We start from the raw sequence: 56,320 nt of genomic DNA, 5'->3' as shown, positions 1-56,320 counted from the left end.
AATGTTCAAATAATAGCCGGCCAATGAGCCTACAACAAGAGCCGAGCCGGATAAAAGTCCCCAGAAGCCAGCCATTATCCATTTTTCCATATATCCTGAATTACAAAGTGAATATTTAATGTATAAAGTATTTTTTTTAAGCTCATCAAAGTTTTATTTCCTGAATATACCCGAACCGTTTTTACCAAGTTTTCAGCTTCCTTTACTGCTTGGGTTGATTCTTCTTTTGTACAATCCATTCTTTTGTTCGGCAGCGTACTTTTTTGATTTTCGTGAACACGGATCTTGTTTCCGTCTTCCGCAGAACCCATTCAATAACCCGTCGTTGTTGTAAACAGGAATGTTCCATCCTCCTATCAAAAACTATACCTTCATTTCAAATGCCCGCTGCGCAGGTTGCGCTATGCTTTGCTGCTGAACAAACTCCTGATCAATCATGGATGGCCGGGCAGGTAAGTTAAGGTAACCGAATGTGTTAACCCGGGCTGTGGATGCCATTTTGTGCTATCTATTTACCGGGTTATCTGGCGAGAGTAAGGAAATAATATTTAATTTGCGTATATACTTCCAACTTCAGATAATTCCTTTATGATTCCGGCTGAGCACCAAAAATTCGTCGATTCACTGGCTGAAATACTTGTTAATGATCCTCAATACATCGGACTGGCAGCAGGCGGCTCCTGGATTGACGGCCAAATGGATCATTTCTCGGATGTGGATCTGGTTATCGTTCACAAAGCCGATTTTCTTTCTCTTTCGAAACGCAAGTCGCTGGCCGGATCGGCGGGCAATTTGCTGGCCGGTTTTACAGGTGAACATGTCGGTGAGCCAAGATTACTGATTTGCCTGTACGATGATCCGCTTCTTCATGTTGATCTAAAATTTGTTTCCTTGTCTGACCTGCATACCCGAGTGGAGGATCCGGTGATCATCTGGGAACGAGACATGGCGCTTACGGCTATCTTACAAAACTCCAAAGCAGCATTTCCATATCCTGACTATCAGTGGATTGAAGATCGATTTTGGGTCTGGATCCATTATGCCGCTTCCAAGATCGGCCGAGGTGAACTCTTTGAAACGTTGACTTTTATTTCCTTTATGCAACAAAATGTGCTGGGCCCATTGGCATTGATAAAAAACGGGCACTTGCCCAAAGGTGTACGCAAGCTGGAAATGCACTTGCCCGAAGCAGATTTCCTTGCCATAAAATCAACTTTGGCGGATTATGACCGGCAATCCTGCCTGACTGCAATACACCAGATCGTTGCCTGTTACAAAATGTTGCGCGAAGCCGTTATGCCCGATTCCGTTGAGCGTAATCTGCCGGCAGAAAGACGTGTTATGCTTTATCTGAAAGAAATAGAATAAGTTATAGAAGGCTTTAATCATCATCAATTTCACACAGAAAAGCGCCGTTTTCCAACATTCCTTTTCTTCGCAAATGACGGGCTGTTTGCGACAGTTTGCATTTACAATAGTTACTTGTTCAAGATTTCAATTTGCATTGTCAGCTTGCAGGAGTGTTGGTATTAAATCAAATATCAAACAATCCATGATTTAAATCTTAATGCGCTCCGGCTGTAATACTTATCATCCAGTTTACTCCAAACTGATCCGTAAGCATTCCGAAGAAATCACCCCAAAATTGTTTAACAAGCGGAGCATTTACCCGCCCGTTTACGGATAACTTTTCAAAATAACCTGTTAATACAGACACATTCGTGCCTTCAATTGATAAACTGAACTGATTCGTACCCGGGTTTGATTCAATGTATGGACTGTCGCTCGCCAGTATCACCAAGTCGCCATTCAGTTTTGAGTACATGATTTTGTCCTTCATCTCGTCACTATTGGCTTTCGGATCCTGATGAGCATCAGCAGGGCCTTCACCATAGGTAGAGAAAGTCAATTCACCACCAAACACATTCTGGTAAAATTCCATTGCTTCCCGGCAATTTCCTCCGAAGAAAAGATAGGGATTGAGTTTTGTAGGTTCGTACGACATAGTTAATGAATAATAGCGTATTTAAGCAAATATATCGTGTACAATTCAAATTGTTATAAAAAACGTATATTCATTTTAATGATCAGTTCCGGGTCGAATTTAGCGGGGCATTGCATCCTGACAAATATTCAGTTGGCCCCTCCGGGGCCTGAAAATTATCCTGAAAATCCTGCATTGCTACAAACAGGAAGCCGCTCCGCGGCAATGATATTTCCCTATAACTGCGATATACATTTTAATAAAACAATTTATATAATGGATCCTCTTTCGAGAATAGACATGAACTCGTCTTCACTTAAATCGTAAAATGATTCATAAACCTGCCCGACTGCATAAAAATCTTTTGGCTGGACCATTACCTCAAACCCGTCCGCCTCGTTTAAGTGTTTATCATAATTCGGACCGCATACCGGAACTGCAACAACTATTTTCAAAGCGCCTTTATTTTTACAAAGCCTTAAGGCCGGCACAAGCGTTACACCGGTTGCAATTCCGTCATCTACAAGAATTACAGTTCTGCCTGTTACATCAGGAAATGATCCCCCCTTCCGGTATGCTTTTATTCTCCTGTTAATTTCATCAGTCTGCTCATCAATGACCTGCCCGATTATTTCGCGATCAGGTGTCTTGCGCAAATTGGCAGCTATATAAACCGACAGGTCTTCTGCAATGGCTCCGAAACCTACTTCTTTGTTGTTTGGATATGGCAATTTCTTGGAAATGAGCATGGACAAAGGGGCTTTCATGTGTTTGGCAACGTAATACGCTACTTCCATACCGCCTCTTGGAATCCCTAAAACAAGCGGATCAAAACGCTTGTATTCTGCTTCCAGATACATGCCCAGCTTTTCTCCGGCATCTTTTCTGTCCCGGAATACTATCCCGGTCTTTGTCCTTTTCATGATTTTAAACATTAATAATTTAGATATGTAAATGTCAACTGATGAAGCCGGGCGACCTCTAAGAACTGCGCTGCGTTGGTTAATGATCCGTTTTTCGTTAAAAAAGATTTACCTGCGACTTGCGGCATTTAATTTAAATTGTAGTTTTGCATCACAAATCACGGCCAGGTGGTGGAATTGGTAGACACGCTACTTTGAGGGGGTAGTGCCCGTTCGGGTATAGGAGTTCGACTCTCCTTCTGGTCACAAACCGCGTCGGGAATTTCCCCTGCGCGGTTTTTTTATGTTGCATTCTGCTCCATTATCGGCAACCACCAGTTTCAAATTACTGATGTTGATGTATTCAGGAAGTGAATTGGCTTTTGTAAAGGTTGTGTCAAAATAGAAAACAATCCAAATCCTGATTCATCAATTCAACTAAATACATTGAAGTTTGACCATGTATTTCTATTTTGCAGAAATAATTTTATAATTTGTATCCACCCTTTTAACAATCAAAAGCCAGAAGGAACATTTCTCCATGAAAATACTTCATTTATCCGGCTTCCTGCTGCTGTTTGCGTTCCATACTGCCCATGCACAATGTCAGGAAAAAATTAGCAGAGCGACCAAACAAAAGATTTATTTTCAGGATGTTATCCTTTCAGGTACGCATGAATTTGTGACGCTTTCCAAAACCGGAGAAGAAAAAATATTTACCTATAATAATAAACTGATCGAGCTTATCTTTCATGTTCAGACGTTTACTGAAATAAAATTTACCTCCACGAAAGGCAATTTTACGCTGTTTACCACGGCGTCAAACCGGAATTTCTGGAATAGTTCCTTTACACTTTCTTCACCGGTAACGCCTGAGGAAATGGAAAAAATGAAAGGAACTGTCAAGATCGAAATCATACTTCCGGAAGAAACCAAAATCTACTCCATCAGCAGCCAGAAAAACAAGCTGCTTAATAAAGCTTTACAGTGCATTATTTAATTGACCGACGATGTATTTGACTCAGATATAAAAAAGTTCTTTATTGAGTTTAGATACGATAAATTGAAAATCATCCGGATTGGAAGCAAAATCCATCCGGTTTACGTCTATTTCAATGATCTTTCCGTGATCGTAATTTTTTGCAAAATCTTCGTAATAATTGTTCAGGTTCTGCAGGTAATCAACTGAAATATCCGACTCGAATTCTCTTCCTCTTTTCTTGATCTGCGCGACCAGCTTGGGAATATCTGCTTTAAGGTAAATCAGAAGATCCGGCTGTGAAACTGTTTTGATAATGGTTTCAAAAAGCAACAAATAAGTCTGATAATCACGCTCTGTCAGAACGCCGGAATCATGCAGGTTTCTCGCAAATATATAAGCATCTTCATAAATGGTCCGGTCCTGAATAATGGTCGAGTAAGTTGCAGAACGAATTTTCTGAACTTGCGCAAACCTGCTGTTCAGAAAATAAATCTGCAGATTAAAAGCCCAGCGCTCCATATCCTGGTAAAAATCGGCCAGATAAGGATTGCCTTCCACTGCTTCGTACATGACTTCCCACTTGAAATACTCTCCGAGCATCTGGGTCAAAGTCGTTTTTCCCGCACCGATGTTGCCAATGATCGCTATGTGCATACTGTTTGAAAAAGTTAATGAAATTTCGGAACGGATGATTGCAAAAGTATGGATTTCACAACAGATTTTCCCTTGACGCAGCCTGTTTTTTGATTTCCTATAAAGCGCAGCAATTTATATATTTGCGGTTCATTCCGGAATGGGAATTTCGTTAAACGAAGCTCTTTTTCTTTGTTCAATATATCAGGATTAAACTAATGAAGCCTTTCAGGGTTATACTATATTATTACTATGCACCCATCGCGGATACTGAAACTTACCGCGACGAGCATCATTTATTTTGTGTGGAGCATAATCTGCTGGGAAGGATTATCATTGCTCCCGAAGGACTTAACGGTACTGTTTCCGGAACACCGGAAGACTGCGAAGCGTACATGAATTACATCCGTTCCGATGAGCGGTTCAGGAATGTGCAGTTCAAGGTGGAAGAGCATGATAAAATTGCTTTCCAGAAACTGCATGTCCGTGTAAAAGATGAAATTGTCAATTCCGATCTGAATGTAAACCCGCTCGTGCGTACGGGAAAACATCTGGAACCTTCTGAATTCAAACAGATAATAAATGATCCGGATGTGGTGCTGGTGGATATGCGTTCGGATTATGAACATGAGGTCGGGAAATTCAAAGGCGCTGTTACTTTCAACATGCATAACCTGCGCGAACTTCCGGATCATGTCCATGAAATCGAGCATCTTAAAGATAAAAAGATAGTTACTTACTGCACGGGCGGTATCAAATGCGAGAAAGCAAGCGCTTATCTGCTGGAACAGGGGTTTAAAGACGTTTACCAGCTGCATGGCGGCATCATCCGCTACGGACTGGAAGAAGGTGGTGAGAATTTTGACGGAAAATGCTATGTGTTTGACAACAGGATTACAGTTGACGTAAACAGCGTTAATCCGACCATCATTTCAAAATGCTATATCTGCGGCGAGCCTTGTGATCGGATGATCAATTGCTCCAATGCGGAATGCAACACGCACGTGCCGGTTTGCCATAGCTGCGCGGAGCAGATGGAAGGTGCATGCTCGCCTGAATGCAAGGCACATCCCGGCAAGCGCGCCTACGACGGAACAGGATATTATGTAAGCAACAGCAATCATTATCACCCATTGCAGGGATTGAAAAGTCAGAAGAAAAACTTGAAAAAAATGAAACTGGCTACCAAAACCGGAGCGTAGCAATCAGCGCAGGTCTTTTTCCAGAATGTAATCATTCATCCAGTACGGGCCGAAAGGAATGTCCTTTTCTTCCGTTACGTAAAAACCCATTTTCTCGTAAAAAGCTCGGGCTTTGTTAAACCTATTTACGTTAAGTATCAGCTTGTTTCCTCCTTCTGACCGGATGTAATTTTCAATTTCGTTCAGCATATATTTTCCGGCCCCGGAACCTTGCAGTGACGGAAGTACATAGATTTTATGTAATTTGAAAGTTTCGGGGCTTTCTTTGGAAACAGATGCAAAACCTTCGGGATTTCCGTTATTTTCAAGCATCAGAAACTGGTGCTTGTCGTTGAGCATCTGATGGTTCAGCGAATCATGCGAATATATTTTTTCAAACATATAATCAATCTGCTCTTTGCTGAGAATATCCTTGTAAGTAGTTTCCCAGGTCTTTTCCTGTATTCTAATAATGTCAGGAATATCATCAACGGATGCATGCTTTATTGCGAATGAAGGCATATTGCTTAATTTTGGCGTACAAGGAATGCAAATAAATAGTTTTCACTCTTAAAAACCACACGGCTTTTCAGCAAATCGGAACTTAGCTGTTACGAGCCTGCAAGCTGACAAGTAGAAATATATGAAACCCCTTATTTTAGTTACAAATGACGATGGAATAACATCCAAAGGAATTCGGACACTGGTAGAAACCATGCAGACAATCGGTGAAGTCATTGTTGTTGCCCCGAACAGTCCGCAATCCGGCATGGGCCACGCCATTACAATCGGTGAACCGCTACGGCTTTATTCCACGCACATTTTTGAAGGCGTTACCGAATATGAATGCTCCGGAACACCGGCTGATTGTGTCAAACTTGCAAAAAATTACGTTCTTCAGGACAGAAAACCCGACCTTGTCGTAAGCGGCATCAATCACGGAAGCAACAGTTCCATCAGCGTGCTTTATTCGGGTACGATGTCGGCAGCCATAGAAGCAGCCATTGAAGGCATTCCGGCAATCGGATTTTCTTTATGCGATTTCCGCGAAGATGCTGATTTCAGTCATGCAATACCTTACATTAAATCCATAACGGAATCGGCGCTGAAAAACGGGATTCCGAACGGCATCGCACTGAATGTAAATATTCCGGAGAAAACCAGCCTGCCGCTGAAAGGCGTTAAAGTTTGTCGTCAGGCACACGCAAAATGGCAGGAAAAATTTGATTACAGAGTAGACCCGAACGGAAGAGGATACCTCTGGATGGCCGGGAATTTTGTCAATTTTGACACTGAAAAGGAAGATACCGACGTATGGGCTTTGGACAACAACTATATTTCGGTAGTTCCGTGTCAGTATGACCTCACCGAGTACAAGGCACTGGAACAGCTCTCGACGTGGGATTTATAATTAAATAATCAGCTATGGCATTAGTAGGCAGTTTATTAAAAAGAGGAATCCATTTCAGCAATATTGTTGCCAACCGCAGAAAGGCGGGACTTCATCAGCAGCAGAAAAAAACGCTTGCCAAGCTTCTTGCCAAGGCGAGATACACGGAATTCGGAGAAAAGTATAATTTTGACGAATTGCTTTCATCCATTTTGTTCGGTGAAAAGGGCGCGTTTTATGAACTTTATAAAAAGTCAGTACCTGTTTACGATTACAACAAGATATTCAATGAATGGTGGCATAAGTCGCTTGAAGGGCAAAAAGACATTTGCTGGCCCGGTCAGATCAAGTATTATGCGCTGAGTTCCGGAACGTCCGAAGCCTCTACCAAACATATTCCGGTAACAAAGGCCATGTCGAGGGCCATTCAGAAAACAAGCATCCGCCAGATTCTTTCGCTTGGCCATTATAAAAACCTTCCGGACAATCTGTATGAAAAAGGATTTCTGATGCTGAGCGGAAGCACGAACCTGAACAATCAGGACAAGCATTTTGAAGGCGATCTCAGCGGTATTCAGGCCAAACAGATTCCCTACTGGTTCCGGCCTTATTACAAACCCGGTGAAAAAATAGCCGCCCAGAAAGACTGGGGCCTGAAACTGGAAGAAATTACGAAACAGGCACATGAATGGGATATCGGCTTTATCGTAGGCGTCCCGGCGTGGATCCAGCTGCTGATGGAAAAGATCATTGCACATTACAATGTAAAAACGATCCACGACATCTGGCCTAATCTTCAGGTTTTTGCGCATGGCGGTGTTTCTTTCGAGCCGTACCGCAAAGGTTTTGAAAAACTGCTTGCACGACCGCTGATTTACATCAATACGTACCTTGCCTCGGAAGGTTTTATCGCGTATCAGACACGTCCGGGTGCGACGGGAATGGAGCTTGTTTGCGACAACGGCCTGTTTTTCGAGTTTATTCCTTTTAATGAAAAAAACTTCGATTCGGAAGGAACGCTTCAGGCCGATCCCGAAACGCTGATGGTGGATCAGGTGGAAGAAGGCAAGGAATATGCACTGCTGCTGTCAACCTGTGCAGGAGCATGGCGGTATCTGATCGGCGATACGGTCAAATTTGTGGATAAAGCCAAAGGTGAAATCGTCATTACCGGAAGAACCAAACATTATTTAAGTCTTTGCGGCGAGCACCTTTCTGTTGACAATATGAACAAAGCTGTTGACCTTGTTGCGGATGAAATGGGCGTTACTGTCAAGGAGTTCACGGTTTGCGGCGTAGAGTACGAAAGTCTGTTCGCACATCACTGGTATATCGGCGTGGAAGAAAATGATGTGGACGCCGAAGTTCTAAAATCAAGGCTGGATGCAAGACTGGCGGAACTGAACGATGATTATGCCGTAGAGCGCAGGCATGCGCTGAAAGAAATTTTCGTTACTGTACTTCCGAATAAAGCATTTTACGACTGGATGAAAGCAAAGGGAAAAATGGGCGGACAGCACAAGTTTCCAAGGGTTTTCAAAAACTTCCTGATCAATGACTGGAAAGGCTTTCTGAAGAGCAACGGTTATACAACTTAGTTGATAATACCTATTTTATAAAATTCGCATAGGCAATCTGGCAGGCAATCAGGATAAATATGATGCCTGTCACTTTGTTGAAAATCGTGACGACTCTGGGTGTAAAAATACGCTTAAGGCGGTGCGCAAATACTGCAATGGCGCATTCGACCAGAAAAACGGCAATCACGCTCGCACCGAAAAAAAGCAGAACCTGATTGTAATTGTAATGCAGATTGGTGCGGATATAGGATGCAATCGTAACCCAGCTGATAAAATTGACCGGATTGAGGCCGTTCAACAAAAAACCGGTTGTAAAATAATAAAGCAGATTTCCAAGGCTGGTCTTTGGGTAAGCAATCTTCGGCTGGCCCTTGATTAAATTACTTAATCCCAGAATCAGCAGAAAAACGATGCCGGCACCGGCCATCCATTTTTTAAAATCCGGAATGTCGGGAAGCAGCGAGGTTCCGAAAATCGCAAAAAACACAAAGATCAGATCGCATACAAATACACCGGCTGCAATTTTGATCCCTGTTTTGTAGCCATTGTCAACGCTGTTCTGGACCAGCGAAAAAAACACGGTTCCAAACGTCAGACACAAGGCAATTCCTGTGAGCGTACCGTAAAACAAAGATTCCAGCATATCAGATTCCCCTCAGCCTTGCTGTCATTAAGATGGCACAAACGGAAAGCGAATCAGTTATTTCAGAGCGCATGACCATTTCCACGGCTTCTTTCAGCGGTACTTTCCGGATCTGAAGGTCTTCCGTGTCTTCCGGCTCGGCTTCTTTTTGAGTCAGTTCTTCGGCAATGTACAGGAACCCTTCTTCGTTGGTTGCGGAATTGGAAGTATGAATCCGTGCAAGCTTGGTCCATTTGTTTGCAAAAAGCCCTGTTTCTTCCTTCAGTTCCCGCCTGGCAGCTTCCAGCGGATCGGTGCCCAGCAAACCGCCGCCTTCAGGAATTTCCCAGGAATACTCGTCAATGGCATAACGAAACTGTCCGACCAGATAAATATTCCCTTCTTCATCCATCGGAATAACACCGATTGCCTGATTTTTGAACTTTACAAGCCCGTAAATACCTTTATTTCCAGACGGGTTAATGACATCACGGTGACTGAGTTCCAGCCACGCATTTTCATATACAGTTTCGGAAGAAAGCGTCTTCCAATTATTTTCTGTGGACATAACCCGTATTTTCTTAGTATTTTTAACGCCTGAATAACAAATCCCAAATGCAAATAAACCAAAATAAGCTTAAACAACGTCTCATTCTGCTGTCTTTTATAGCCAGTATTCTGCTGACGGGTTTGAAGTTTTTTGCGTATTACCTTACTTCTTCCAATGCCATTCTGAGCGATGCGCTGGAATCCATTATCAATGTGATTGCAAGTGGTTTTGCCTTTTACAGCATTTACCTTTCTTCACAGCCGAAAGACAGAAATCATCCGTACGGACATGGAAAAATAGAATTTTTTTCAGCAGGCTTTGAAGGAGCGTTGATCATGATTGCCTCGCTGTTCATTATTCTTGAAGCGGTAAAAAGATTGATGGACCCCGCTCCTATCCAGAATCTTGCGCAGGGTTCGGGCTTCATCCTTTTTACGATTCTGGTCAATACGGCCATCGGCTACAAACTTTTGACCGAAGGGAAAAAAGCAAATTCGCTTGCGCTTGTTGCAGACGGAAGACATCTGATGACCGACAGCATCAGCAGTCTTGTGCTGATCGTCAGCGTCGGGCTAATCTTGCTAACCGGATTTGTCTGGATCGACAGCGTTGCTTCACTGCTTTTTGGCATGTTTCTGGCTTACAACGGGTTCAAGCTCGTCAGCAAATCGGTAGCCGGTCTGATGGACGCCAGTGACGAGCATTTGCTGGAAAAAGTTGTCAATACACTCCGCAGCCACAAGAATCCGGCATGGATCGACGTTCATAATCTTCGCGTACAGCAATACGGCTCCGACCTGCATATTGATTGTCATCTTACTTTGCCGTATTATTGGGAACTGCAGAAAGTGCATGAAACGATTCATGACCTGGAAAATATTTTAAAAAACAGCCATAACGGCGAAACGGAGGTCTTTGTTCATGCCGATCCGTGTCTGTACCAGTGCTGTTACTTCTGCCGCATTGAGAATTGTCCCGTACGGCAGCACAATTTCATTCAGGATATTGAATGGGATGCAGCCAATCTGGTCAAAAATGAAAAATTATATACCGAAGCAAGCATTCATATTCAGGAATAATAATCAATCTAAATTCTAACCAAAATGTACTTTTCGCGACGCGATTTTCTGAAAAAAGCAGGCGTTACCGCACTTGCCGCTACGACAATGACCGATTTGCTGGCAGAATCTGCAGCAAAAAAAATGTGGTTTGATATTTCTCTGGCCGAATGGTCGCTGCACAAAGCACTCTTTGCAAAAAAACTGACGAACCTTGACTTCCCCGAACTGGCCAGAAAAGAGTTCGGAATCTCAATCGTGGAATATGTAAACCAGTTTTTCAAGGACAAAGCGGAGGATAAAACATATCTTAATGACTTGCTGAAAAGATCAAAAGATAATGGCGTAACCAATAACCTGATCATGATCGACGGTGAAGGCGGACTCGGTGAGCTGGATGCTGCTGTTAGAAACAAAGCCGTTGAAAACCATTACAAATGGGTGGAAGCTGCAAAATTCCTGGGCTGCAAAACCATTCGTGTGAATGCATTCGGAAAAGGTTCGGATGAAGAAATTGCCAAAGCTGCCGTGGACGGTTTGAGCAAGCTCGGAGAATTTGCCGCCAAAACGGGCATCAATGTAATCGTGGAAAATCACGGCGGTTCTTCGTCCAACGGACAATGGCTTTCAGGCGTAATGAAGCAGGTAAATCTGAAAAATGTGGGTACGCTTCCGGATTTCGGCAACTTCTGTATTGTGAGAAAAGAAGGCGGCTGCGCAGAATCTTACGACCGTTATCAGGGCACAAAGGAACTGATGCCGTTTGCAAAAGGTGTCAGTGCGAAAACGTATGATTTTGACGAAAAAGGAAACTGCATTGAAACGGATTATACCAAAATCCTGAAAATTGTGAAAGACAGCGGCTTCAAGGGAATTGCCGGAATTGAATACGAAGGAAGCAAACTTTCCGAATACGACGGCATCAAAGCTACCAAAGCATTGCTTGAAAGAATAGCGCCGACCGTCTAGTAAAATACGGACTCTGTTATAAAAATGTCAGCTCAGGAGTGGAATATGTTCCTGAGCTGACATTTTTTTACCTGCCAAGATAACTCAGAAACTCTTTCCGGGTCATTTCGTCCTGAAATTTTCCGCCATAAAAGGCTGTAACCGTTGAACTTCCCGAATCACGGATTCCGCGGGACTGGACGCACATATGCTGCGCATCAATTACAACGGCAACATCTTCCGTTTTGAGTGCGCGCTTCAGTTCATCGGCAATCTGGACAGTAAGCCTTTCCTGCACCTGCGGGCGTTTGGAAAAATATTCCACGATCCGGTTCAGCTTGGACAAACCGATCACTTTTCCGCTGGAAATATACGCGATGTGCGCTTTTCCGTAAATGGGAACAAAATGGTGCTCGCAATTGGAAAAAACGGTAATATCTTTTTCAACAAGCATCTGATCATACTTGTATTTATTATCAAACAACGTGACAGAAGGCTTGTTTTTGGGATCAAGTCCACTGAAAACTTCTTTGATATACATTTTGGCAACCCGTTTCGGCGTGCCTTTGAGGCTGTCGTCGTTCAGGTCGAGGCCCATAATTTCCATAATGTGCCGGAAATGCTTTTCAATCAGCTCCATTTTTACCTCATCTTCCATTGCAAATGCGTCTTTCCGCATTGGCGTGTCTGTAGAAGACTGTACATGATCGTCGCCGATTTCTTCTGTTTCGACCATATCATTCAACTGGATATTCGACAAAGTTCCGTTCGGTTTCATATAATCTAATTTTCAGAGCAAGCCCCGGATCAATTTTATTTCTCAAAATAGTATAAATGACAATGGCGATATTTTCCGCTGTCGGGTTCAGTTCACGAAATTCCTCCACATCCAGATTCAGGTTTTTATGATCCAGCCTGTCCAGAACCAGTTCCTTGATATACGCACTCAGCAGTTTCATATCCATCACAAAACCCGTTTCCGGATCAACTTCCCCGGTCACCTGCACAATCAGTTCATAGTTATGACCATGAAAATTGGGATTATTGCATTTGCCAAAAACAGCATCGTTCTTTTCTTCCGACCATTGCGGATGATGCAGACGATGAGCCGCATTAAAATGTTCTTTGCGGAACACCGCCACTTTATGTGCCATATTTCAAACCACTTATGTATAATGCTGCCTTAAATGTCGTAACAAAGTATGTGTTCAACACACTTAAAGCCATTGAGCGCAAAAGAAATGCCCATGGAAGTCACTTGCTTTCCTGTAACGCCATACGATTTCAATTTGTTCACTGTACCGCGAATTCATTCCATCATCCGGCGGCAGCCAATCTGTTTTAATAAATTAAAAAAATTTAAAAATCTCGTTATTGAGTGTAAATTGCAAAGCTGGAAAGATTTTGTCCACGGCTTTTCCGTATTCCTATTTCAAACTTTTTATGGATAGACGCAATTTTATTCAAAAAGCTACTCTGGCAGGATCCGCCGCAGGAATCTTTCCATCGTTTATATACAAGGAAAACAAACCGCTTGACAAAGTCCGCATGGGCTTTATCGGCGTGGGGCTCCGGGGGCGCAGTCACGTTCAGCAGGCATTATACCGTCCGGATATTGAAATCAATGCCATTTGCGATATTGACGCTTCCGCTGTTGATATTACGCTGAACCTGATCAAAAAAGCCGGTAAAAAAGCGCCTGCGGTATATTCGAAGGGCGATGAAGATTTCCTGAACCTTGTCAAACGCGACGATCTGGACGGCATTCTCATCGCGACGCCGTGGCACTGGCACGTACCCATGGCGCTGGCCGTTATGAACGCCGGCAAATACGCCGCTGTGGAAGTTTCCGCAACGGTGACGCTGCAGGAATCTTGGGACCTGGTTAATACATTTGAAAAAACCGGTTCTCATTGCATGATCCTGGAAAATGTATGTTACCGCCGGGATGTCATGGCCGTCCTGAAAATGGTGCGTGAAGGAATGTTCGGTGAAATGACTTACGCGCATTGCGGTTATCAGCATGACTTGCGGAGCGTCAAGTTCAATAACGGAAAAAGTGACGGTGGCGTAGGCGCGGAATTTGGTGAAAAGGGATTTTCGGAAGCAAAATGGCGTACACAGCATTCCGTGGACCGCAACGGTGACATTTACCCGACACACGGACTCGGACCCGTTGCGCACTGGCTGGATATCAATCGCGGCAACTATTTTACTTCCCTTACTTCCACAGCTACAAAATCGCGCGGCTTGCATAAATACGTTGTGGACCATGGCGGAAAAGATCATCCGAATGCCAAAGTCAATTTCAAACTTGGCGATATTGTTACAACGGTTATCCAGTGCCATAACGGTGAAAATATCGTACTGATCCACGATACGAACTCGCCGCGCCCCTACTCGCTGGGCTTCCGTGCGCAGGGAACGAAAGGAATCTGGATGAACGACGGCAATAGCATTTATCTGGAAGGCGTTTCGCCGGAAGAACATACTGCCGAACCGGACAAGAAATATCTTGAAAAAAATGATCATCCGCTCTGGAAAAAGCATGCCCGGGAAGCTGAAAATGCCGGACATGGCGGAATAGACTATTTTGTTTTGCGCGGCTTTGTGGAGGCCATCAAAAACAAGACAGCCCCGCCGATCGATGTGTACGATGCGGCGGTATGGAGCGCCATAAGCCCGCTTTCCGAAATGTCTATTGCACGCGGTAACGCGCCGGTTGAAATCCCGGATTTCACACGTGGAAAATGGAAAACCAATCCGCGTATTTTCGGACTGAATGATGCCTTTTAAGTAGTAAAATCATAAAATATTCTTCATACTTTTTAACCCTGACCAATTCAATTTATCAAATTAAATGAACAACAAGAACAACAACTACCTTGGCCCTCTTCTAATCATCGGACTTTTATTTTTTGTTATGGGTTTTATTACCTGGGTAAACGGTACGCTCATAACATTCTTTAAAAAAGCATTTTCACTGGACAATACGAGTTCTTACCTCGTCACCTTTGCCTTTTTCATTTCCTATACGGTCATGGCAATTCCGTGTTCCATGGTTGTAAAAAAGACAGGTTTTAAAAACGGCATGTCGCTGGCGCTGCTGGTAATGGCTGCCGGAACGCTGATTTTTATTCCTGCCGCGGAAATGGCTTCTTACCCGCTTTTCCTCGTCGGGCTTTTCACGATCGGAATCGGACTTACCGTTCTGCAGACGGCCTCCAACCCGTATGCAACGATTCTCGGACCGCGTGAAAGTGCCGCGCAGCGGATCAGTATCATGGGGATTGCCAACAAAGGAGCCGGAATCATCAGTCAGATTGTCATCGGAAAACTGCTGCTGGCCGGCGCCACTTCCGGAGATCCGAAAGAGCAGCTGGATAAAGTAGTCGTTCCATATCTGATCCTAACGGCAGTTCTTGTCGGTTTTGCGCTTCTGATCTGGTTTACAAAAGGGCTTGTGGAAGTGAGCGAAGAAGAGGACGAGCCTTCGGCAACGCAACAAACCGCGGTTCAGAAAACAAGTGTATTTCAATATCCAAACCTTGTCCTGGGTGTTCTTGCATTGTTTTGCTATGTTGGCGTGGAAGTAGTTGCGGCGGATACCATTATCAATTACGGCGTTTCGCTCGGCATTCCGGAAGATGAAGCCAGGATATTCGGAGCTTATACGCTGGGCGGAATGATGTTCGGCTATGTACTGGGCATTGTGCTTATTCCAAAATTTGTTTCCCAGCAGGCATACATGATCTTCTCCGCATTTCTGGGCGTAGCAGTTACTCTTATTGCCATTTTTACAAGCGGTTTTACTTCGGTTATGTGCATTGCCGTTCTGGGTTTTGCCAATGCGGTAATCTGGCCGGCTTTGTGGCCGCTTGCGCTGAGCGGATTGGGCAAATTTACCAAAATCGCTTCCGCACTGCTTGTAATGGGTATTTCCGGCGGTGCCGTTGTTCCGCTCATTTACGGCGGTATTGCCGACTCCATTGGCAGCACGCAGAAAGCATACTGGATTCTGGTTCCGCTTTATTTATTTATACTTTATTTCGGTCTTGTCGGCCATAAAAAGAAAAGCTGGTAATTCATGAGGATTTCGACTCCGGGCCGTATTTGTTTGTTTGGCGAGCATCAGGATTATCTTGGATTGCCCGTCATAGCGGCTGCAATTTCGCGCCGAATTGGTATTGACGGTGCATACCGCCATGATGAAAATATTATTCTGCATTTGCCTGATCTGGGCCTTAAGGTTCAGTTTTCATTAAAAGAAACTTTCCCGTATGTAATCCAGCGTGATTATTTCCGCAGCACCATCAATGTACTGAAACGGAAAGGGCTTACTTTTTCAAAAGGGTTTGAATGCGTGATCCGCGGAAATATTCCGATCAACTCCGGCACTTCGAGTTCGTCTGCGCTGATTGTTTCATGGGCTCATTTTCTGGATAAAATGAGCGATAATCCGTTCAATTTTTCCCAAAAGGAACTGGGTGAAATCGCGAATGCGGCGGAAGTGCTGGAATTTGGCGAGCCCGGCGGAATGATGGATCATTATTCTACGGCCATCGGAAACGTGATTTATCTGGAATCCACACCGGAAATCAAGGTCGAAGCACTGACGCCCAAACTGGGAACGTTCGTGCTCGGCGATTCACTCGAACCTAAAGACACGCTTGGAATCCTGGCCAGATGCCGCTACGGAATGGAAGATGTGATCCGGAAAGTAAAAGCATACGATCCGGAATTTTCCATTTTCACCACACCGCTTGAAAAAACGGCAGACTATTTACACGAGCTCTCGGAAGACGAAATGAGCCTTTTAAGAGCCAATGTAGAAGACCGCGATATTCTGATTGAAGGGAAAGCTTTGTTAACGAAAAGCAGCTATTCCTCAGTTAATGAAGAGTTTGATGATCAGTTCGGAAACCTGCTTTATGCACATTACAAAAACCTGCGCGACCATAAAAGGACTTCAACCCCGAAAATTGAACGCATGATGAACGCCGCGCTGAATGCCGGTGCGCTGGGCGGAAAAATCAACGGTTCCGGCGGTGGCGGCTGCATGTTTGCCTATGCGCCGTCGAAAGCAGAGGAAGTGGCGGAAGCGATTGAAAAGGAAGGCGGAAAAAGCTACATTATCACCGTGGATTCAGGTACAAGAATTGAATTTTGAAGCATTAAAATGCACGAATGTAATTCCGATTGTGTTTTACTTTTATGACATTTGCATACATTACGTTTGACCATCAATAAACATATTTTGATGCCGGACGTAAACCATTTATGACAATTCCATGAAAGTGAACACAGCTCCTGAACAAAAGTCAAATCTGTACTGCCCATCTCTGACAGCTTATCAAAGACGTGAAACAATCACAATAAACATCGGTGATATTCCGATGGGTTCTGCCTATCCGATCCGGGTGCAGTCCATGACAACCGTGGATACCATGGATACGCAGGGTTCTATTGATGAAGTGATCAGAATGGTCGATTCGGGATGTGAATACGTGCGGATTACAGCGCCCAGCGTTAAAGAGGCACAAAATCTGGAAAACATTCGGAACGGATTGCGCAGATCGGGCATTCAGGTTCCGCTGATTGCGGATATTCATTTTACGCCCAATGCGGCTGAACTGGCTGCCCGCATCGTGGAAAAAGTAAGGATCAATCCCGGAAATTATGCGGACCGCAAACGGTTTGAGATCATCGATTATACGGATGCATCCTACGCCGCCGAATTGGAAAGGATCCGGGAAAAATTTATTCCGCTTGTCAAAATCTGCAAGGAATACGGCACGGCCATGCGCATCGGTACCAATCACGGTTCTCTTTCCGACCGGATTCTGAGCCGCTACGGAGATACGCCGCTCGGCATGGTGGAATCGGCACTGGAGTTTCTGCGGATTTGTGAAGAGTTCAATTACTTCAACATTGCCTTGTCCATGAAATCCAGCAATACACAGGTGATGGTGGAAGCTTACCGCCTGCTTGTCCAAAGGCTGGACGAAGAAGGACTGAAACCCTATCCGCTGCATCTGGGCGTTACAGAGGCAGGCGAAGCTGAAGACGGTCGGATCAAATCGGCGGTCGGCATCGGAACTTTGCTCGAAGACGGACTTGGCGATACGGTGCGGGTTTCACTGACCGAAGCACCGGAGAAAGAAGCACCTGTAGCACGCGCATTAATAGAAAGATATACGGTACGCACGCCGCACGATTTCATAGAACCTGTTGAACATATACCGATCAACCCGTTTCAGTATGCCCGCCGTGATACGGATGAAGTGTACAATCTCGGCCATATGAATGTGCCACGGGTTGTTGCAGATTATTCTGGTATTCCGGTTCAGGAATTAAGCGATCTGAAAAGCATCGGCCATTTTTTTCTGCCGGTTCCCGATAAATGGGCCATGAACGATCAGGGTGCGGATTTTATTTATACAGGAAAAAACCCGGTTCCTTTTATGCTGCCAAACGGCCTGAAGGAAATTCTGGATCAGGATCAATGGCTTGTTCATCCGGAACGCAGCAACAAATTCCCGTTGTTTTCTGTCAAGGAGTGGATTGAAGCTGATCCGGATCAAGTTTCGGAATCACTCAATTTCATCAGAGGAAACATCCATACCTTTCAATCTGAATTTCTGGAAAGTGTCCGCTCCGCAGATCATGTCGTTTTGATCGCGTTTACGGACAACGAACATGCCATGCCCGAACTGCGGCGTTTTTTTTACAAACTGGCTGAAAGGAAAATCAGGGTTCCGGTTATCATTCAGAGAAAATACCCGGTTTCCATGCCTGATAAGCTGACGCTGTATGCTGCAACGGATATTGGCGGATTACTTGTGGACGGCTTTGGCGACGGCACACTTTTAATGCCACAGTTCGATGGCTTTGAGGATCATGCAGAAAAGCTGGGCTATGCTGCCGGTTTCAACAGCATTGCATTCGGAATTTTGCAGGCCGCCAGAACCCGGATGTCCAAAACCGAATACATCTCCTGTCCTTCATGCGGCAGAACATTGTTTGATTTACAGGAAACAACAGCCATGATCCGCAAGCATACCGAGCATCTGAAAGGTGTGAAAATCGGCATCATGGGCTGTATCGTGAACGGTCCCGGTGAAATGGCTGACGCAGATTACGGATATGTGGGTATGGGCAAGGATAAAATTGCCTTGTACCGCGGTCAGGAAGTGATTAAAAGATCGGTTACGGCAGCAAAAGCAGTAGAAGAACTGATTGAGCTGATCCGGGAAGACGGAAGATGGATTGAACCGGAAGAACGCGAAATTCTGGTTTAGCGTTGTTTGTTCACAGTTAACTTTACAATTTGATCTTATGAAAAAATACTTTCAGCTAGGTGCAGTATTTTACTATTTCATACGGGTGTTTAAAAAAAGAGACCCCAATGCACCGAATTCATTTAACCTGCGCATGATGCATGGTATCAACCGGATCTCCATCATTATGTTCCTGATTTGCGTTATTGTAATGATCGTAAGAGCATTCATGCGATGAATCTGGAATCACTGCGCGATTATGCACTTGCTTTGCCGGGCGTAACAGAAGAGCTTCCGTTCGGCCCGGATACCCTGGTGTTTAAAGTAATGGGCAAAGTTTTTCTGCTCGCTCCGCTGGATTCAGCAGAATTGCAGTTTAATGCCAAATGCCATCCTGAAAAAGCAGATGAACTGAGATCCCGCTATCCGGATGTAAAACCGGGCTATCATATGAACAAAAAGCATTGGAATACCATCTTCGTAAACGGAAGTATTCCCGGTGACTTACTGTTCAGCTGGGTAAAAGATTCTTATGATCTTGTGGTAAGTAACCTGCCGAAAAAGCAGAGAGAAGAACTGGCAGCTGGTGGCTAGCTATGAGCGGTTGGCGATTAGCAACTGGATTTATATAAGCTGTTCGTTACGAGTGTTTCGCTTTTAGCTTTTAACTATAGAATTTCAATCTTAATTCAAAGCTAAAAGCTAAAAGCTAACCGCTCACTACTTTGCAGCTTTCATTTCCTCGTCCAGACGTTTGCTAAGCGTTTCACAAACTCCTTCTATGGCTTCTGCCATGGCGTTGTCATTGGTTGCTGTCAGTAAAGTATCTGCTATGCCGCTCATCAATTCAATGTAAAAACGCTTCATATCGAACACTTCCATATCTTTTGTCCAGAGATCTATTTTCAGCGTACCTCTGTGATAATGATCCCAGACGGCAATGGCAATGGCTCTGGTGTCATTTATTCCTTCGTTCGGATTGTCTGTTGCATCCCAGAAAATTTTATCGGGTATATTCTGTTCGTCCAGCTCAACTGTAAAATGTATCTCTGACTTTTTCATAAAGTGTTTTATTTTCCACAAAAGTAACCAAATGAGCGATAAATAGCTGCTGCAAGTTACTTTCCTGCCTGACTGAAAACTTTTTTAAGCAAAGCGCTTACCCTTGCACCGGGATCTTCGCGTATCTTTTTTTCCTCCTGTGCAATCAGCGTGTACAAACCGTCAATGGTTTTTTGAGTTGCATATTCTTTCAGGTTCGGATTTACCTTTTTGACAAACGGCAGTTTGTTGTAGGTATTTACAATATCCGTGTAATACTCCGTCGTTTTGTTCAGGTTCAGCGTACTATCCACAACCGGGAAAAATGTTTTGAACAATTCATCATTCGTTGATTTTTTCAGATACTGCGTGGCTGCATCGTCAGAGCCTTTCAGAATACCCAGTGCATCCGGAACCGTCATGGAAGTGATGGATTTGACAAAAATCGGTCTGGATTTTTTGGCAGCATCTTCAGCCGCCCGATTGAGTGACAAGGTAAACTTATCCACCTGCTCGCCCAGGCCCATTTTACGCAATGTTTCTGCCACTTTCTGCGCCTCAGGCGGAACTGCAATTTTAATCAGTTCATTTTTAAAAAAACCGTCCACTTTCGAAGCTTCTGCCGAACCGTTGGTTATGCCTACATTCAATGCTTCTTTCAAGCCGTTCACAATTTCATTTTCACTGAGTTTTCCGGATTTCTTTCCAAAGGACTCCATTACTCTTCCCAAATTGAACTGGGCATGCGCCAGCGTGCTGCAAAAGAGCCAAAACAAGGTAACAGATATGATTTTTTGTTTCATTACGATTCAGTTTGTTAATGCTGCAGTACGGTTTAAACGTACTCAATAACGATTAATTTTACTTATTTTTGAGAAAATAACGGTCTCATTCAATCAACGTTGCACTATGGTTTCCACAATCCGGGCAGAAATATTAACGATCGGGGACGAAATTCTTTTCGGGCAAATTACAGATACCAACACGCAATGGATTGGTGCTCAGTTAACTGATATCGGCATCCGTCCGGTCAGAAAAACATCCGTCGGCGATAAAAGACAGGATATCCTGGATGCATTTAAAGAAGCAAGCCAAAGAGTCGATGTAATCATTGTTACAGGCGGCCTCGGCCCTACCCGGGACGATATTACCAAACATACATTTTGTGAATATTTCGGTACAGAACTGCAGATTAATGAAGATGCACTGAAATTGATAACAGAATTCTTTAACAAACGAGGCAGAGCCATGACCGAGCTGAATATTCAGCAGGCTGCACTTCCGCAGAATTGCACTTACATTCCAAACCTGTGGGGAACTGCGCCCGGCATGTGGTTTGAAAAAGATAATGTAATTTACGTTTCGCTTCCGGGGGTTCCGTATGAGATGAAAAACCTGATGGAATTTGAAATCCTGCCCAGGCTGAAATCTCGATTTGTTACGAATATCATCCAGCATAAATCGGTTCGTACCATCGGAATCGGTGAATCTTTTCTGGCAGAAACCATAGCATCCTGGGAAGATGCACTACCGGAGCATATAAAGCTCGCCTATTTGCCGCATTTTGGTCAGGTAAAACTCCGCCTGACAGCAACCGGAACGGATCAGCAGCTTATTGATGCGCAACTTCAGCAACAAGTGGATTTGCTGATGCCGCTCATTGAAGAATACGTTTTCGGATTTGATAAAGATGAACTGGAAACCGTTATCGGATCGTTACTGATGAACAGCAACGCCACGCTGGCCACTTCGGAAAGCTGTACAGGCGGATATGTAGCCAGTCAGATCACGAGTGTGCCGGGTTCCTCGCGCTATTTTGAAGGATCGGTTGTGAGTTACAGCAATGCAATCAAAATAAACGTATTGGGCGTTTCAGCAGAAACGCTTGAACGCTACGGCGCAGTAAGCGAGCAGACTGCACGTGAAATGGCGGAAGGTGCAAGAAAGGTTTTAAATACAACTTTTGCAATTTCGACAACCGGCATTGCCGGCCCGGACGGCGGCACTGCTGAAAAGCCGGTAGGAACCGTATGGATTGCATGTGCAACGCCGGATGAAACATTCACACAGCTGCTGACTTTAAGAAATGACAGAAAAATCAATATGGAGCTTACAAATTCATACGCGTTGAATTTGCTCAGAAAAACCATTTTAAGATATAATCCGGCTGTCAAAAGCTGATCGAAAGTTACAAATACAGGCAGCTTGCCCACCGTATGGTTGCCTGCGAAAATATGCAAGTATGAAAATAGTTGAAATGGTAATGCCTCCGATGGGAGAAAGTATAATGGAATGCACCGTGCTCAACCTGCTTAAGAAAGCAGGCGAAACCGTGTCAGCAGACGATTCCGTACTGGAGGTTGCAACGGATAAAGTGGATACGGAAGTGCCGTGCCCTTTTAACGGCAAACTGACGGAATGGCTTGTCAGGGAAAATGATGTGGTGGCGATTGGCAGCGTTGTGGCACACTTTGAAGTAGAAGACGATGTGCCGGCATCCGGCAAGCAACCGGCAGCTCCTGAAATGCAGGAAGAAATCCCGGATGCGGAAACCATGGCTGCCATGCTGGAAAATGACTTCCTGAAAGCCGTTGACAAAAATCCCGAACCGGTTTCCGGACTTGCAAAAAACGATCTGCAGGGAAATACTTTTTACTCACCGCTGGTTTTGAGCATTGCACGTGAAGAAAATATCACTGCCAGCGAACTTGCCGGCATTCCGGGCACCGGCGCTGAAAACCGCGTTACCAAAAATGATATCATCACATATATCAGTAATCGTAAAAGCATACCTGTAAAGCCGGCTCCGGCTGCTGTTTCATTAAATGGAAGCAGTGAAATCATTGAAATGGACCGCATGCGCAAAATGATTTCCCAGCGCATGATCGAGTCAAAAAGGATTTCGGCGCATGTTACTTCTTTTATCGAAACGGATATGACGCCCATCGTTAACTGGCGGGAACAGGTGAAGTCGGAATTCAGGAAAAAAACGGGTGACAGCATTACTTTCACGCCGATTCTGATTGAGGCTGTTGCGAAAGCAATCAGGGATTATCCGATGATCAACATTTCAGTAGATGGTGAAAAGATCATTCGTAAAAAGGATATCAACATCGGAATGGCCGTTGCCCTGCCGGACGGAAACCTGATCGTTCCGGTAATTCACCATGCCGACCAGTACGATCTGCCGGGCCTCGCACGCAAGGTCAATGAGCTCGCCAGAAGAGCAAGGGAAAACAAGCTGAAAGCGGATGACCTTGCCGGTGGCACTTATTCGGTTTCCAATATCGGTGCTTTTTCCAATCTGATGGGAACGCCGGTGATTGTTCAGCCGCAGGTTGCAATCATGGCATTCGGCGCCATCAAAAAGAAACCGGCTGTTCTCGAAACCCCGCAGGGTGACCTGATCGGGATCCGGAGCATGATGTTCATTTCACATTCCTATGATCACCGTGTTGTGGACGGTTCCCTTGGCGGCATGTTTCTGAAAAGAGTCAATGATTATCTGGAAAATTTTGACATTCACAGATCTTTAATCTGATGCTGAGACTTACTCTGGATATGGATGACGTGCTGGCAGACACCCACGAAAAGCTTGTGGAGATCATTCTCAATGACTTCGCAACAATCCGTACCGAAAAAGAGTTAAAATCCAAGCCGTTACGCGAGCTGCTGCATCCCAAGCAGCTTGCCAAACTGCACAAGATCATGGATACAGCGGGCTTTTTTGCAGATATCAAAGTGAAGGAAGGCGCAGTGGAAACGGTCGCACAGCTTTCGAAATTTTACGAGATATTCATCGCAACCGCATGCATGGAATTCCCGACCTCTTTCCATGATAAATTCACATGGCTGCACCGGCATTTTCCGTTTGTTCCATGGACAAATATTGTTTTCTGCGGCTACAAAAGCATTATCCAGTCCGATTACCTGATTGATGACCATGTACGGAACCTGACTGCATTCAAAGGCAAAGGTATTCTGTTTACAGCACCGCATAACCTCAAGGAAACATCTTTCCAACGCGTTTCCAGCTGGAACGACGTTTCTGAACTTTTTCTCCCGATTTCATGAAATTACTGCTGATCGAAGACGAGCCCAAAACATTACAGTCTGTCAAACAGGGACTTGAAGAAAATGGATACGAAGTAGACATTGCATATGACGGGCTGATCGGCAGGCAACTGGCCAAAAATAACACGTATCAGCTCATCATCAGCGATATTATCATTCCCGGCATTAACGGCATCGAGCTTTGCAGGGAAATTCGCAGCTGGGGCGATGAAACGCCAATTCTCATGCTTACCGCGCTGGGAACGACAGACGACAAGGTGACAGGACTGGATGCCGGAGCAGACGATTACCTTGTAAAACCATTTGAATTCAAGGAACTTCTGGCCCGCGTGCGCGCCCTAACCAAACGCGGAACAACTGTTTCACATACGGCACAAGTTCTGCGTTTTGCCGATCTGGAAGTTTCGCTGGATGCCAAGACGGTTCACAGATCCGGAAACAAAATCAATCTGACAGCAAGGGAATTCAATCTTTTGGTTTATCTCATCAGAAATCAGGGACGTGTCATTTCCAAAGTCGAGATTGCGGAGCAGGTCTGGGATATCGGTTTTGATACAGGCACCAATGTGATCGAAGTCTATGTAAATTATCTTCGTAAGAAAATCGATAAAGATTATCCTGTCAAACTGATCCATACACAGTTTGGAATGGGCTATGTGCTTAAAATAGAGTAGTATGCAGATCCGCACCCGACTTACGGTCCAGTTTTCCCTGTTGGTGAGCGGGATTCTGCTGATTACATTTCTGGCCATTTACTTTTTCTCCTATTACAACGTTACCGAAGATTTCTACGACCGCTTGCGTTCCAAGGCGAAGTCACAGGCCGAGCTGCTGCTGAAAGTCCCGCAGGTCAATACCGAAGTACTCAAAGCACTGGATGAAACGAACCGCGATCTGATCTACGATGAAAACACATTCATATTTGACGAAAAAAACCGCCTGATTTACAGCAATCTGACCAACGCGGACAAAAAATCCATTCATGTCTCCAATTACTGGCTGGACGAAATCAGGAAATCCGGACAGATCCGCTATAAAGACGGCGATTACAAAGTTGTAGGGCTTTATTATAAATATCCTTTCAACAGGGCGGTCGTTATGCTCGGCGCCAAGGACTTGTACGGCCAGGCAAACCTTTCCAACCTGAGTACGCTGCTGACGGTTCTGTATTTCATTGTCACCATTATCGTAGCCATTGTTGGCTGGATTTTTTCCAAACGTGCATTAAGGCCCATTTCAAAAGTGATGAATGCCGTGGAAGGAATTCTGCCTCAGAAACTGGATACAAGGCTGGAAGTTCCGAACCAGAAAGACGAAATCGGTCGTCTGACAACTACTTTCAACAAGCTGCTCGACCGGATTGAAACGGCTTTTCAGATGCAGAAAATTTTTGTTGCCAATGTTTCGCATGAACTCAAGAACCCTTTAACAAAAATCAGGTCGCAGCTGGAAGTAAGTATGCTGAAAGAGCGTAATACAGCGGATTATCAACTGACGATCCGGTCGGTACTGGAAGATATTCAGGAACTTGCGCAATTGTCAAATACTTTGCTCGAACTTGCCAAAGTCAGCGAAGACCAGCGTGATCTGCTGACGGAAACCGTACGCGTTGATGACCTTATTCTGGATTGCCGGCAAAATCTGGCGGAGGCCAACCCGAATTACAACATCCTGCTGAACTTTGACGAACTGCCCGAAGACGATACATGGCTGGAAATAACCGGAAACTCCACTCTGCTGAAAACGGCATTTATCAATCTGATGGACAATGCGTGTAAATTTTCGGATAACAATACGGTAAATGTCGGTCTGCAGTCGTTGGGAAACTCTTTAAAACTCCGTTTTTCTGACAACGGCAAAGGCATTCCGAGTGAAGACCAGAACCTTGTTTTTCAGCCCTTTTACAGAAGCGATAACACGGCCAACATCAAAGGTTACGGAATCGGGCTTTCATTGGTGGAGCGGATCGTCAAACTGCATAACGGAACCGTAACGATTAACAGCAATCAGCCGAAAGGCACTACATTTCTGGTTACTTTTTCCCGTCTCTAAGTAAATTCTAACCTTGTATTAACTCCATTTTAAGTATTGCAAAGTTAATTTGTATTGTAAGCAGCGCTAGCGTTGCAAAAGGCTTTAAGAGATTTCATTTTTTGTGGTGTTAATAAGCAAACTTGGCAGGTGTTTCTCACATCTGCCAAAGTTTTATACAGGGTATATCCATTTGTACTGAACAGCCGGTCTGGATTAAAATCTTTTTGCAGCAAAAGCCTTTTTTAACATCGGAACAAAAATTTGATCATAAAAAAACCCTTCGATTAGCGGATGATCAAAGGGTTTTTCGTACGAAGTTATGTATTAATGCTTCTTTCGAATTTCAATAATTTTAAGCTTGTTCAGCAGCTTGATAACCGGATAAGTCGGGTCCACTTCAAACCATTTCGCACCAAAATTGATGGAGTTAGGCTTTTTATGATGATTATTCTGGAAAAGCTCGCCCATCATCAGAAAATCAAAAATGAGTGAATTCTTCGATTTGTCGTCATTATCAAAATTCTGATAACCGTATTTATGGCCACTCCAGTTTACAATAGCACCATGAATCGGGCCCATCAGGAAATGGATCGGCAGCAGGAAGAAAAATGCCCAGTGCATATCCAGATAAATATACGCAAGCACGTAAAATGCAAGATAAAGCAAAGCCCATCCGGCTCTTGAAAACCATGAATCGCCCAGTTTCTCAATAAACCTCCATTCCGGATAATTTCTTTCGAACTGCGATTCAATCGCTCTTTTCCGGTTCAGAACGGCATTATAAATATTCTTGGTTTCCCACATCATTGTAAAAACGTTTTTTGTATGATGCGGTGAATGCGGATCACGTTCGGTGTCGCTGAAAGCATGGTGCATGCGGTGCAAAATCGCGTACGCTCTCGGGCTCAGATAGGAAGAACCTTGTGAAAGATAAGTAAGAAGGTAAAAAAACCGCTCCCACGGCTTGCTCATTATGAACATTTTATGCGCGGAATAACGATGCAGGAAAAAGGTTTGACAGAATAGGGATAAATACCAGTGTAAAAAAAATACAGCAAGAACTATATACATATGCGGATGAAATTTTAGGATATTAAACTTTGTACAAAAGTAAGCGTATGCAGTCAGAAAAACGAAATAAGGAAAGCCAAATTTGTAATATATTTATAACCTGACTGAATTCTTTCTTGCATTTAAAACACTGAACCGCAACCGGATTACAATATCATAAACGCATAGCTCAAAAGATTAGCGCCCATCTGCAATGCTTTTCTGCGCATCTCCTCCGGATCGCCATAAACGCTCTGATCTTCCCAGCCGTTTCCAAGATCGGTTTCGTAGCTGTAATAGCATACCAGCCTGCCCTGCCAGATCAGTCCGAAGCCCTGCGGCTGCTTGCCGTCATGCTCATGTACTTTCGGAAGCCCTTCCTGAAAATTGTACTTGATATGATAAACCTGATGATCGTACGGCAGCTCCACAAACGACAATTCCGGAAACACTTTTTTCATTTCCCGGCGAATGAACTGATCCAGACCGTAGTTGTCATCAATATGCAGAAAACCGCCGGACAACAGATAATTACGCAGGTTCTGGGCCTCCGCATCGGTGAAAACCACATTGCCGTGCCCCGTCATGTGAACGAACGGGTACGTGAAAATATCCGGGCTTCCGACTTCCACGACATCTTCAACCGGATTGATGTTCATTTTCAGTTCCGAATTGCAAAAACGGATCAGATTGGGAAGTGAAGTTTTATTGGCATACCAGTCACCGCCGCCGCCGTATTTCAGCTTGGCAATTTTAAGGGAAGACTGCGCATTCGCATGTTTTAAAAAACCGGTAATAATGACTATTAATATAAATGTTATAGCAGAAAATGATCGGAGCATAAAAATTCAGGTTTAAATTAAAATCTGCGCCAGATTGATGGCATGGCAGCCGGCAATGGCAGCAGTTTCTGTCCGTAATTTTGTCGGCCCGAGTGAAACGGTCGAAAAGCCGTTTTCCGTGGCGAGGGCAATTTCCTTTTCGCTGAAATCACCTTCGGGGCCAATGAACAAAGACGTGCTGCTGTCCTTTCTAACCTTGCTAAAAACGTGTTCCACCGTATTCTGATCCGGAACATAGGCAATCAGTTTCACATCTTCCTGCCTGCTTCTGATAAACGAATCATATTTGTTATTTACTGTAATCTCGGGAAGATAAAATTGCTGTGACTGTTTCATGGCAGCCGCCGCAATACGGTTCAGTCTGCTCAGGTTCACAACGCGGTTCAGCGTTTCCGGATTGGTATGTTCCGTAATCAGAAAATCAATGCGCTCCACGCCTATTTCCGTCATTTTTTCTATCATCCATTCATTGCGTTCCGCTTTTCGCGTCGGAGCAATCGCGATGTGAACCGAAAAGCTTCTTTTCGGGATCATTTCCGATCCGATCACTTCATAACCTGCTTTATTCTTGTGCATATTCAGAACACATTTCTGGAGCAGTCCTTTTCCGTCCGTGACATGAATGATATCACCGGAATTAAGCCTCAGAACTTTTGAACTGTGCCTTGTTTCCTCTTCATCTAATTCATAAAGATTTTTATTTGGCTGATAGAATAAATGCATAGAAAAGTAGTAATAATTTACTGCAACTAAGAACAATCTTTAATCAAAAATAGGGAATAATAAAACAGTTAATTATACCGCAATGCCAGAATTACTTAAATTTCAAAAATGCATGCTTTCAAGCACATTCCTGTGACTTATTTCAACAAAAAAGCGCTACAATTAAAATTTTGTCAATAAACGCAGGGATGCGCAATCTAAGGTTTTTTGGCATTTTACAGTTCCAAATACGGGATTATTAAAATAATACAGATTTTAATGCAAATACTGATATACTCCTAATATTATTCTGCATAAAGTTAATTTTTCTTATTATTTGTTTTTGGGAAATACATTTTTACATTAATATTGTGCCGTTATAAATATTCGTCACCACTTTATTTAGTACTGTTATGTCAAAATCCAAGCTGGAATATATTTGGTTGGATGGCTATAAGCCGACCCAAAGTTTACGCAGCAAAACCAAAATTGAAAATGATTTCAGTGGCAAACTGGAAGATTGCGGAATGTGGTCGTTTGATGGTTCATCCACTGAACAAGCTCCTGGTGGTTCTTCAGACTGTTTGCTAAAACCTGTTTACATTATTCCGGATCCGCAACGCAAAAACGGCTATCTGGTAATGTGTGAAGTATTAAATGCTGATGGAACTCCGCATGAGTCCAACGGCCGTGCTACAATCGAAGATGATGATAATGATTTCTGGTTCGGTTTCGAACAAGAATATTTCCTTTGGGATGTTGAAACCAACAAACCACTTGGCTTCCCGGCTAACGGATATCCGGCTCCGCAAGGCCCTTATTACTGCTCGGTGGGCGCTAAAAACGCGTTTGGACGTGATATAATTGAAGAACACCTCGATGCCTGCCTGGAAGCCGGTCTGAACGTGGAAGGTATTAATGCAGAAGTTGCTGCAGGTCAGTGGGAATTCCAGATTTTCTCAAAAGGTGCAAAAGAAGCGGGTGACCAGATCTGGCTTGGACGTTACCTGCTGGAAAGAATCGGTGAAAAATACGGTGTTTCAATCAACTGGCACCCGAAACCGCTTGGAGCTCTTGACTGGAACGGAAGCGGCATGCACGCCAATTTCTCAAACTCAGCATTGAGAACCGCAGGAAGCAAGGAAGTATTCGATAAAGTTTGTGAATCTTTCCGCCCTGTTGTAAAAGAACATATTGAAGTTTATGGTGCCGATAACCATTTGCGTCTGACCGGAAAGCATGAAACTGCAAGTATTCATGATTTCAGCTACGGCGTTTCTGACCGCGGTGCATCCATTCGTATACCCGTAACAGTTCCTGCAAAAGGATGGAACGGCTACCTTGAAGACCGTCGTCCGAACTCTGCTGCCGATCCTTACAAAGTGGCAGCGCGTATTATTAAAACTGTTAAATCTGCTTTGTAATACAAGTTTTAAGATATATTATAAAAAAAGCCACGCTAGCGTGGCTTTTTTTACAACTTGGACTTCGGGATCAGTCTTCGTCTTCACTTCCTGAAAAAGAATACAAGGTCGGATCAAGCTGTAATCTGCCGGTATTGAAACGGAGAATGAAATCATTGATCACTTTCTCGTTGATTTCGGTTTTGTTCAATCCTACTTCCAGGCCGATGCCGTATTCAAATTCGTCGTCCACTTCAACGTGCTCACGAACGGTAATTTCTTCATTTTCCTCGATTTCTTCAATAAATTCGGTCAGCAGCAATTCTGCTTCCTCGTCGTCTTCCTCGCTGATGTTCTCATTTCCGGTCCTTTCGTCTCTGGAAACATAGCCGGGAATTTCCTTTTGTACCCTTTCCAGCGCAGCGTCATAAACAAGTGTGGAATGATGCAGTCTTAGTGTATAGATCAGGGCATCATAAATGACTTCCTTTTCCTTGTAAAAACCGACAAACTGAACATGCGCGTGTTCGCTGTTTTCATCTTCTTCCTCTTCCAGCTCGTCATCAACATAAATAAAGTTCAACCGCTCTGCCTTGCATTCGTTTTTAAGCTGGGCAATTTCTTCTGGATCAAATCCCGGATTCATAATAGTTGTTATAGTTTGTTTTAAAGAATCTCCGTAAAATTACTCCAAAAATAACATTTCACGGTACTTTGCCAAAGGCCAGTCTTCGTCATCGATCAATAATTCCAGCTTATCCACATGATACCGGATATTCTCGAAGTAGCCTTTTACCTCCGATCCGTAGAATTTGGCTTTTTCAAGCAGATCCTCCATGCTGTTTGCCGTTTTCCTGCTTTCCGTCATTTCATGCACAAGTCGCTTGATAATCACGACGTGCGAAGAAATATCCTTGATGATTTCCTTGATCGGCTCCGCTTCTTCCAGCATTTCCAGATCGGTCAGCGAACGCGCCGTTTGCGCCAGCTTGAACTGGTATTTTACAACCGTCGATACAATATGGTTCAACGCCAGATCACCGATGACACGCGATTCGATCTGAAGTTTTTTAATGTAATTTTCAAGTTCGATCTCATACCTGGCATGCAATTCCCTCGAACTCAGAATGCCCATTCTTTCAAACACATGCACCGTCTTGTCTGAAATATAAGCATGCAATGCCTCGTACGTTGCGCTGATGTTGCTCAAACCCCGCTTTTTCGCCAGTTCAATCCACTCTTCAGAATAGCCGTTTCCTTCAAACAGTATATTTTTGGATTCGGTAAAATATCTTTTCAGGATTTCAACCGTTGCTACTTTTTTCTCTTCTCCCGCCGCAAGCCTTTCATCCATTTCTTTCCGGAACTCCATCAATTGCGCCGCAACAATCGTGTTCAGCACAATCATTGGCGAAGCACTGTTCTGCGAACTCCCGACTGCGCGGTATTCAAACTTATTTCCGGTAAAGCAGAACGGAGACGTCCGGTTTCGGTCCGTATTGTCACGCTGCAGATGCGGAATACGCGTAATGCCGAGCTTGTAATAGAAATTTTCGCCTTTTTCCAGCGTTATTTCGCCTTTGCTGACGAGTTCTTCCAGCATGGCCGTAAGGTCTTTGCCTAGGAAAACAGAAACAATGGACGGCGGCGCTTCATTGGCGCCGAGACGGTGTTCATTGCCCGCAGAAGAAATGGAAGCCCGGAGCAGATCCGCATGATCGTGTACTGCTTTAACCACATTCATCAGAAAAGTAAGGAACCGCAGATTTTCCTTCGGCTTGGACGTGGGCGCAAGCAGATTGATGCCCGTATCCGTGGAAAGTGACCAGTTATTATGCTTGCCGCTGCCATTTATTCCTGCAAATGGTTTTTCATGAAAAAGCACCTGAAAATTATGTTTGTCGCCGACTTTCTGCATCAGGTCCATTAACAGGGCATTATGGTCAATGGCCAGATTGATTTCTTCAAAAGTCGGCGCACATTCAAACTGCCCCGGTGCCACTTCGTTATGTCTTGTACGTACCGGAATTCCTAGTTTGAGTGCCTCAAATTCAAAATCAACCATAAAGGCATTTACACGCGGCGAAATGGAACCGAAATAATGATCGTCCAGCTGCTGTCCGCGTGCCGGACTGTGTCCGAAAACCGTCCTGCCGGCCATCAGAAGGTCCGGACGTGCATAATAAAGCGCTTTATCAACTAGAAAATATTCCTGCTCAATGCCTAATGTCGGCGTCACTTTATCTACATCGCGGTTGAAAAACTGGCATACGGCCGTTGCAGCTTTATCCAGCATAACCAGCGAACGAAGCAGCGGTGCCTTGTAATCCAGCGCCTCGCCGGTATAGGAAATAAAAACGGACGGAATGCAGAGCGTCTTCCCTCCTGCCCCGTTATCCATCAGAAAAGCCGGCGAACTCGGGTCCCAGCCGGTGTAGCCCCGGGCTTCAAAAGTTGCACGAAGTCCTCCGCTCGGAAAAGAGGACGCGTCCGGCTCCTGCTGCACCAATGCGCTTCCCTTAAATTTTTCTACGGCTTTTCCGTCAATCGTCAGATCAAAAAATGAATCGTGTTTTTCGGCAGTTGTGCCCGTTAACGGCTGAAACCAGTGTGTATAATGTGTCGCGCCCTTGGAAATAGCCCAGGATTTCATGGCTGCGGAAACTTCGTCGGCGACTTCCCTGTCGATCGTGGAACCGGAACGGATGGCATTCGAGATCTTTGTATAAGCCTCTGCGGAAAGCAAGGTCCGCATCACATCGTCACTGAATGTATTGCTTCCATAAAGGTCCGCAACTTTTTCGGCGGGAGGGGTTAAAACGGGGGAAACACGTCCCTGAGCAATCTCAAAAGCTTTGGATCGAAAAGTCATTATGTATTGATTTATATTAATTCTCCTCAAAATTATTTATTTAACCGTACGAACAACAATTATGCGGTACATTTTCATTTATTGTCTTTTGTGTTATCATTTGATTAAGCATTTTTCGGAACTTTGCAGATTCGTTGATTTGCCATGATTAAAAGATTAAAGTTCCTTTTTATATACGGATTGACCTGGATTGTCTTCTTTCAGTTTCTGCGGGTTATATTCTTTGCCTATCATTACAAAAAAGCGCTTGAACTTTCGTCCTCTTTATGGGTCAGCAGCGCTTTTCACGGTTTGAGAATGGACATTTCTTTTGCCGCATACATTCTGGTGATACCGGCCTTGCTCATTGCATTCACCGCAGGAAAGTGGAACTGGTATAAAAAAACAGCCATTGTTTACAGCATCGTCATTTCGTTTCTGATTACATTGCTTGCCGTTGCCGATCTCGAACTTTTTCGTGCGTGGGGATTCCGGATCGAAGGTTCCATTCTGCAGTATCTCAAAACGCCGACTGAAGCGTTTGCATCCATGGGCGCTGCGCCCGTATTTCCGCTTGTGCTTTTGTTTGCATTCATCTTTGTGCTTATTTCAAGTCTTTTAACAACCGTCATCCGCAGAAGTGTAAGTGCATTTGAACGGTCCGGCTTTTACTTCACGATTCCTGCATTTATTCTCCTGACAGCCAGCCTTATTGTTCCGATCCGCGGAGGATTTCAGCTTGCTCCGATGAATGAAAGCGCGGTTTTTTTCAGCAACAAAAGCTTTGCAAACTATGCGGCTGTGAACGTGCCTTGGAATTTCATGAGCTCGGTTATAAACGCTACATACAGTACGAAAAACCCATTTGTTTACTTCAAGGAAAATGAAGCAGAAAAAATGGTTTCTTCCTTGTACGGCGCCGGCGGGGAAACTGAAAAAATTATCAGAACCGGAAAAGATGTGAATATCATTCTCATTATCTGGGAAAGTTTTACGGCCAAAGTCGCCGGCAATCTGGACGGCATGAAAAATGTTACGCCGGAATTTGAAAGATTGTCGAAGGAAGGAATTTTGTTTACAAACATCTATGCAAGCGGCAACCGCAGTGACAAAGGAATGGTCGCCATTCTCAGCGGTTACCCGGCGCAGCCCACTACTTCGATTATCAAAATACCGAAAAAGACCGTTACACTTCCGTCTTTGCCCGGCGTATTTCACAGAAGCGGCTGGAACACTTCATTTTATTACGGCGGCGAAACGGAGTTTGCGAATATGAAATCCTATTTTCTTCAGCAGGGTTTTGATAAAATCACGGACAAGGAAAGCTTTGACGAATCGGAAATGAATTCCAAATGGGGTGCGCACGATCATGTTGTTTTAAACCGCCTGCTGAGCGATCTCGACACGCAGAAGCAGCCGTTCTTTTCAACGCTTTTTACGCTGAGCAGCCACGAACCTTTTGAAGTTCCGGTAAAAACGGTTATTGAAGGCAACGACCCCGAACACCTTTTCCTGAATGCGCATCATTATACCGACGCATCCATCGGCCGGTTTATTGAACAGGCCAAAAAGAAACCGTGGTGGAAAAATACGCTTGTCGTCATCATTGCGGACCATGGCCATCCGATGCCGGAAACGCAGAAAACGAAACCCAGTGAATTTCATATTCCGATGCTGTGGCTCGGCGGCGTGCTGGAAAAAAGGAATACAAGGATTGATACATTGGCTTCCCAAACGGACCTGGCCGCCACTTTGCTGAACCAGTTTGGTTTGCCTTCTACCGGGTTTATGTGGAGCAATGATATTTTTCGTAAAAACAGGATTCCGTTTGCCTATTTCGCGTTTAATAACGGGCTGGGCTGGATGATGCCGGCCGGTTTTCTGGTGCGTGACAACCTCGGAGGGAATATTACCGAAGAAAATGGGAAACCGGGGAAGTCCGAAGAAGCTTTGGGAAAAGCTTATTTGCAAGCTTCTTTTACGGATTATTTAAAGCGTTGATTATAAAAGATGTAATTTTGCAGAATATTTGAAAACAATGAAAAAAGTCGCTTTTTATACATTAGGCTGCAAACTCAATTATTCCGAAAGTTCTTCCATTGCAAGAATGTTTGAACAGAAAGGATATTCCAAAGTTGAATTCAACGAGTCGCCCGATATTTTTATAATCAATACGTGTTCTGTTACCGAAAATGCAGATAAAAAATGCCGCAAGATTGTAAGAGAGGCACAAAAGATCAATCCGGACGGCTATGTGGCCATTATCGGCTGCTATGCACAGCTGAAACCAAAGGAAATTTCAGAAATTCCGGGCGTTGACGCGGTTCTGGGTGCTGCTGAAAAATTTCGTCTGGCCGATCTGATCGAGACATTCGAAAAAACGCCTTCCGGCCAAGCCGCGCAGGTTCTTGCCTCGCATATCGACAATGCTGTTGATTACCATACTTCCTATTCTTTAAACGACCGCACGCGTACATTTCTGAAAGTACAGGACGGCTGTGATTATCCGTGTTCTTACTGTACCATTCCGCTGGCGCGCGGAAAGAGCCGTTCCGATACGATTGAAAATATTGTAAAAGCGGCCCGTGAAATTGCTGAGCGCAATGTGAAGGAAATTGTACTTACCGGCGTTAACATCGGGGATTTTGGCCTGCATGGAGGTGAACGGAAAGAAACATTCCTGGATCTTGTGAAAGCTCTGGACGAAGTGGAAGGCATTGAACGTTTCCGGATTTCTTCCATTGAACCCAATTTGCTGACGGACCAGATCATTGAATTTGTAGCGCAGTCCAGACGTTTTGCACCGCATTTTCACATTCCGCTGCAATCGGGCTCTAACAAAGTGCTGGGACTGATGAAGCGACGTTACAAACGTGAACTGTATGCCGAACGAATTGCCAAAATAAAATCACTCATGCCGGATTGTTGCATCGGTGTGGATGTAATTGTCGGGCATGCCGGCGAAACGCAGGAATATTTTGAAGAAAGTTACAGGTTCCTGAACGAACTGGACATTTCCTATCTGCATGTTTTCACTTATTCGGAAAGAGAAAATACGGCTGCACTGGCCATTCGCCCGGTTGTCCCCAAAGCAGTAAGAAGTGAACGTTCAAAAATGCTTCACATTCTGTCTGAAAAGAAGAAGCGCCATTTCTATGAAAATCAAATCAATAAAAAAGGGACCGTACTTTTTGAGGATGAAGTTGAAAACGGCCAGATGCTCGGGTTTACAGAAAATTACATCCGCGTTGCCGTCAAATATGATCCTTTGCTGATCAATGAAACCAAGGAAGTGCTTTACAGCAGCCTGAATGAAAACGGATTGATGGAAGTTCAGGAAGTGGACGAAGTGCTTTTCCATGCATAAAGGCCTGATTACTGATACGATTTTCAATTGGTTATTAAATGCAGAAAGCCCGGAAAATCCGGGCTTTCTGCATTTAACGTCAAGTAAATTAGGCTTCTACAAGAAACTCATCATGCTGGCTGATATCCAGACCTGCTTTTTCGTCCATTTCAGAAACACGAAGCGGCAGGATCAGGTCTGTAATTTTAAGCAATGCCAGTGATCCGACAAACGCAAATACCGAAACGCCGACCAATGCAATTACGTGATTGATGAACAAAGTAGTTTCTCCAAATGCAAGTCCCTGATCTGTAACCAGTCCATTAACGCCGCTTGTCGCGAAAACGCCTGTCATCAGCATACCGACCATACCGCCAACTCCGTGGCATGGAAATACGTCCAGCGTGTCATCCAGTGTGGAACGGGTGCGCAGGTGAGCTATATAATTACTGATTACCGCTGCAATTGTTCCGATAAATAATGCGGCAGGAACGGTTACAAAACCCGCAGCAGGCGTAATGGCAACCAGACCAACAACTGCCCCGATGCAAAAACCAAGTGCGGATACTTTTTTACCTCTTGCCACGTCAAACAACACCCACGCCAGACCAGCGGCGCCGGCAGCTGTATTTGTTGTTGCAAAAGCGGAAACGGCAAGCGGAGAAGCAGATAGTGCGGAACCTGCATTGAAACCGAACCAACCAAACCATAGCAAACCTGTTCCAAGCAGTACAAACGGAATGTTTGCAGGCGGCAATACATGATCTTCCATTAAAGATCTGCGTCTTTTCAGGTAAAGTGCACCGGCGAGTGCAGCCCAGCCAGCAGACATATGTACAACCGTTCCGCCGGCAAAGTCAAGTACGCCCATTTTGAAAAGAATGCCTTCTGCATGCCATGTCATGTGCGCCAGTGGCGAGTAAATGAAGATACAAAAGAGAATTATAAACAATACATAGGAGCGGAAATTGATACGTTCGGCCATTGAACCTGTAACGAGTGCCGGCGTGATTACCGCGAACTTCATCTGGAACATGGCAAACAAAGCGAAAGGAATGGTTCCGAAAACCGGCCCGTCCAGAACGCCTTTGAACATGAAGTGTGTCGTCGGACTGCCGACAAAACCGCCGATGTCATCACCAAACGCAAGGCTGAAACCGATTACAACCCAAAGTACACTGATGACACCCATTGCAATAAAACTCTGGAGCATGGTGGAAATAACGTTTTTGTTATTGACCATACCTCCGTAAAAGTAAGCAAGTCCCGGAGTCATCAACAATACAAGTGCAGCTGAAACAAGCAGCCACGCAGTGTCGCCTGAATTGATGCCTTCAGTAACAATCTTGGTGGGGACATCTCCCGCAAATGCACCTAACATGCTGATTACGAGAAGAATAATTAGTGGAACTAAATTACGTTTTTTCATTGTAGTAAATTGTTATTATAATAATAGATTAAGAAGGTATATGATTAAAATTTGTAGATAAATGCGAGTCCGAATGTGGTCTGGCTGTTTTTGGTATAAAATCCTTTGGAATCCTGAAACTGCTGAACTTCTCCTGATCCGTTAACTTTTGGATATGCATCCAGACGGAATTCCGGTTTCAACAGAATGTGTCCGTCTGCAAGGCTGATGTTTCCTGTCAGGGTTACTGAATTTACGCTTGTTCCGGCACCCGAACCTGTAACCAGTCCGCGTACGCCGTTGTCATTGTTAAAGTATTCATAACGTGCCCCGATCCCGAAATGATCCGTAAGAGCCGTATTGGCATAAACCGCTACGCCGCCCCAGGTTTGTGCATCAGCAGGTCCGCCGTACCCCTGATAATCTCCTTTTTGCGAACCGTAAGCGGCATTCAGACCCAGCAGGAACTTTTCAGTGATCTGGTAACTGGTTGTAATATCAAAAAGGCGGTAATGCGCATCCGGCTGGTTACCGGCGGTGTCCGGATTGGCTTCATTGCTGTTAATGAAATTCAGGTAAACGTTCCAGTTGCTTGCAGGAGAAAAATAAAACTGTCCGATAATTCCCTTTTTGCGGTTGTTATCGCCGAGTCCGTCTACATTGTTTACAACACCGAGCATTAAAGATGCCTTGTCGGTAAAAGCATAGGTCGCCTTCACACCCGCATGATAAAACGGGCCATTGTTAAAAAGATTGGAAAGCGAATAGTTGAAATTGGCTGGGGCATCAATGACTTCATAACCAATATGCGTTCCGAACTGGCCCGCGGTCATGGAAAACTTGTCTGTGAATTTATAAGTAAAATAGGCCTGTTTGATCGCAAGCGCCGTACTTGTACTGATGCCATCCATCGGGCTCAGCACATTTCCATAATTGCCGTAATCTGCGTTGGGGCCGAAAGTAAGGTCTACTACTGCTTCCGATTTAGCGTTTGCATATGCAACTCTTGCCTGAACAAGTCCGAGTGAAAACTGGCCGGCTTTGCGGTCAAAAACCCGCGCTGTTCCTGCAACACCCATATTGGAACGTGAAGCGGGCTTGTTGAAGTTGGCCATATAATAGGAGTCCAGGTAACCTGTAAAGGCAAATGCACCTTTGGCTTCTTCATCTTCCTTTACCTCCACTACTACTGTCGTATCTGCTTTAATTGCTTTTTTGTCTTCCTCTGTCTTGGCAAAACCAAGTAAGGGAAACATCAAAGATAATTCTGTACAATAGACTTTTCTCATAATTATATTCTGTTTAAGTTAATATTACGCTCCGGCAGGATTATCAGATCAAATATTGTACTTAAATTATATTTTTCAAATATAAAGAACAGAATTAATGTGTTTTCCTCTAAAAATCATGGTTTTTTACTCTTTTTTATGTCTATAAAACTAAAATAAGCAAAAATCACCTGATTACATACAGAAATTAATATTTTGTATTTTGTAACCAAAACAAAATATTATTACAAATGACAGCTACCAGTTATTAAGAAATTTTATTAATTTATTTACATTTCCGGAAGCTGAGGGCAAAAAAAAAGCCTGCTGATCAGCAGGCTTTAAAATCTTGATTGTTCAGCAGGTTTTATTCACCGTGCATCCATGCTTTCTTGGCAAGCAGCGTATCTTCTTCTTCTTCATTATCCGGATCGGGAACACAGCAATCTACCGGGCAAACAGCCGCACATTGCGGTTCTTCATGAAAACCGACGCATTCGGTACATTTATCTGAAACTATATAGTAGAACTCGTCAGATACCGGAGATTGTTTTTCTTTACCGCTGACAACGGTTCCTTCACCAAAATCAACTTCATCCAAACTTGTTCCATCTCCCCAGGTCCATTCCACGCCTCCTTCATAAATTGCCGTATTCGGGCATTCTGGCTCGCACGCCCCACAATTTATGCATTCATCGGTTATCATTATAGCCATAGTCGCCGGATTGTTTATATTTGTTGCTATTTCTTCTGTTTAGAATAACAAATATAAATATTTATAGTTTCCCGGCAATCACAAAATTTAACATGCCGTTTTTAATTAAACAATTCAGAGTTACCCTATAATGATATCAAGAAACCAACGAATAAATGCCTTTGTAAAGCTCGGAAAATTCATCAGTAACCCGCAAAATTCATCTGTCATCGAAAACTGGATTGATCATGCCAAAAGCAAGAACAACTGGTTTACGCCTGAAAATACTGCGCAGTCGCTGAATGCAATTGCTTCACAATATCTGGATGAAGACAAGCTGACGCAATGGGCTTCGCAATATCCGGAACCCGAATCGGCAAAAAAAATCGGCATTGTCATGGCCGGAAATATTCCTGCCGTAGGTTTTCAGGACGCGCTATGTGTACTCATCAGCGGACACATTCTGCTGGCCAAACCGAGTTCGGACGATTTTGTACTGATCAATGCCATCCTGAACAAACTGACTGATCTGGAACCCGCATTTGAAGATTACATCCGCTTTGTGGAACGCCTGAATGATGCGGATGCTTTCATCGCCACGGGAAGTGACAATACCGCACGCTATTTTCACTATTATTTTGCCAAAAAACCGCACATTATCCGTAAAAACCGGACTTCTGTTGCCGTACTGACCGGGAACGAAACCGAAGCAGAACTGAGTGCACTCGGCCGTGACGTTTTACAGTATTTTGGTCTTGGCTGCCGCAATGTTTCCAAGTTGTATGTTCCAGCAGAATATGATTTTACCAGGTTTTATGAAGCCATTCAGCCTACGGATAAATTATACCTGCATCATCATAAATACTTCAATAATTACGATTATAACAAGTCCATTTTTCTTGTAAACGCCGTTCCGCATTATGATAACGGATTCCTGTTACTCAGAGAAAGTGAAGTGCTTGTGTCGGCAATAAGCGTGCTGCATTATGAAACTTACCGCTCTATTGAAGATGTAAAGGAAAAACTTGCAGCATCTTCGGAAAAAATCCAGTGCATTGTCGGAAGCAGCAATCCGGCTCTGCCGCAAACCGTGGATTTCGGCAAAGCACAGAGTCCCGGCCTTTTTGATTACGCGGATGCCGTGGATACGATGGCGTTTCTGGCTGATTGCTGATTACCGGTTTTCCTTTCCAAAAGCCCATTGCAAAAACTCGGGCAGAACCGCTGACCAGGTTTTCTGGTTATGTTCCCCGAGTTCCACTTCTGTATAAAACACATCTTTTTGCCAGACAAAGCCTTTTCTTTCCAGTTCTGAAATGCATTCCAGCGTATCCTGAATGGAATCAATGACGCCGTCATTATCACGGTCATCATATTCATCCAGCGACCCGCATTGAAACCAGATTTTCAGTTCAGGTTTTAATGCAGTGTTTCTGATCTGCGCATGCATAATGCGGTCGGCATCACTGTAACCTTCGTGCAGTGCTTTCTGCCGCCACCATAACGCACCCGAAAATACGCCGGCTTTCGAGAAAATACCGGAATGGTTCCACGCCATATCCAGCGCCATTAATCCGCCGAGCGAAAACCCGGCGTATGTTACTTCCGATAATCTTACACTGTAATTTTCGTTCAGATACGGAAGCAGTTCCTGCAAAACAAAGTCCGTAGTTGCCTGCGCTTTGTTGCCCCGCCCGGCATAATCGGACATCAAAGCCGTTCCGTATTCAAATATCCTTTCCGGCCCGGCATGAATCCCTGCGACAAGCACCGGAGTCATCCGGTTTTCCGCCTGCATCCGGTTCAGGATTTCATGCATGTGCAGCGCCCCGAAATCCTGACCGTCGTTGAACAGCAGCAAAGGATAGCTTTCAGACGGGTTATATTCAAAAGGAAGAAAAACGGAAATCGCCATTTCCCTTTCCAGAAAAAAAGAATACAGGCATTTATGCTGGAATAAGATTTGCTGTTCAGAAGAATTCAAACGCACTGGCCGGTTAATGATACTTGAAAAACGGACGGCAAGTTATTAATTTGCTTCCTATGATTTGTTTTGTATATTTCATTTATCGTCGTATTCTGTAAAATTTGACACATATTGGAAGAGAAGCACATTAAATATTATTCTCATCATCTCGACAGAAACGTTGATTTGCTTGTTTACGGAAGCTGGGGCTATCCGATTCTGCTTTTTCCGACAACGCTCGGGCGGTTTTATCAGGCTAAGGACATGGGCCTGACCGAAAGTGTACGCATGCAGATTGAATCCGGGAAATACAAGCTTTACTGTGTAGATTCCATTGATGCAGATTCCTGGTATGCAAAGCATCTCAACCCGCAATACCGGGTCCTGAACCATATTCAGTACGACAAGTTCCTGAACAACGAACTGGTTCCTTTTATCAAAAATGAATGCAAAGTCGATAAAATCGGGGTTGCCGGATGCAGCTTCGGAGGCTTTCATGCTGCCAATTATGCCTTCCGTCATCCGGACATGGTCGCCTATCTGATCAGCATGAGCGGTGCATTTGACATCAGGAGCTTTACCGACGGATTTTACGACGATACGGTTTATTTCAATAATCCGGTTGATTTTATGCCGAATGAACAGGGCTGGCGGTACGGGCATATGAAAATCGTGCTCGGAACATCAGACTGGGATATTTGTCTGGACAGCAATTTGAAAATGTCAGGCATTCTCAGCAACAACGGAATTGACCACTGGCTGGATGTGCGCGGCTGGGAAAAGCATGACTGGCCGCTCTGGCACAAAATGTTTCCGGATTACTTATCCCGTATTATGTAAATCCGTATTTACAGATATTTCCGTTAAAAAATGAAAATGCTGGCTTAAACATAACAGTAATATAGTATGAAAAAAATTGGAATATTGTTTGGAATGGAAAATACGTTTCCGAACGCTTTTATTGAAAGAGTGAACAGTAAAGCAGTGGACGGCATTATTGCAGAAGCTGTATCCATTGACAAAGTTGTTCAGGCCGATCCCACGGAATATGCCGTTATCATTGACCGTATTTCACAAGATGTGCCCTTTTACAGAGCATACCTCAAAAATGCAGCTTTGTCCGGGACTGCTGTAATCAATAATCCGTTCTGGTGGAGCGCTGATGAAAAGTTTTTCAATAATGCACTCGCCGAGAAAATCGGGGTTCCGGTTCCGAAGACCGTACTGCTGCCTTCAAGGGAACGTCCTGAAAATACTTCCGAAACCTCTTTCCGCAACCTTGCGTATCCGATGGCCTGGGAAGAAATATTCCAGTATGTAGGTTTTCCGGCATACATGAAACCACATGACGGCGGAGGCTGGAAAAGCGTTTATAAAGTCGTGAACCCGCAGGATATGTGGCACAAACACCAGGAAACCGGACATCTTGTTATGATGTTGCAGGAAGAAGTTGTCTTTGACGATTATTTCCGCTGCTACTGCATCGGGCAGAAAGATGTGCTCATTATGCCTTACGAGCCCAGAAATCCGCATCATCTGAGGTATGCTGCCGAAATAAAAGCCACGGGTGAAGAAAGAGAAAAGTTGCTGGAAACGGTTCGTGACTACACTTTAAAGCTGAACGTTGCCTTGGGTTACGACTTCAATACCGTCGAATTTGCAGTACGCGACGGCATTCCGGTTGCCATTGATTTCTGTAATCCTGCGCCGGACGCAGACATTTATTCCGTCGGACCCGACAATTTTGAATGGGTTGTGGAAGCTGCGGCAAACATGGCCATTGAACGTGCTCAAAAGCATGTTCCCGGACAATCAAACCTGACGTGGGGAACATTTGTAAAAGATGCAATCGGTACGCCGCAGATGGCTGCCGAACCTGCATCGGTACCGTCTGCGCCAGCTGCACCGGTTACGTCTGCAAAGGAAGTTAAAGTAAAATCTGTCGCGCCTAAAAAAGCACTGAAGCCGGTTGAAGACAAAGGATTTGAAACAATCCTGGAACCGGCTCCCAAAATACCAACCAAAAAAGCGGCTGCAACCAAAGCGCCGGCCAAAAATTCCAAATTGGATAAATCTTAACCAATCATTTCAGCGCAGCTTTTTATTATGGCAACTTTCACTCTGGGAATTGAAGAAGAATTTCAGACCATTGATCCCGTTACGCGCAATCTGCGGTCGCATATGTCCAAACTTGTGGAGGACGGGAAAATCACACTTAAGGAAAGAGTAAAAGCAGAAATGCATCAGGCGGTTGTGGAAGTAGGGACAAATATCTGCCATAATATTCAGGAAGCGCGTGAAGAGGTCACTTATTTAAGGAAAATGATTCTGGACCTTGCGGAAAAACAGAATCTGCAGGTCGCCGCAGCCGGAACGCATCCTTTTGCCGACTGGGTGGAACAGCTCATTACGCCGGATCCGCGCTATGATGAGATTATTGACGAAATGCGTGATGTAGCTCGCGGAAATCTCATTTTCGGTCTGCATGTGCATGTCGGGATTGAAAGCCGGAACGAAGGCATCGAAATCATGAACGCCGTGCGGTATTTTCTGCCGCATATTTATGCATTGTCGACCAACTCGCCTTTCTGGTGCGGCAGAAATACCGGTTTCAAATCCTACCGTTCCAAGGTTTTTGATAAATTTCCGAGAACCGGAATCCCGGACTTTTTTGCAAGTGCTTCGGAATACGATGAATATGTCGCATTGCTGATCAAGACCAAATGCATTGACAACGGCAAGAAAATCTGGTGGGATATCCGGCTTCACCCGTTTTTCAATACCATTGAATTCCGCATGTGCGATGTGCCCATGCGAACGGACGAAACCATTTGCCTGGCCGCCATTATGCAGGCGCTTGTAGCCAAAATCCATAAACTGCACCGCATGAACCTCAGCTTCCGGCCCTATCACCGGATGCTGATCAATGAAAACAAATGGCGCGCCGCACGGTATGGCATTCACGGCAAACTCATTGATTTTGGTAAACAGGAGGAAGTCGAGTACAGTATTCTGGTGGAAGAACTGCTGGAATTTATTGACGATGTTGTAGATGAACTCGGCAGCAGACATGAAATAAGTTACATTCACGAGATCATGCGAATGGGAACCGGTGCAGACCGCCAGCTTGCCGTATTTGAACAAACCGGAAATATGAGCGCCGTTGTGGATTACATTGTTTCCGAAACCAAGGTCGGGTTGTATTAAAATTCAATTTGAGTGTGAATTTATTGACAGTAAATATGTTAACTTAATTTACACTTTCTTAAAACTAAAAGCTGAGTGCATTGTATTCAGCTATTATAAAATGAACACGAATCATAAACATTTCCATATTGCAATCCTCGACATGTACAGCGGGGTGGACAATGAAGGAATGCGCTGCATCAAAAAGATCATTACGGCATTCGGTGAACAGGAAGCCATTCCTGTAACTTATACCATTTTCGACGTACGCCAGAAGCTTGAAGTTCCGGGAATGGAATTCGATGCTTACATTTCAACCGGCGGGCCCGGAAATCCGGCACCTGTCGGGGAAGCCTGGGAACGAAAGTTCTTCAGTTTTCTGGACCAGCTTCTGCATTTTAACCAAAATCGCCGCAACCGCACCAAAAAACATCTGTTTCTGATTTGTCATTCTTTTCAGATGGCATGCATTCACTGGCAGCTTGCGGCGGTGAGTAAAAGAAGAAAAACGTCATTCGGTACTTTTCCCGTGCATAAAACGCTTTCGGGCAGAAAAGATCCGCTTCTGAACGCACTTGAAGACCCTTTTTATATCGTCGATTCAAGGGATTTTCAGGTGACGCAGCCGAATCAGCAAATGTTTGAAAGCATGGGTGCCAAGCTGCTTTGCCTTGAAAAAATCCGTCCGCATGTCCCGCTTGAACGCGCCGTTATGGCGATCCGGTTCAGCAATGAAATTGTCGGAACGCAGTTTCATCCCGAAGCAGATGCCGAAGGAATGCTCCGTTATTTTCTTAGAGAAGATAAAAAAACAAGTATAATTGCCAATTACGGTGAAGCCAAATACAATGACATGATCCGTAATCTGAATGATTCCGAAAAAATCATGCGGACAGAAGCAGTTATCATTCCGTCCTTTCTGAAGAATGCTTACCAGAAAACTTTTACGCAGGCAGTAACAGCAGATTTAGCCTAAACATAGTAATCAAATCCAGCATTTAACATGCAAAAAGAAGCACGCGAAGCTTACAATCAATCATTTACAGAAAACAAATATCAGGAGTTCCTGAAAGCTTTTGAAGTCGATTTTCCCGGACAGCTTGATTTCCGGATAGCAGAAACGCCTGTTTTCATTCCGGCTGAGCTAAAAAACAAAATCATTCAGGCTTCCGGAGAAATTATTGATTCGCTGCTGTCGCCGGATTTCAAGGAGAAAACGGACCGTGCGGTTCCTGAAAATGAATCGGTGCCGAATGAAAACGCGCATACTTCTTTTCTGGCCATTGATTTTGCAGTCTGCAGGAACGAATCCGGAGAATTGCATCCTCAGTTGATTGAGTTACAAGGCTTTCCCTCCATATTTGGTTATCAGGCTTACTTGTCTGAACTGTTTCGTAAATACTTTGATATTCCTGCCGATTTCCACTATTGTTTTGGTGCGGATTCTTATGAAGAATATGTAAACAAGCTCCGCAGCCTGATCGTTGCCGGCGATAATCCTGAACAGGTTATTTTGCTTGAAATTTTTCCCGAAAAGCAGAAAACGCGCATTGATTTTGCCATTACGGAGCAAATGCTGGGCGTCAAAGCCGTTTGTTATACCAAACTGATCCGCGAAGGAAGAAAGTTGTATTATGAAGATAACGGCAGAAAAATTCAGGTCAAAAGGATTTATAACCGCCTGATTTTTGATGATCTGAAGAAATATTCCGGTCTGGAAACCAGCTATCACTTTACTGATGATGTCGACGTGAAATGGGTCGGCCATCCCAACTGGTTTTACCGGATCAGTAAATTTGCCTTGCCGTTCCTGAAAAGCAGTTTTGTGCCGAAAACCGATTTTGTAAGCAATTTCAACGGCCATTATCCTGCTGATCTTGAAAATTATGTGTTGAAACCATTGTTTTCCTTTGCCGGTTCGGGTGTTCAGCTGCATGTTTCGGAAGAACTGCTCAAAACCATCCCGGACCCTGAAAATTATATTCTGCAGAGAAAAGTAAACTACGAACCGGTTATCCAGGCTCCGGACGGACTGGTTAAATGCGAGATCAGGATGATGTACGGCTGGAACGATTCCGCAGAAAAACCTGAATTACTGATTAGTTTAAGCCGTTTGAGTCGTGGAGAAATGATTGGTGTGGATTATAACAAAAACTTCACCTGGGTCGGAGGAAGCGCTACATTTTTTGAAAAGTAACATCATGCACATTACACATCGCCAGCATTTTTTTGATCACCTAGCTCAAACTTCTGATTATCCGCTGGCACTGGAAATTGATAAAGCCGAAGGCATTTACATGTACAGTCCGGATGGCAAGCGGTACATGGACCTTATCTCCGGAATTGCCGTCAGCAATGTCGGCCACAGACATCCGAAAGTAATTGAAGCCATTCACAATCAGCTTGATAAACACATGCATTTGCTGGTTTACGGCGAATTTGTACAAAGTTCACAAGTTCAGCTTGCCGCATCGCTGGCCAATACGTTGCATCTTGCACAGGCAACTTTGTCGCCGTTTGGAGCCATTAACAATGTTTATTTTACCAATTCGGGTACCGAAGCGGTAGAAGGCGCCATGAAACTGGCCAAGCGTTTTACCAGACGTTCGGAATTTATTTCCTGCTACAATGCCTATCACGGCGCAACGCAAGGCGCACTGAGCCTTGCAGGCGCCGAGTTCTTAAAAAACAGCTTTCGTCCGCTGCTTCCGGGAATCAAACATATCAGGCACGGGTATTTACCGGATATTGAAAAAATCAGTGAAAAAACAGCAGCCGTTGTCATTGAAGTAATTGGCGGCGAATCGGGTGTGAGAGTTCCTTCTGATGCGTATTTTCCGGCATTGCGTGAAAAATGTACTCAAACCGGCACGTTGCTGATCGTGGATGAAATCCAGACAGGATTCGGACGAACAGGCAGTTTCTGGGCGTTTGAGCAATTCGGTTTTTACCCTGATATTCTGTTAAGTGCCAAAGGAATGGGCGGCGGTATGCCGATCGGTGCGTTTATGGCTTCGCATGATATCATGCAGGTTTTAAAATCCAGACCCATTCTTGGACATATTACCACTTTCGGCGGCCATCCGGTAAGCTGCGCGTCTTCACTCGCTGCCCTGAATGTAACGCTGGAAGAAAACCTTGCAGCAAAAGCCATTGAAAAAGGTGCGCTTTTCAAATCCCTGCTTGTTCACCCCAAAATCAGTGAAGTAAGAGGAAAAGGACTTATGCTTGCAGCCCAAATGGATTCCTTTGAAGTTTTAAAAGATACAATTGATAAATGCATTGAAAAGGGTGTGGTTATAGACTGGTTTTTATTTTGCGACAATGCCATGCGGATCGCACCGCCGCTCACCATTTCAGAAGAACAGATTACCGAAGCGTGTGCTGTTATTCTAAGTGTTTTGAATCAATGATTGTGAAATAATTTTATGGGATTAAATATTTTATCAACATGTCGGAAACCCAAAACGCATAAATTAACAAGCTTTAAACCTTTGACCTTAAAATGGAATATTCAATTGAAAATGACTTTCTGAGGATTTCAGTAAAACAAACCGGAGCTGAACTTTGCAAAATACAATCTGTGAAAACCGAAAAAGATTTTATGTGGGATGCAGACCCGAATGTTTGGGCAAGTTCCGCACCCGTCCTTTTTCCGGTGATTGGAGCAGTCAAAAATGGTTTTGTAAAATATAAAGGCAATGATTTTGCTGTTCCGCGGCATGGTATGATCAGAAACAATGCCAACGTTGAATTGGTAAAACAAACGGAAAACAGTCTGACTTTCGGACTTAAATTCAGCGAGGAAACCTTAAAGATTTACCCTTTTGATTTTGAGTTCCTGATAACTTATCAGTTGGAATCTCATGAAATAATCGTTAACCATCAGGTCATCAATCACGGCAAGGAGGAAATGCTGTTTTCGCTGGGCGGACATCCGGCGTTTAAATGCCCTTTGCATGAAGACGAAGTTTATGAAGATTATTATCTTGAATTTGAAGCGGTGGAAACGGATTCAACGTGGCTGCTTGAAGATGGCCTGGTTAGCAAAAATACAAAGCCCGTTCTTGAAAATACCAATGTGCTGCATTTGCACAAACATCTGTTCGATCAGGATGCACTGATATTCAAACACCTTATTTCCAAAACTGTAAGTCTGCGCAGTACAAAGTCGCCGGAAGTTGTAACCATGCGCTTTAATGACTTTCCATACCTTGGGATTTGGGCAAAGCCGCAGGCGGAATTTGTTTGCATCGAACCCTGGCTCGGCATCGCCGACAGTACCGATTCTGACCAGAACTTTGAAACAAAGGAAGGTATTTTAAAACTAGCTTCCGGCCAGACTTTCGAGGCTTCTTTTTCGATTGCGATATATGAGTAGAAACTAATAATGCATAAAACAAAAAAAGGCTCCAAGCGGAGCCTTTTTCATTATCTTCAATCGCAATACTTATACAGTAGCCGCGATCTGAGCATTTAATTTATCTTCCAAAGTTGTTTTAGGAACAACGCCAACAACTTTATCAACCAATTGTCCGCCTTTGAAAATCATTAATGTCGGGATGCTGCGAATACCGAATTTAGCAGGTATCGATGAGTTCATATCCACGTCCATTTTACCAACAACGGCTTTTCCATCATACTCGCCGGCCAGCTGCTCTACAACAGGTCCGATCATTTTACATGGGCCACACCATTCTGCCCAAAAATCTACAAGTACTGGTTTGTCGCCCTGGATAAGTTCTTCAAAGGTGCTATCGGTAATTTCAATTGCTTTTCCCATGTCAAAAATTGTCTAATGTTTTTTATTAATCTGATGCTATAAGGAATTATACGTACTAAAAGTTCCGGATTCCTTTAATTACAAACTAGTTTAAAGAGAATTTTACGCCGTGAAATCCGCTGAGCACTTTAAAGAGTTCATTGGATGGTGAAACCCTGTATCCGCGCGATAGCATCTCTACTTCAAGATGTGTTTCAGGATCGGTAACCACCATATTCACAGAACACTGGCCGGGATGATTACCGAAAGTATCATTCAGCAAATGAATAAACTGGGCGTCGATCTGATCCAGTGCCAGATTGATCTTTATTTTCCTGCACATTTTTTCACGTATTTCAGGCAGCAGCTGAATCTGTGTGATTTTAAACTCAAACTGATCTTCCTGTTTCCAGCGGTTCTGGACTTTTCCTTTGATGTACAGAAACTGTCCGACCTGAAGATAATTCTTGAAACGGATGTAATCCTCGCCGCCCAAAAGCATTTCCATGGAACCGCGGTAATCTTCCAATTTAAAGATCATGAAAAGACTTCCGTTTCGCGACATTCTTTCCATGGCGCTTGTAACAATCCCGCCGACGCTGATTTCCTTGCCAAAATATTTGGGTGACTTCTCGCCTTCTGCTATTTCCATCACCTTGTCCAGCGTACAGTTGCAGAAATTGTCAAGTTCCACGCGGAAAGTATCCAGCGGATGGCCTGAAATATAAAATCCGACCACTTCCTGTTCGTAACGAAGCTTTGTCAGATCGTCCCAGGGCATTACTTCGGCAGCTCTTGGCTTCGCCAGCATGGAACTGCCCATTCCCATCGAACCGAACAACGAAGCCTGTGCGGAAGATTTTTCTGCATGATAATTGTTGGCATATTTGATCAGGCGCTCGATAAATGTTCCGTTTTCTCCGGGTTCGGTTGCAAAATACTGTGCACGGTGATATTCCGGAAAACAGTCGAAGCTGCCCGCATAGGCCAGACTTTCAATCGTTTTCTTGTTAACCGTTCTTAAATTGACGCGGGTTATAAAGTCAAATATATCCTTGTAAGGTCCGTTCAGGTTGCGTTCTTCAATAATCGATTCCACTGCAGCGTCTCCGCTACCTTTTACACCCGCAAGCCCGAAGCGTATCTCATTCCTGTTGTTGGCATTGAACTGCCGGTCCGACTCATTGATATCCGGCCCAAGTACCTTGATTCCCTGCGCCTTGCACTCTTCCATAAAGAAGGTGATCTTTTCAATGTTTCCAAGTGAGCTGGTGAGTACCGCCGACATGTATTCTGCCGTATAATGCGCTTTGAGGTATGCAGTCTGATACGCAACAAAAGCGTAACACGTTGAATGCGACTTGTTGAAGGCATACGATGCAAATGCTTCCCAGTCCGTCCAGATCTTTTCCAGCTTCTTGGCATCCAGACCTTTTGCCGTTCCGCCTTTCATGAAATCGCCCTTCATTTTGTTCAGCGTTTCAATCTGCTTTTTACCCATGGCCTTACGCAAGGTATCGGCTTGTCCTTTTGTAAAGCCGCCCAGTTTCTGGGACAAAAGCATAACCTGTTCCTGATAAACCGTAATTCCGTATGTATCGGCAAGGTATTCTTCCAGCTCGGGCAGATCGTACGTAATTTCCTCCTGTCCGTTCTTTCTTCGTATGAAGTTCGGAATGTATGCAATCGGGCCGGGACGGTACAAGGCGTTCATGGCGATCAGGTGCTCAAAACGGTCTGGAATAAGGTCGCGCATGTGCTTTTTCATTCCGTCCGATTCAAACTGGAAAATGGCATTGGTTTCACCACGCTGGAACAGTTCAAAAACTTTCGGGTCGTCCAGCGGAATGTCGTCAATAACAATATCTTTATTGTGATTCTGTTTGATCAGCCGCAATGCTTCCTTTATAATGGTCAGGTTTCGGAGCCCCAGAAAGTCCATTTTGATTACACCGGCATCTTCAATGATTTTTCCCTGATATTGGGTAATCAGAAAATCGGAATCCTTGGAAGTACTCACCGGTATAATTTCGGTAAGATCACTTGGCGCAATGATAATCCCCGCAGCGTGGATACCGGTGTTGCGGACGGTTCCTTCCAGCCGCCTTGCTTCCTGTAAAACACTCGCCTGCAAATCAGTACCGGATGCAATGGCACGCATTTTCTTTACATTGTCCAGCTCGTCCGGCGCAATGCCTTCTTTTTTCAGCAAACTGCCCTCTCCTTCCAGCGGCGCTGTAAATATGCGGTTCAGCGTCATGTTATAAGTCGGCTTGTCCGGAACCAGCTTGGCCAGTGCATTGGCGTCGGCAAGCGGAAGATCCATAACGCGTGCAACATCCTTGATCGCCGATTTGGCAGCCATCGTACCGTATGTTACAATCTGCGCAACCTGATTGTAGCCATATTTTTTAACAACATAATCAATGACTTTCTGACGGCCTTCATCATCAAAATCGGTATCAATATCGGGCAATGAAATCCGGTCCGGATTCAGAAAACGCTCAAACAGCAGGTCGTACTTGATCGGGTCAATGTTCGTGATTCCCGTACAATAGGCAACGACGGAGCCCGCCGCGGAACCACGGCCCGGACCTATGAATACGCCCATATTTCTGCCCGCTTCAATAAAATCCGCAACAATCAGGAAGTAACCGGGAAAGCCCATGTTCCGGATCGTATTCAGCTCAAAGTTGAGGCGTTCTTCAATTTCGGGTGTAACGGTGCCGTACTTTCTGCGCGCGCCTTCAAAGGTTAAATGCTTTAGATATTCCCACTGGTTCAGAACGTCCGCTGTAAGTTCTTTTTTACCAGCCATTTCCGACAGGGTATGCGTTTTGAATTCCTCCGGAATCGGGAAATTCGGAAGCAGAATGTCTTTTCTTAAATCAAGGGTTTTTATCTTATCGACGATCTCGTTTGTATTGTCCAGCGACTCCGGCAGGTCGTTAAACAGCTTCATCATTTCACTGGTATTCTTGAAATAAAACTGGTCGTTGAAAAACGCAAAACGCGAGCCTTTCGGAATTCCTTTATCGTCATCAAAATCCTTGGCCGAAGGCGTACTCTGCTTGTCACCGGTATTGATACAAAGCAGAATATCGTGCGCATTCCAGTCTTCCTGATCTACATAATGCGAATCATTTGAAGCAATAATCTTGACGTTATATTTCTTGGCAAACCGTACAAGCACTTCATTCACAATGTACTGATCGCGGATTTCATGACGCTGCAATTCTACGTAAAAATCATCGCCAAAAAGATTCAGCCACCATCTGAATTCCTTTTCCGCTTCTTCTTCGCCTTTTTTAAGAATGGTCTTCGGGATAATGGCACCAATGCAGCAAGTCGTTGCAATCAGTCCCTGATGGTATTTGACGATCAGCTCCTTGTCAATCCGCGGGTACTTGCCGTACATGCCTTCCATAAAGCCCAGCGAACACATTTTCACAAGGTTTTTATAGCCGATTTCATCTTTTGCAAGCAGCAGCTGGTGATGGCGAACGTCTTTTTTATCTTTTGTAAACTGACGGACATGCCTGTCTTCCACGACGTAAAACTCGCAGCCGACGATCGGCTTGATGCCCTGCTTGTTCCCTTCCGCAACAAACTCGAACACACCGAACATATTGCCGTGGTCGGTAATGGCAACGGCCGGCATGTTGTCTTCCTTTGCCTTTTTAAATAGTTTTTTTATATCCGCCGCACCGTCCAGCAGTGAAAACTGGGTATGGCAATGTAAGTGGGAAAACTGCATGTGATCAGATAAAGTGATTGAACAATGGACTTTCAACGCGAAATTTCAATGACCTGAAATCATTGTTCCGCATGCTGTTCATATAATATATAATTCATATAGTCGGTAAAAGGTTTAAGAATCCTGACACCTTTTAACACTTTTTCACCAAAATCTTTGGAAGCCACTTCCTTATCCGTAAAACGGTGCATAAAGAAAAGCTGTTTACGTTTAAGAAGCCCGATTTCCGGGTGATCTTTCGGGTAACCTTTGGGCATGGTCTTAAGGGATTCGCCGGATATCTCAGGGAAAAAAGTTCTGAATTCCTTGTTTTCGATAATCGCTTTCAGTTCGCCGGCATTGTAATCAATTTCCTGCCGGTAACGGGCAATCTGCTCGGAAGTGGTTTCCCACATTCCTCCGCCCAGAAAAGTCTGGTCATGCGGCTGAATCTGGATATAATAATCGATTTTACCCGAACTTTTACCGCCCGGACCGATTCCTGCGCTCAGGTTATTCTTATACGGCGCCTTGTTTTTGGAAAACCGGATATCACGGTTTATGCGCAAAAGGCATTCTTTTATCTGAAGATTTCCAAGGTCCTGAAACTTTCCGATCTGCTGAATCAGAAAACCTACGAGATTTTCCATATCTGCTTTGGCGGCGTCATAATCTTTGCGGTGCTCCTGAAACCAGTCTCTGTTGTTATTTTCTGCTAATTGGCTGAGGAAGTGAAGTGTTTGGGATTCCATTGTGATTTATTGCAACGATAAAATTCAAATCTACTACGTTTTCTTGTTCAATTTAACGAATTTTGGCAAATAGAAACAGGAAGGTATTCCTTAAAAACGCTAACTGACTGAAAGATATGAATGTCCAATTTTTGTCAAACGAAGAAGGAAAAAAGACCGCCGTTGTGATACCGATCAAGGATTGGGAAGAAATTCAGAAAAAGCTGAATAAAGAAGAAGACTTTTGGGAAGAGCTTCCGGATCATGTCAAAGACGGCATTGCAAAAGGACAAAGACAATCCCTTGATGGCGAAACCAGATCGCATGACGAAGTAATGCAGAAGTACAACAAGTATTTATAATTAGATGAGTAAAAATATTCGCTGGACTCAGGAAGCTGAAGAAAGCTTTGCACACATTATCTGCCATTTGGAGGAAAAATGGTCTGAAAATCAGGTTAAGAAATTTATTAAGATTGTAAACAACGCATTGAAGCAAATAGCAGAATTTCCTTATATGTATGAGGCTTCAGTTTACAATCCAAAAGTAAGGAAGGGGTTTATTGCCAAACAATGTTCGCTCTTCTATGAAATCAATGAAGATACCATTGTACTGCTTTTTTTCTGGGATAATCGCAGAAAGCCGATCAGAAACTTTCAAAAACAAAACAAGTAATTTTTTTAGATATAAATGGCCAGAGTCCTTACCGGCATTCAAAGCAGCGGGCGTCCTCATCTGGGGAACATTTTAGGAGCAATCCTGCCCGGAATCGAATTATCAAAAAATCCTGAAAACGAGTCGTTTTTCTTCATTGCAGACCTTCATTCCCTTACTTCACTGAAAGACGGAGCGCTGAGAACGGAATATGTCCGTGCTGTGGCGGCTGCCTGGCTTGCACTCGGGTTCGATTACAAGAAGAATGTATTCTGGCGGCAGTCGCGGGTTCAGGAACATACCGAACTGGCCTGGTACCTGAACTGCTTCACGCCTTTTCCCATGCTGGCCAATGCGACTTCGTTCAAGGAAAAATCTGAAAAACTGGCGGATGTAAATGCCGGACTGTTTACATATCCTGCGCTTCAGGCAGCCGATATCCTGCTTTATGATGCCAATATCATTCCCGTCGGAAAAGACCAGAAGCAGCATCTGGAAATGACCAAAGACATTGCAAACCGTTTCAACCAACTCGCCGGAGCAGAAATTCTGGTACTGCCGGAACCACAAATTGACGAAGCAGTCATGACCGTTCCGGGCATAGACGGACAGAAAATGAGCAAGTCGTATCATAATTACATTGACATTTTCGTGCCGGAAAATGAACTGAAAAAAATTACTAAAAAGATTGTCTCCGATTCCACGCCACTGGAAGACCCGAAAGATCCGGATGCGGACATTACGTTTAAATTGTACAGCCTCGTTGCATCGCCGTCCGACGTAGCTGCCATGCGTCAGAATTACGAAAAGGGCGGCTATGGTTACGGCCATGCCAAACAGGCATTGTTCGAATGCCTGCTGGAAAAATTTGCCGAGCCGCGCAGGATTTTCAATTACTATATGGAAAATGAAAGTGAGCTTGAAAACATCTTGACCGAAGGCGAAGAAAAAGCAAGGGCCATCGCACAGCAAACCATTACCAAAGTCCGTAAAATACTCGGATTCAGCTCATGATGCATATGGTTGAAATGTTAATCCGTTCCGATCAGGAATTGTTTCTCTTGCTGAACAGCATGCATACGCCATGGCTGGACACGCTGATGTACTGGATTACGTTCAAATATACATGGATTCCGCTTTATCTTTTTTTGGTCGTTATTACCATGCGATATAACAGAAAAGAAGGCTTTGCAACGATTGCAATGGTTCTGATTGCTGTGATCATTGCAGATAAAATTACGTCAGGGTTTATGAAGCCGTATTTTATCCGCTTCCGGCCATGCCATGAACCTACTTTACAGGGGATGTTTAATCAGGTAACGGACTGCGGCGGCCTGTACGGGTTTGCTTCCTCACATGCTTCCACAAGTTTTGCAGTGGCTTTTACATGGTTTGCTTTTCTGAAAACAAAAGTCCGGTATATGGGCCTGATTTTTTTATGGGCAATCGTATATTCATACAG

Annotated in this window: 58 protein-coding genes and 1 tRNA gene (2 of these 59 only partly in view); 34 read left to right on the top strand and 25 right to left on the bottom strand. The window is 44.2% G+C overall.

What is annotated here, in order from left to right; all coding sequences use genetic code 11:
* The 3 genes in view from FEM33_RS19840 to FEM33_RS26870 are tightly spaced (at most 52 nt apart) and all read right to left on the bottom strand, a layout consistent with a single transcriptional unit that may run on beyond the window.
* Positions 1-90 carry the 5' end (the start) of a ZIP family metal transporter gene (locus tag FEM33_RS19840; protein WP_139013735.1) on the bottom strand. Its footprint begins 672 nt before the window's first position, so 90 of the gene's 762 nt are visible here — the first part of the coding sequence; its start codon is at positions 88-90; the stop codon falls past the left edge of the window.
* Positions 75-311: a hypothetical protein gene (locus FEM33_RS19835; protein ID WP_139013734.1), complete on the bottom strand. Its 237-nt coding sequence runs from the start codon at positions 309-311 to the stop codon at positions 75-77. The genes FEM33_RS19840 and FEM33_RS19835 overlap by 16 nt, the downstream gene beginning before the upstream one ends.
* A gap of 52 nt (positions 312-363) precedes the next feature.
* Positions 364-498: a hypothetical protein gene (locus tag FEM33_RS26870; protein ID WP_262711997.1), complete on the bottom strand. Its 135-nt coding sequence runs from the start codon at positions 496-498 to the stop codon at positions 364-366.
* Between the two features lie 90 nt (positions 499-588).
* Between FEM33_RS26870 and FEM33_RS19830 the strand changes: the two genes are divergently transcribed.
* On the top strand, positions 589-1,368 hold the full coding sequence (locus FEM33_RS19830) for an aminoglycoside 6-adenylyltransferase (protein WP_139013733.1): 780 nt from the start codon (positions 589-591) through the stop codon (positions 1,366-1,368).
* Between the two features lie 196 nt (positions 1,369-1,564).
* Here the strand turns inward: FEM33_RS19830 and FEM33_RS19825 are convergent, their stop codons facing one another.
* Entirely contained in the window at positions 1,565-2,005 is a 441-nt protein-coding gene (locus FEM33_RS19825) for a VOC family protein (protein WP_139013732.1), read from the bottom strand.
* 248 nt (positions 2,006-2,253) lie between these two features.
* Positions 2,254-2,907 carry a phosphoribosyltransferase gene (locus tag FEM33_RS19820; RefSeq protein WP_161597195.1) on the bottom strand — a complete coding sequence of 218 codons (654 nt, stop codon included), beginning with the start codon at positions 2,905-2,907 and terminating at the stop codon, positions 2,254-2,256.
* 162 nt (positions 2,908-3,069) lie between these two features.
* Here FEM33_RS19820 and FEM33_RS19815 point away from each other — a divergent pair.
* Positions 3,070-3,153 (top strand) — tRNA-Leu (locus tag FEM33_RS19815).
* 274 nt (positions 3,154-3,427) lie between these two features.
* The gene (locus FEM33_RS19810; protein ID WP_139013730.1) at positions 3,428-3,886 is read left to right on the top strand and encodes a hypothetical protein; all 459 of its coding nucleotides are present in this window, start codon (positions 3,428-3,430) and stop codon (positions 3,884-3,886) included.
* Between the two features lie 21 nt (positions 3,887-3,907).
* Here FEM33_RS19810 and FEM33_RS19805 read toward each other — a convergent pair whose 3' ends face one another.
* Entirely contained in the window at positions 3,908-4,522 is a 615-nt protein-coding gene (locus tag FEM33_RS19805; RefSeq protein ID WP_139013729.1) for a deoxynucleoside kinase, read from the bottom strand.
* A 197-nt stretch (positions 4,523-4,719) separates the two neighbouring features.
* Between FEM33_RS19805 and trhO the strand changes: the two genes are divergently transcribed.
* A complete protein-coding gene (gene trhO / locus FEM33_RS19800) occupies positions 4,720-5,703 on the top strand; it encodes an oxygen-dependent tRNA uridine(34) hydroxylase TrhO (RefSeq protein WP_139013728.1) in 984 nt (327 codons plus the stop codon).
* 3 nt (positions 5,704-5,706) lie between these two features.
* Here trhO and FEM33_RS19795 read toward each other — a convergent pair whose 3' ends face one another.
* Positions 5,707-6,204: a GNAT family N-acetyltransferase gene (locus tag FEM33_RS19795; RefSeq protein ID WP_139013727.1), complete on the bottom strand. Its 498-nt coding sequence runs from the start codon at positions 6,202-6,204 to the stop codon at positions 5,707-5,709.
* A gap of 121 nt (positions 6,205-6,325) precedes the next feature.
* Here FEM33_RS19795 and surE point away from each other — a divergent pair, with 121 nt between their 5' ends.
* Complete coding sequence (gene surE / locus FEM33_RS19790; protein WP_139013726.1) at positions 6,326-7,093, top strand: 5'/3'-nucleotidase SurE; 768 nt, start codon at positions 6,326-6,328, stop codon at positions 7,091-7,093.
* 14 nt (positions 7,094-7,107) lie between these two features.
* Positions 7,108-8,670, top strand: a complete 1,563-nt coding sequence (locus FEM33_RS19785; protein ID WP_139013725.1) for a GH3 family acyl-acid amido synthetase — start codon at positions 7,108-7,110, stop codon at positions 8,668-8,670.
* Between the two features lie 10 nt (positions 8,671-8,680).
* Here FEM33_RS19785 and FEM33_RS19780 read toward each other — a convergent pair whose 3' ends face one another.
* Both FEM33_RS19780 and FEM33_RS19775 read right to left on the bottom strand, forming a co-directional pair.
* Entirely contained in the window at positions 8,681-9,295 is a 615-nt protein-coding gene (locus FEM33_RS19780) for a LysE family translocator (protein ID WP_139013724.1), read from the bottom strand.
* A gap of 1 nt (position 9,296) precedes the next feature.
* The gene (locus FEM33_RS19775; protein ID WP_201747806.1) at positions 9,297-9,842 is read right to left on the bottom strand and encodes an NUDIX domain-containing protein; all 546 of its coding nucleotides are present in this window, start codon (positions 9,840-9,842) and stop codon (positions 9,297-9,299) included.
* 47 nt (positions 9,843-9,889) lie between these two features.
* Between FEM33_RS19775 and FEM33_RS19770 the strand changes: the two genes are divergently transcribed.
* Both FEM33_RS19770 and FEM33_RS19765 read left to right on the top strand, forming a co-directional pair.
* Positions 9,890-10,903: a cation diffusion facilitator family transporter gene (locus tag FEM33_RS19770; RefSeq protein ID WP_139013722.1), complete on the top strand. Its 1,014-nt coding sequence runs from the start codon at positions 9,890-9,892 to the stop codon at positions 10,901-10,903.
* Between the two features lie 24 nt (positions 10,904-10,927).
* Positions 10,928-11,851, top strand: a complete 924-nt coding sequence (locus FEM33_RS19765) for a sugar phosphate isomerase/epimerase family protein (protein WP_139013721.1) — start codon at positions 10,928-10,930, stop codon at positions 11,849-11,851.
* A gap of 67 nt (positions 11,852-11,918) precedes the next feature.
* Here FEM33_RS19765 and folE read toward each other — a convergent pair whose 3' ends face one another.
* A complete protein-coding gene (gene folE, locus FEM33_RS19760) occupies positions 11,919-12,608 on the bottom strand; it encodes a GTP cyclohydrolase I FolE (protein WP_139013720.1) in 690 nt (229 codons plus the stop codon).
* A complete protein-coding gene (locus FEM33_RS19755; RefSeq protein ID WP_139013719.1) occupies positions 12,568-12,984 on the bottom strand; it encodes a 6-pyruvoyl trahydropterin synthase family protein in 417 nt (138 codons plus the stop codon). The genes folE and FEM33_RS19755 overlap by 41 nt, the downstream gene beginning before the upstream one ends.
* 289 nt (positions 12,985-13,273) lie before the next feature.
* On the opposite strand from FEM33_RS19755, the gene FEM33_RS19750 reads away from it, so the two are divergent.
* From FEM33_RS19750 to FEM33_RS19725, 6 genes are all read left to right on the top strand, one after another.
* Entirely contained in the window at positions 13,274-14,626 is a 1,353-nt protein-coding gene (locus FEM33_RS19750) for a Gfo/Idh/MocA family protein (RefSeq protein WP_139013718.1), read from the top strand.
* Positions 14,627-14,690: 64 nt separating this feature from the next.
* Positions 14,691-15,914, top strand: a complete 1,224-nt coding sequence (locus FEM33_RS19745; protein WP_139013717.1) for a sugar MFS transporter — start codon at positions 14,691-14,693, stop codon at positions 15,912-15,914.
* A 3-nt stretch (positions 15,915-15,917) separates the two neighbouring features.
* A complete protein-coding gene (locus FEM33_RS19740; RefSeq protein ID WP_139013716.1) occupies positions 15,918-17,000 on the top strand; it encodes a GHMP family kinase ATP-binding protein in 1,083 nt (360 codons plus the stop codon).
* Positions 17,001-17,121: 121 nt separating this feature from the next.
* Positions 17,122-19,131, top strand: a complete 2,010-nt coding sequence (gene ispG / locus FEM33_RS19735; protein ID WP_139013715.1) for a (E)-4-hydroxy-3-methylbut-2-enyl-diphosphate synthase — start codon at positions 17,122-17,124, stop codon at positions 19,129-19,131.
* A gap of 37 nt (positions 19,132-19,168) precedes the next feature.
* Positions 19,169-19,348, top strand: a complete 180-nt coding sequence (locus tag FEM33_RS19730; RefSeq protein ID WP_139013714.1) for a DUF6728 family protein — start codon at positions 19,169-19,171, stop codon at positions 19,346-19,348.
* Entirely contained in the window at positions 19,345-19,704 is a 360-nt protein-coding gene (locus FEM33_RS19725; protein WP_139013713.1) for an MmcQ/YjbR family DNA-binding protein, read from the top strand. The genes FEM33_RS19730 and FEM33_RS19725 overlap by 4 nt, the downstream gene beginning before the upstream one ends.
* A 126-nt stretch (positions 19,705-19,830) precedes the next feature.
* Here FEM33_RS19725 and gldC read toward each other — a convergent pair whose 3' ends face one another.
* Together gldC and FEM33_RS19715 are read right to left on the bottom strand one after the other, a co-directional pair.
* Positions 19,831-20,172, bottom strand: a complete 342-nt coding sequence (gldC, locus tag FEM33_RS19720; protein WP_139013712.1) for a gliding motility protein GldC — start codon at positions 20,170-20,172, stop codon at positions 19,831-19,833.
* Positions 20,173-20,228: 56 nt separating this feature from the next.
* Positions 20,229-20,954, bottom strand: coding sequence for a DUF4197 domain-containing protein (locus FEM33_RS19715; RefSeq protein ID WP_139013711.1), 726 nt, complete (start codon positions 20,952-20,954; stop codon positions 20,229-20,231).
* Positions 20,955-21,060: 106 nt separating this feature from the next.
* Here FEM33_RS19715 and FEM33_RS19710 point away from each other — a divergent pair, with 106 nt between their 5' ends.
* The 5 genes from FEM33_RS19710 to FEM33_RS19690 all read left to right on the top strand — a co-directional run bounded on the left by FEM33_RS19710 (position 21,061) and on the right by FEM33_RS19690 (position 26,277).
* On the top strand, positions 21,061-22,332 hold the full coding sequence (locus FEM33_RS19710) for a competence/damage-inducible protein A (protein ID WP_139013710.1): 1,272 nt from the start codon (positions 21,061-21,063) through the stop codon (positions 22,330-22,332).
* 61 nt (positions 22,333-22,393) lie between these two features.
* Positions 22,394-23,692, top strand: a complete 1,299-nt coding sequence (locus tag FEM33_RS19705) for a dihydrolipoamide acetyltransferase family protein (RefSeq protein ID WP_139013709.1) — start codon at positions 22,394-22,396, stop codon at positions 23,690-23,692.
* Positions 23,692-24,225: a 5' nucleotidase, NT5C type gene (locus tag FEM33_RS19700; protein WP_139013708.1), complete on the top strand. Its 534-nt coding sequence runs from the start codon at positions 23,692-23,694 to the stop codon at positions 24,223-24,225. Before FEM33_RS19705 ends, FEM33_RS19700 begins: the two co-directional genes overlap by 1 nt.
* Positions 24,222-24,899: a response regulator gene (locus FEM33_RS19695; RefSeq protein ID WP_139013707.1), complete on the top strand. Its 678-nt coding sequence runs from the start codon at positions 24,222-24,224 to the stop codon at positions 24,897-24,899. The genes FEM33_RS19700 and FEM33_RS19695 overlap by 4 nt, the downstream gene beginning before the upstream one ends.
* A 1-nt stretch (position 24,900) precedes the next feature.
* On the top strand, positions 24,901-26,277 hold the full coding sequence (locus FEM33_RS19690) for a sensor histidine kinase (protein ID WP_139013706.1): 1,377 nt from the start codon (positions 24,901-24,903) through the stop codon (positions 26,275-26,277).
* Positions 26,278-26,583: 306 nt separating this feature from the next.
* Here the strand turns inward: FEM33_RS19690 and FEM33_RS19685 are convergent, their stop codons facing one another.
* The 3 genes from FEM33_RS19685 to FEM33_RS19675 all read right to left on the bottom strand — a co-directional run bounded on the left by FEM33_RS19685 (position 26,584) and on the right by FEM33_RS19675 (position 28,874).
* Positions 26,584-27,330 carry an acyl-CoA desaturase gene (locus FEM33_RS19685; protein WP_138280390.1) on the bottom strand — a complete coding sequence of 249 codons (747 nt, stop codon included), beginning with the start codon at positions 27,328-27,330 and terminating at the stop codon, positions 26,584-26,586.
* Positions 27,331-27,476: 146 nt separating this feature from the next.
* Complete coding sequence (locus FEM33_RS19680) at positions 27,477-28,151, bottom strand: DUF4159 domain-containing protein (RefSeq protein WP_139013705.1); 675 nt, start codon at positions 28,149-28,151, stop codon at positions 27,477-27,479.
* Between the two features lie 12 nt (positions 28,152-28,163).
* A complete protein-coding gene (locus FEM33_RS19675; protein WP_139013704.1) occupies positions 28,164-28,874 on the bottom strand; it encodes an RsmE family RNA methyltransferase in 711 nt (236 codons plus the stop codon).
* Between the two features lie 392 nt (positions 28,875-29,266).
* On the opposite strand from FEM33_RS19675, the gene FEM33_RS19670 reads away from it, so the two are divergent.
* Positions 29,267-30,277, top strand: coding sequence for a glutamine synthetase beta-grasp domain-containing protein (locus tag FEM33_RS19670; RefSeq protein ID WP_139013703.1), 1,011 nt, complete (start codon positions 29,267-29,269; stop codon positions 30,275-30,277).
* A 70-nt stretch (positions 30,278-30,347) separates the two neighbouring features.
* Here the strand turns inward: FEM33_RS19670 and FEM33_RS19665 are convergent, their stop codons facing one another.
* Both FEM33_RS19665 and FEM33_RS19660 read right to left on the bottom strand, forming a co-directional pair.
* Complete coding sequence (locus FEM33_RS19665) at positions 30,348-30,902, bottom strand: hypothetical protein (RefSeq protein WP_139013702.1); 555 nt, start codon at positions 30,900-30,902, stop codon at positions 30,348-30,350.
* Between the two features lie 39 nt (positions 30,903-30,941).
* Positions 30,942-33,131: a glutamine synthetase III family protein gene (locus FEM33_RS19660; protein ID WP_374756443.1), complete on the bottom strand. Its 2,190-nt coding sequence runs from the start codon at positions 33,129-33,131 to the stop codon at positions 30,942-30,944.
* A 141-nt stretch (positions 33,132-33,272) separates the two neighbouring features.
* On the opposite strand from FEM33_RS19660, the gene FEM33_RS19655 reads away from it, so the two are divergent.
* Both FEM33_RS19655 and mtaB read left to right on the top strand, forming a co-directional pair.
* Positions 33,273-35,108: an LTA synthase family protein gene (locus FEM33_RS19655; protein WP_139013700.1), complete on the top strand. Its 1,836-nt coding sequence runs from the start codon at positions 33,273-33,275 to the stop codon at positions 35,106-35,108.
* 37 nt (positions 35,109-35,145) lie between these two features.
* Positions 35,146-36,474, top strand: a complete 1,329-nt coding sequence (gene mtaB / locus FEM33_RS19650) for a tRNA (N(6)-L-threonylcarbamoyladenosine(37)-C(2))-methylthiotransferase MtaB (protein ID WP_139013699.1) — start codon at positions 35,146-35,148, stop codon at positions 36,472-36,474.
* An 88-nt stretch (positions 36,475-36,562) separates the two neighbouring features.
* On the opposite strand, the gene FEM33_RS19645 is transcribed toward mtaB, so the two are convergent.
* The 3 genes from FEM33_RS19645 to FEM33_RS19635 all read right to left on the bottom strand — a co-directional run bounded on the left by FEM33_RS19645 (position 36,563) and on the right by FEM33_RS19635 (position 39,844).
* Complete coding sequence (locus FEM33_RS19645; RefSeq protein WP_139013698.1) at positions 36,563-37,882, bottom strand: ammonium transporter; 1,320 nt, start codon at positions 37,880-37,882, stop codon at positions 36,563-36,565.
* Between the two features lie 44 nt (positions 37,883-37,926).
* On the bottom strand, positions 37,927-39,150 hold the full coding sequence (locus tag FEM33_RS19640; RefSeq protein ID WP_374756442.1) for a porin: 1,224 nt from the start codon (positions 39,148-39,150) through the stop codon (positions 37,927-37,929).
* 346 nt (positions 39,151-39,496) lie between these two features.
* The gene (locus tag FEM33_RS19635) at positions 39,497-39,844 is read right to left on the bottom strand and encodes a 4Fe-4S binding protein (RefSeq protein WP_138280399.1); all 348 of its coding nucleotides are present in this window, start codon (positions 39,842-39,844) and stop codon (positions 39,497-39,499) included.
* 130 nt (positions 39,845-39,974) lie between these two features.
* Between FEM33_RS19635 and FEM33_RS19630 the strand changes: the two genes are divergently transcribed.
* Positions 39,975-40,997 (top strand): acyl-CoA reductase, encoded by a 1,023-nt coding sequence (locus FEM33_RS19630; protein ID WP_201747805.1) that lies wholly within the window; start codon positions 39,975-39,977, stop codon positions 40,995-40,997.
* On the opposite strand, the gene FEM33_RS19625 is transcribed toward FEM33_RS19630, so the two are convergent.
* Positions 40,998-41,807, bottom strand: a complete 810-nt coding sequence (locus tag FEM33_RS19625) for an alpha/beta hydrolase (protein WP_229214319.1) — start codon at positions 41,805-41,807, stop codon at positions 40,998-41,000.
* A gap of 114 nt (positions 41,808-41,921) precedes the next feature.
* On the opposite strand from FEM33_RS19625, the gene FEM33_RS19620 reads away from it, so the two are divergent.
* The 7 genes from FEM33_RS19620 (at position 41,922) to FEM33_RS19590 (ending at position 49,356) form a co-directional block, all read left to right on the top strand.
* Positions 41,922-42,629, top strand: coding sequence for an esterase family protein (locus FEM33_RS19620; protein WP_139013697.1), 708 nt, complete (start codon positions 41,922-41,924; stop codon positions 42,627-42,629).
* A 66-nt stretch (positions 42,630-42,695) separates the two neighbouring features.
* Positions 42,696-43,868: an ATP-grasp domain-containing protein gene (locus tag FEM33_RS19615; RefSeq protein ID WP_139013696.1), complete on the top strand. Its 1,173-nt coding sequence runs from the start codon at positions 42,696-42,698 to the stop codon at positions 43,866-43,868.
* Between the two features lie 27 nt (positions 43,869-43,895).
* Positions 43,896-44,996 carry a carboxylate-amine ligase gene (locus tag FEM33_RS19610; protein WP_139013695.1) on the top strand — a complete coding sequence of 367 codons (1,101 nt, stop codon included), beginning with the start codon at positions 43,896-43,898 and terminating at the stop codon, positions 44,994-44,996.
* Positions 44,997-45,096: 100 nt separating this feature from the next.
* A complete protein-coding gene (locus tag FEM33_RS19605; protein WP_139013694.1) occupies positions 45,097-45,951 on the top strand; it encodes a type 1 glutamine amidotransferase in 855 nt (284 codons plus the stop codon).
* A gap of 27 nt (positions 45,952-45,978) precedes the next feature.
* The gene (locus tag FEM33_RS19600; RefSeq protein ID WP_139013693.1) at positions 45,979-47,172 is read left to right on the top strand and encodes a hypothetical protein; all 1,194 of its coding nucleotides are present in this window, start codon (positions 45,979-45,981) and stop codon (positions 47,170-47,172) included.
* 4 nt (positions 47,173-47,176) lie between these two features.
* The gene (locus FEM33_RS19595) at positions 47,177-48,388 is read left to right on the top strand and encodes an aspartate aminotransferase family protein (RefSeq protein ID WP_139013692.1); all 1,212 of its coding nucleotides are present in this window, start codon (positions 47,177-47,179) and stop codon (positions 48,386-48,388) included.
* A 92-nt stretch (positions 48,389-48,480) separates the two neighbouring features.
* Positions 48,481-49,356, top strand: a complete 876-nt coding sequence (locus FEM33_RS19590; protein WP_139013691.1) for an aldose 1-epimerase family protein — start codon at positions 48,481-48,483, stop codon at positions 49,354-49,356.
* 69 nt (positions 49,357-49,425) lie between these two features.
* On the opposite strand, the gene trxA is transcribed toward FEM33_RS19590, so the two are convergent.
* The 3 genes from trxA to FEM33_RS19575 all read right to left on the bottom strand — a co-directional run bounded on the left by trxA (position 49,426) and on the right by FEM33_RS19575 (position 54,225).
* Positions 49,426-49,758 (bottom strand): thioredoxin, encoded by a 333-nt coding sequence (gene trxA, locus FEM33_RS19585; RefSeq protein WP_139013690.1) that lies wholly within the window; start codon positions 49,756-49,758, stop codon positions 49,426-49,428.
* Positions 49,759-49,843: 85 nt separating this feature from the next.
* A complete protein-coding gene (gene dnaE, locus FEM33_RS19580) occupies positions 49,844-53,494 on the bottom strand; it encodes a DNA polymerase III subunit alpha (RefSeq protein WP_139013689.1) in 3,651 nt (1,216 codons plus the stop codon).
* 59 nt (positions 53,495-53,553) lie between these two features.
* Positions 53,554-54,225 carry a DUF2461 domain-containing protein gene (locus FEM33_RS19575; RefSeq protein ID WP_139013688.1) on the bottom strand — a complete coding sequence of 224 codons (672 nt, stop codon included), beginning with the start codon at positions 54,223-54,225 and terminating at the stop codon, positions 53,554-53,556.
* Positions 54,226-54,341: 116 nt separating this feature from the next.
* Here FEM33_RS19575 and FEM33_RS19570 point away from each other — a divergent pair, with 116 nt between their 5' ends.
* The 4 genes in view from FEM33_RS19570 to FEM33_RS19555 are tightly spaced (at most 15 nt apart) and all read left to right on the top strand, a layout consistent with a single transcriptional unit that may run on beyond the window.
* Positions 54,342-54,566 (top strand): hypothetical protein, encoded by a 225-nt coding sequence (locus tag FEM33_RS19570; RefSeq protein WP_139013687.1) that lies wholly within the window; start codon positions 54,342-54,344, stop codon positions 54,564-54,566.
* A gap of 4 nt (positions 54,567-54,570) precedes the next feature.
* Positions 54,571-54,879 carry a type II toxin-antitoxin system RelE/ParE family toxin gene (locus FEM33_RS19565; RefSeq protein ID WP_139013686.1) on the top strand — a complete coding sequence of 103 codons (309 nt, stop codon included), beginning with the start codon at positions 54,571-54,573 and terminating at the stop codon, positions 54,877-54,879.
* 15 nt (positions 54,880-54,894) lie between these two features.
* Entirely contained in the window at positions 54,895-55,872 is a 978-nt protein-coding gene (gene trpS, locus FEM33_RS19560) for a tryptophan--tRNA ligase (RefSeq protein WP_139013685.1), read from the top strand.
* A protein-coding gene (locus tag FEM33_RS19555) for a phosphatase PAP2 family protein (protein ID WP_139013684.1) crosses the window boundary here: on the top strand, positions 55,869-56,320 show its 5' portion. The gene runs 124 nt beyond the window's last position; only the first 452 of its 576 coding nucleotides appear in the window; it begins with the start codon at positions 55,869-55,871; its stop codon lies beyond the right edge, outside the window. The genes trpS and FEM33_RS19555 overlap by 4 nt, the downstream gene beginning before the upstream one ends.

The organism is Dyadobacter flavalbus (assembly GCF_006149045.1).
GTDB lineage: Bacteria > Bacteroidota > Bacteroidia > Cytophagales > Spirosomataceae > Dyadobacter > Dyadobacter flavalbus.
This window is presented reverse-complemented; position numbering and strand designations above follow the sequence as displayed.

What these genes read in the sequence shown, in the direction of transcription:
- trhO (WP_139013728.1), top strand. Translation starts at nt 4,720, where the DNA reads ATGAAGCCTTTCAGGGTTATACTATATTATTACTATGCACCCATCGCG.
- FEM33_RS19665 (WP_139013702.1), bottom strand. Translation starts at nt 30,902, where the DNA reads ATGAATCCGGGATTTGATCCAGAAGAAATTGCCCAGCTTAAAAACGAA.
- dnaE (WP_139013689.1), bottom strand. Translation starts at nt 53,494, where the DNA reads ATGCAGTTTTCCCACTTACATTGCCATACCCAGTTTTCACTGCTGGAC.
- FEM33_RS19825 (WP_139013732.1), bottom strand. Translation starts at nt 2,005, where the DNA reads ATGTCGTACGAACCTACAAAACTCAATCCCTATCTTTTCTTCGGAGGA.
- FEM33_RS19655 (WP_139013700.1), top strand. Translation starts at nt 33,273, where the DNA reads ATGATTAAAAGATTAAAGTTCCTTTTTATATACGGATTGACCTGGATT.
- FEM33_RS19600 (WP_139013693.1), top strand. Translation starts at nt 45,979, where the DNA reads ATGCAAAAAGAAGCACGCGAAGCTTACAATCAATCATTTACAGAAAAC.
- FEM33_RS19615 (WP_139013696.1), top strand. Translation starts at nt 42,696, where the DNA reads ATGAAAAAAATTGGAATATTGTTTGGAATGGAAAATACGTTTCCGAAC.
- gldC (WP_139013712.1), bottom strand. Translation starts at nt 20,172, where the DNA reads ATGAAAAAGTCAGAGATACATTTTACAGTTGAGCTGGACGAACAGAAT.
- FEM33_RS19595 (WP_139013692.1), top strand. Translation starts at nt 47,177, where the DNA reads ATGCACATTACACATCGCCAGCATTTTTTTGATCACCTAGCTCAAACT.
- FEM33_RS19645 (WP_139013698.1), bottom strand. Translation starts at nt 37,882, where the DNA reads ATGAAAAAACGTAATTTAGTTCCACTAATTATTCTTCTCGTAATCAGC.
- FEM33_RS19710 (WP_139013710.1), top strand. Translation starts at nt 21,061, where the DNA reads ATGGTTTCCACAATCCGGGCAGAAATATTAACGATCGGGGACGAAATT.
- FEM33_RS19740 (WP_139013716.1), top strand. Translation starts at nt 15,918, where the DNA reads ATGAGGATTTCGACTCCGGGCCGTATTTGTTTGTTTGGCGAGCATCAG.
- FEM33_RS19785 (WP_139013725.1), top strand. Translation starts at nt 7,108, where the DNA reads ATGGCATTAGTAGGCAGTTTATTAAAAAGAGGAATCCATTTCAGCAAT.
- FEM33_RS19635 (WP_138280399.1), bottom strand. Translation starts at nt 39,844, where the DNA reads ATGGCTATAATGATAACCGATGAATGCATAAATTGTGGGGCGTGCGAG.
- FEM33_RS19715 (WP_139013711.1), bottom strand. Translation starts at nt 20,954, where the DNA reads ATGAAACAAAAAATCATATCTGTTACCTTGTTTTGGCTCTTTTGCAGC.
- FEM33_RS19730 (WP_139013714.1), top strand. Translation starts at nt 19,169, where the DNA reads ATGAAAAAATACTTTCAGCTAGGTGCAGTATTTTACTATTTCATACGG.
- FEM33_RS19680 (WP_139013705.1), bottom strand. Translation starts at nt 28,151, where the DNA reads ATGCTCCGATCATTTTCTGCTATAACATTTATATTAATAGTCATTATT.
- FEM33_RS19685 (WP_138280390.1), bottom strand. Translation starts at nt 27,330, where the DNA reads ATGTATATAGTTCTTGCTGTATTTTTTTTACACTGGTATTTATCCCTA.
- FEM33_RS19780 (WP_139013724.1), bottom strand. Translation starts at nt 9,295, where the DNA reads ATGCTGGAATCTTTGTTTTACGGTACGCTCACAGGAATTGCCTTGTGT.
- folE (WP_139013720.1), bottom strand. Translation starts at nt 12,608, where the DNA reads ATGAAACCGAACGGAACTTTGTCGAATATCCAGTTGAATGATATGGTC.
- surE (WP_139013726.1), top strand. Translation starts at nt 6,326, where the DNA reads ATGAAACCCCTTATTTTAGTTACAAATGACGATGGAATAACATCCAAA.
- FEM33_RS19695 (WP_139013707.1), top strand. Translation starts at nt 24,222, where the DNA reads ATGAAATTACTGCTGATCGAAGACGAGCCCAAAACATTACAGTCTGTC.
- FEM33_RS19700 (WP_139013708.1), top strand. Translation starts at nt 23,692, where the DNA reads ATGCTGAGACTTACTCTGGATATGGATGACGTGCTGGCAGACACCCAC.
- FEM33_RS19775 (WP_201747806.1), bottom strand. Translation starts at nt 9,842, where the DNA reads ATGTCCACAGAAAATAATTGGAAGACGCTTTCTTCCGAAACTGTATAT.
- FEM33_RS19570 (WP_139013687.1), top strand. Translation starts at nt 54,342, where the DNA reads ATGAATGTCCAATTTTTGTCAAACGAAGAAGGAAAAAAGACCGCCGTT.
- FEM33_RS19820 (WP_161597195.1), bottom strand. Translation starts at nt 2,907, where the DNA reads ATGAAAAGGACAAAGACCGGGATAGTATTCCGGGACAGAAAAGATGCC.
- FEM33_RS19835 (WP_139013734.1), bottom strand. Translation starts at nt 311, where the DNA reads ATGGGTTCTGCGGAAGACGGAAACAAGATCCGTGTTCACGAAAATCAA.
- trxA (WP_139013690.1), bottom strand. Translation starts at nt 49,758, where the DNA reads ATGGGAAAAGCAATTGAAATTACCGATAGCACCTTTGAAGAACTTATC.
- FEM33_RS19575 (WP_139013688.1), bottom strand. Translation starts at nt 54,225, where the DNA reads ATGGAATCCCAAACACTTCACTTCCTCAGCCAATTAGCAGAAAATAAC.
- FEM33_RS19810 (WP_139013730.1), top strand. Translation starts at nt 3,428, where the DNA reads ATGAAAATACTTCATTTATCCGGCTTCCTGCTGCTGTTTGCGTTCCAT.
- FEM33_RS19640 (WP_374756442.1), bottom strand. Translation starts at nt 39,150, where the DNA reads ATGAGAAAAGTCTATTGTACAGAATTATCTTTGATGTTTCCCTTACTT.
- FEM33_RS19750 (WP_139013718.1), top strand. Translation starts at nt 13,274, where the DNA reads ATGGATAGACGCAATTTTATTCAAAAAGCTACTCTGGCAGGATCCGCC.
- FEM33_RS19605 (WP_139013694.1), top strand. Translation starts at nt 45,097, where the DNA reads ATGAACACGAATCATAAACATTTCCATATTGCAATCCTCGACATGTAC.
- FEM33_RS26870 (WP_262711997.1), bottom strand. Translation starts at nt 498, where the DNA reads ATGGCATCCACAGCCCGGGTTAACACATTCGGTTACCTTAACTTACCT.
- FEM33_RS19830 (WP_139013733.1), top strand. Translation starts at nt 589, where the DNA reads ATGATTCCGGCTGAGCACCAAAAATTCGTCGATTCACTGGCTGAAATA.
- ispG (WP_139013715.1), top strand. Translation starts at nt 17,122, where the DNA reads ATGAAAGTGAACACAGCTCCTGAACAAAAGTCAAATCTGTACTGCCCA.
- FEM33_RS19745 (WP_139013717.1), top strand. Translation starts at nt 14,691, where the DNA reads ATGAACAACAAGAACAACAACTACCTTGGCCCTCTTCTAATCATCGGA.
- FEM33_RS19805 (WP_139013729.1), bottom strand. Translation starts at nt 4,522, where the DNA reads ATGCACATAGCGATCATTGGCAACATCGGTGCGGGAAAAACGACTTTG.
- FEM33_RS19690 (WP_139013706.1), top strand. Translation starts at nt 24,901, where the DNA reads ATGCAGATCCGCACCCGACTTACGGTCCAGTTTTCCCTGTTGGTGAGC.
- FEM33_RS19795 (WP_139013727.1), bottom strand. Translation starts at nt 6,204, where the DNA reads ATGCCTTCATTCGCAATAAAGCATGCATCCGTTGATGATATTCCTGAC.
- trpS (WP_139013685.1), top strand. Translation starts at nt 54,895, where the DNA reads ATGGCCAGAGTCCTTACCGGCATTCAAAGCAGCGGGCGTCCTCATCTG.
- FEM33_RS19590 (WP_139013691.1), top strand. Translation starts at nt 48,481, where the DNA reads ATGGAATATTCAATTGAAAATGACTTTCTGAGGATTTCAGTAAAACAA.
- FEM33_RS19610 (WP_139013695.1), top strand. Translation starts at nt 43,896, where the DNA reads ATGGCAACTTTCACTCTGGGAATTGAAGAAGAATTTCAGACCATTGAT.
- FEM33_RS19670 (WP_139013703.1), top strand. Translation starts at nt 29,267, where the DNA reads ATGTCAAAATCCAAGCTGGAATATATTTGGTTGGATGGCTATAAGCCG.
- FEM33_RS19565 (WP_139013686.1), top strand. Translation starts at nt 54,571, where the DNA reads ATGAGTAAAAATATTCGCTGGACTCAGGAAGCTGAAGAAAGCTTTGCA.
- FEM33_RS19725 (WP_139013713.1), top strand. Translation starts at nt 19,345, where the DNA reads ATGAATCTGGAATCACTGCGCGATTATGCACTTGCTTTGCCGGGCGTA.
- FEM33_RS19755 (WP_139013719.1), bottom strand. Translation starts at nt 12,984, where the DNA reads ATGGCACATAAAGTGGCGGTGTTCCGCAAAGAACATTTTAATGCGGCT.
- FEM33_RS19675 (WP_139013704.1), bottom strand. Translation starts at nt 28,874, where the DNA reads ATGCATTTATTCTATCAGCCAAATAAAAATCTTTATGAATTAGATGAA.
- mtaB (WP_139013699.1), top strand. Translation starts at nt 35,146, where the DNA reads ATGAAAAAAGTCGCTTTTTATACATTAGGCTGCAAACTCAATTATTCC.
- FEM33_RS19765 (WP_139013721.1), top strand. Translation starts at nt 10,928, where the DNA reads ATGTACTTTTCGCGACGCGATTTTCTGAAAAAAGCAGGCGTTACCGCA.
- FEM33_RS19705 (WP_139013709.1), top strand. Translation starts at nt 22,394, where the DNA reads ATGAAAATAGTTGAAATGGTAATGCCTCCGATGGGAGAAAGTATAATG.
- FEM33_RS19630 (WP_201747805.1), top strand. Translation starts at nt 39,975, where the DNA reads ATGATATCAAGAAACCAACGAATAAATGCCTTTGTAAAGCTCGGAAAA.
- FEM33_RS19770 (WP_139013722.1), top strand. Translation starts at nt 9,890, where the DNA reads ATGCAAATAAACCAAAATAAGCTTAAACAACGTCTCATTCTGCTGTCT.